Annotated in this window: 52 protein-coding genes and 3 tRNA genes (2 of these 55 cut by a window edge); 29 read left to right on the forward strand and 26 right to left on the reverse strand. The window is 38.4% G+C overall.

Annotated elements, in window-relative coordinates; genetic code table 11:
* Together CH361_RS12790 and CH361_RS12795 are read left to right on the forward strand one after the other, a co-directional pair.
* A protein-coding gene (locus tag CH361_RS12790) for a pyridoxal phosphate-dependent aminotransferase (RefSeq protein WP_100791190.1) crosses the window boundary here: on the forward strand, window positions 1–466 show its 3' end. It extends 623 nt beyond the left edge of the window; 466 of the gene's 1,089 nt are visible here — the last part of the coding sequence; its start codon lies off the left edge, out of view; the stop codon is at window positions 464–466.
* A complete protein-coding gene (locus CH361_RS12795) occupies window positions 448–1,206 on the forward strand; it encodes a ribonuclease H-like domain-containing protein (RefSeq protein WP_100791191.1) in 759 nt (252 codons plus the stop codon). Before CH361_RS12790 ends, CH361_RS12795 begins: the two co-directional genes overlap by 19 nt.
* On the opposite strand, the gene CH361_RS12800 is transcribed toward CH361_RS12795, so the two are convergent.
* The 4 genes from CH361_RS12800 to hemW form a co-directional block, all read right to left on the reverse strand.
* Window positions 1,203–1,634 carry a CBS domain-containing protein gene (locus tag CH361_RS12800; RefSeq protein WP_100791192.1) on the reverse strand — a complete coding sequence of 144 codons (432 nt, stop codon included), beginning with the start codon at window positions 1,632–1,634 and terminating at the stop codon, window positions 1,203–1,205. The genes CH361_RS12795 and CH361_RS12800 overlap by 4 nt on opposite strands.
* 73 nt (window positions 1,635–1,707) lie before the next feature.
* Window positions 1,708–1,780 (reverse strand) — tRNA-Ala (locus CH361_RS12805).
* A gap of 9 nt (window positions 1,781–1,789) precedes the next feature.
* Window positions 1,790–1,863 (reverse strand) — tRNA-Ile (locus tag CH361_RS12810).
* An 80-nt stretch (window positions 1,864–1,943) separates the two neighbouring features.
* A complete protein-coding gene (gene hemW / locus CH361_RS12815; RefSeq protein ID WP_100791193.1) occupies window positions 1,944–3,116 on the reverse strand; it encodes a radical SAM family heme chaperone HemW in 1,173 nt (390 codons plus the stop codon).
* A gap of 3 nt (window positions 3,117–3,119) precedes the next feature.
* Between hemW and CH361_RS12820 the strand changes: the two genes are divergently transcribed.
* The 5 genes from CH361_RS12820 (at window position 3,120) to CH361_RS12840 (ending at window position 6,199) form a co-directional block, all read left to right on the forward strand.
* Window positions 3,120–3,602 carry a hypothetical protein gene (locus CH361_RS12820; RefSeq protein ID WP_100791194.1) on the forward strand — a complete coding sequence of 161 codons (483 nt, stop codon included), beginning with the start codon at window positions 3,120–3,122 and terminating at the stop codon, window positions 3,600–3,602.
* Window positions 3,603–3,663: 61 nt separating this feature from the next.
* Window positions 3,664–3,737, forward strand: a tRNA-Ile gene (locus CH361_RS12825).
* A gap of 26 nt (window positions 3,738–3,763) precedes the next feature.
* Complete coding sequence (locus CH361_RS12830) at window positions 3,764–4,339, forward strand: bifunctional nuclease family protein (protein WP_100791195.1); 576 nt, start codon at window positions 3,764–3,766, stop codon at window positions 4,337–4,339.
* A 130-nt stretch (window positions 4,340–4,469) separates the two neighbouring features.
* Window positions 4,470–4,835, forward strand: coding sequence for a phasin-related domain-containing protein (locus tag CH361_RS12835; RefSeq protein ID WP_100791196.1), 366 nt, complete (start codon window positions 4,470–4,472; stop codon window positions 4,833–4,835).
* An 83-nt stretch (window positions 4,836–4,918) separates the two neighbouring features.
* Window positions 4,919–6,199, forward strand: a complete 1,281-nt coding sequence (locus CH361_RS12840; RefSeq protein ID WP_100791197.1) for an MFS transporter — start codon at window positions 4,919–4,921, stop codon at window positions 6,197–6,199.
* Here CH361_RS12840 and CH361_RS12845 read toward each other — a convergent pair.
* Complete coding sequence (locus CH361_RS12845) at window positions 6,196–6,819, reverse strand: hypothetical protein (RefSeq protein WP_100791198.1); 624 nt, start codon at window positions 6,817–6,819, stop codon at window positions 6,196–6,198. The genes CH361_RS12840 and CH361_RS12845 overlap by 4 nt on opposite strands.
* Window positions 6,820–6,940: 121 nt before the next feature.
* A complete protein-coding gene (locus CH361_RS12850) occupies window positions 6,941–8,098 on the reverse strand; it encodes an Lsa36 family surface (lipo)protein (RefSeq protein ID WP_100791278.1) in 1,158 nt (385 codons plus the stop codon).
* A gap of 108 nt (window positions 8,099–8,206) precedes the next feature.
* Here CH361_RS12850 and CH361_RS12855 point away from each other — a divergent pair, with 108 nt between their 5' ends.
* Both CH361_RS12855 and thiC read left to right on the forward strand, forming a co-directional pair.
* The gene (locus CH361_RS12855) at window positions 8,207–8,578 is read left to right on the forward strand and encodes a PilZ domain-containing protein (RefSeq protein WP_100791279.1); all 372 of its coding nucleotides are present in this window, start codon (window positions 8,207–8,209) and stop codon (window positions 8,576–8,578) included.
* Window positions 8,579–8,973: 395 nt separating this feature from the next.
* On the forward strand, window positions 8,974–10,485 hold the full coding sequence (gene thiC, locus CH361_RS12860) for a phosphomethylpyrimidine synthase ThiC (RefSeq protein WP_100791199.1): 1,512 nt from the start codon (window positions 8,974–8,976) through the stop codon (window positions 10,483–10,485).
* Window positions 10,486–10,627: 142 nt separating this feature from the next.
* Here thiC and CH361_RS12865 read toward each other — a convergent pair whose 3' ends face one another.
* The 4 genes from CH361_RS12865 to CH361_RS12880 form a co-directional block, all read right to left on the reverse strand.
* Window positions 10,628–11,758 carry an acyl-CoA dehydrogenase family protein gene (locus CH361_RS12865; protein ID WP_100791200.1) on the reverse strand — a complete coding sequence of 377 codons (1,131 nt, stop codon included), beginning with the start codon at window positions 11,756–11,758 and terminating at the stop codon, window positions 10,628–10,630.
* 52 nt (window positions 11,759–11,810) lie between these two features.
* On the reverse strand, window positions 11,811–13,964 hold the full coding sequence (locus tag CH361_RS12870) for a cAMP/cGMP-dependent 3',5'-cyclic-AMP/GMP phosphodiesterase (protein WP_100791201.1): 2,154 nt from the start codon (window positions 13,962–13,964) through the stop codon (window positions 11,811–11,813).
* An 18-nt stretch (window positions 13,965–13,982) separates the two neighbouring features.
* Complete coding sequence (gene trxA / locus CH361_RS12875) at window positions 13,983–14,294, reverse strand: thioredoxin (protein ID WP_004786415.1); 312 nt, start codon at window positions 14,292–14,294, stop codon at window positions 13,983–13,985.
* A gap of 74 nt (window positions 14,295–14,368) precedes the next feature.
* Window positions 14,369–15,178 carry a hypothetical protein gene (locus CH361_RS12880; RefSeq protein ID WP_100791202.1) on the reverse strand — a complete coding sequence of 270 codons (810 nt, stop codon included), beginning with the start codon at window positions 15,176–15,178 and terminating at the stop codon, window positions 14,369–14,371.
* Between the two features lie 85 nt (window positions 15,179–15,263).
* Here CH361_RS12880 and CH361_RS12885 point away from each other — a divergent pair, with 85 nt between their 5' ends.
* Window positions 15,264–15,476, forward strand: a complete 213-nt coding sequence (locus CH361_RS12885; protein ID WP_100791203.1) for a hypothetical protein — start codon at window positions 15,264–15,266, stop codon at window positions 15,474–15,476.
* 78 nt (window positions 15,477–15,554) lie between these two features.
* Here CH361_RS12885 and CH361_RS12890 read toward each other — a convergent pair whose 3' ends face one another.
* The 3 genes from CH361_RS12890 to CH361_RS12900 all read right to left on the reverse strand — a co-directional run bounded on the left by CH361_RS12890 (window position 15,555) and on the right by CH361_RS12900 (window position 17,358).
* Window positions 15,555–16,406: a hypothetical protein gene (locus CH361_RS12890; protein WP_100791204.1), complete on the reverse strand. Its 852-nt coding sequence runs from the start codon at window positions 16,404–16,406 to the stop codon at window positions 15,555–15,557.
* A gap of 65 nt (window positions 16,407–16,471) precedes the next feature.
* Window positions 16,472–16,828 carry an aspartate 1-decarboxylase gene (gene panD / locus CH361_RS12895; RefSeq protein ID WP_100791205.1) on the reverse strand — a complete coding sequence of 119 codons (357 nt, stop codon included), beginning with the start codon at window positions 16,826–16,828 and terminating at the stop codon, window positions 16,472–16,474.
* On the reverse strand, window positions 16,825–17,358 hold the full coding sequence (locus CH361_RS12900) for a type II toxin-antitoxin system antitoxin SocA domain-containing protein (protein WP_100791206.1): 534 nt from the start codon (window positions 17,356–17,358) through the stop codon (window positions 16,825–16,827). The genes panD and CH361_RS12900 overlap by 4 nt, the downstream gene beginning before the upstream one ends.
* On the opposite strand from CH361_RS12900, the gene lipB reads away from it, so the two are divergent.
* From lipB to murJ, 4 genes are read left to right on the forward strand one after another with little or no spacing between them, the layout of a single operon-like run.
* A complete protein-coding gene (gene lipB, locus CH361_RS12905; protein WP_100791207.1) occupies window positions 17,341–18,000 on the forward strand; it encodes a lipoyl(octanoyl) transferase LipB in 660 nt (219 codons plus the stop codon). The two genes, CH361_RS12900 and lipB, sit on opposite strands and share 18 nt — an antisense overlap.
* Window positions 18,001–18,048: 48 nt before the next feature.
* Complete coding sequence (locus CH361_RS12910) at window positions 18,049–19,035, forward strand: LIC_12071 family protein (protein ID WP_100791208.1); 987 nt, start codon at window positions 18,049–18,051, stop codon at window positions 19,033–19,035.
* 3 nt (window positions 19,036–19,038) lie between these two features.
* On the forward strand, window positions 19,039–19,896 hold the full coding sequence (locus tag CH361_RS12915; RefSeq protein WP_100791209.1) for an STAS domain-containing protein: 858 nt from the start codon (window positions 19,039–19,041) through the stop codon (window positions 19,894–19,896).
* Window positions 19,897–19,907: 11 nt separating this feature from the next.
* The gene (gene murJ / locus CH361_RS12920) at window positions 19,908–21,533 is read left to right on the forward strand and encodes a murein biosynthesis integral membrane protein MurJ (protein ID WP_100791210.1); all 1,626 of its coding nucleotides are present in this window, start codon (window positions 19,908–19,910) and stop codon (window positions 21,531–21,533) included.
* A gap of 64 nt (window positions 21,534–21,597) precedes the next feature.
* Here the strand turns inward: murJ and CH361_RS12925 are convergent, their stop codons facing one another.
* The 4 genes from CH361_RS12925 to CH361_RS12940 all read right to left on the reverse strand — a co-directional run bounded on the left by CH361_RS12925 (window position 21,598) and on the right by CH361_RS12940 (window position 27,615).
* The gene (locus CH361_RS12925; RefSeq protein ID WP_100791211.1) at window positions 21,598–21,954 is read right to left on the reverse strand and encodes a YnfA family protein; all 357 of its coding nucleotides are present in this window, start codon (window positions 21,952–21,954) and stop codon (window positions 21,598–21,600) included.
* A 36-nt stretch (window positions 21,955–21,990) separates the two neighbouring features.
* The gene (gene ileS, locus CH361_RS12930; RefSeq protein WP_100791212.1) at window positions 21,991–24,741 is read right to left on the reverse strand and encodes an isoleucine--tRNA ligase; all 2,751 of its coding nucleotides are present in this window, start codon (window positions 24,739–24,741) and stop codon (window positions 21,991–21,993) included.
* A gap of 59 nt (window positions 24,742–24,800) precedes the next feature.
* Window positions 24,801–25,355, reverse strand: a complete 555-nt coding sequence (locus CH361_RS12935; protein ID WP_244279856.1) for a leucine-rich repeat domain-containing protein — start codon at window positions 25,353–25,355, stop codon at window positions 24,801–24,803.
* Window positions 25,356–25,443: 88 nt separating this feature from the next.
* Window positions 25,444–27,615: a hypothetical protein gene (locus tag CH361_RS12940; RefSeq protein WP_100791214.1), complete on the reverse strand. Its 2,172-nt coding sequence runs from the start codon at window positions 27,613–27,615 to the stop codon at window positions 25,444–25,446.
* A gap of 107 nt (window positions 27,616–27,722) precedes the next feature.
* Here CH361_RS12940 and CH361_RS12945 point away from each other — a divergent pair, with 107 nt between their 5' ends.
* Together CH361_RS12945 and CH361_RS12950 are read left to right on the forward strand one after the other, a co-directional pair.
* The gene (locus CH361_RS12945) at window positions 27,723–29,252 is read left to right on the forward strand and encodes a methyl-accepting chemotaxis protein (RefSeq protein ID WP_100791280.1); all 1,530 of its coding nucleotides are present in this window, start codon (window positions 27,723–27,725) and stop codon (window positions 29,250–29,252) included.
* On the forward strand, window positions 29,239–29,802 hold the full coding sequence (locus CH361_RS12950; protein WP_100791215.1) for a hypothetical protein: 564 nt from the start codon (window positions 29,239–29,241) through the stop codon (window positions 29,800–29,802). The genes CH361_RS12945 and CH361_RS12950 overlap by 14 nt, the downstream gene beginning before the upstream one ends.
* Before the next feature lie 7 nt (window positions 29,803–29,809).
* On the opposite strand, the gene speD is transcribed toward CH361_RS12950, so the two are convergent.
* Complete coding sequence (speD, locus tag CH361_RS12955) at window positions 29,810–30,571, reverse strand: adenosylmethionine decarboxylase (RefSeq protein ID WP_100791216.1); 762 nt, start codon at window positions 30,569–30,571, stop codon at window positions 29,810–29,812.
* 81 nt (window positions 30,572–30,652) lie between these two features.
* On the opposite strand from speD, the gene CH361_RS12960 reads away from it, so the two are divergent.
* Window positions 30,653–32,272 carry an alpha-glucosidase gene (locus CH361_RS12960; RefSeq protein ID WP_100791217.1) on the forward strand — a complete coding sequence of 540 codons (1,620 nt, stop codon included), beginning with the start codon at window positions 30,653–30,655 and terminating at the stop codon, window positions 32,270–32,272.
* A 1-nt stretch (window position 32,273) separates the two neighbouring features.
* On the opposite strand, the gene CH361_RS12965 is transcribed toward CH361_RS12960, so the two are convergent.
* From CH361_RS12965 to CH361_RS13000, 7 genes are all read right to left on the reverse strand, one after another.
* Complete coding sequence (locus tag CH361_RS12965) at window positions 32,274–32,567, reverse strand: STAS domain-containing protein (protein ID WP_100791218.1); 294 nt, start codon at window positions 32,565–32,567, stop codon at window positions 32,274–32,276.
* 120 nt (window positions 32,568–32,687) lie between these two features.
* Window positions 32,688–33,446: a polyprenol monophosphomannose synthase gene (locus tag CH361_RS12970; RefSeq protein WP_100791219.1), complete on the reverse strand. Its 759-nt coding sequence runs from the start codon at window positions 33,444–33,446 to the stop codon at window positions 32,688–32,690.
* 26 nt (window positions 33,447–33,472) lie between these two features.
* Window positions 33,473–33,787 (reverse strand): hypothetical protein, encoded by a 315-nt coding sequence (locus CH361_RS12975; RefSeq protein ID WP_100791220.1) that lies wholly within the window; start codon window positions 33,785–33,787, stop codon window positions 33,473–33,475.
* Entirely contained in the window at window positions 33,784–35,394 is a 1,611-nt protein-coding gene (locus CH361_RS12980) for an ArnT family glycosyltransferase (RefSeq protein WP_100791221.1), read from the reverse strand. The genes CH361_RS12975 and CH361_RS12980 overlap by 4 nt, the downstream gene beginning before the upstream one ends.
* A 467-nt stretch (window positions 35,395–35,861) precedes the next feature.
* Complete coding sequence (locus CH361_RS12990; protein ID WP_100791223.1) at window positions 35,862–36,437, reverse strand: hypothetical protein; 576 nt, start codon at window positions 36,435–36,437, stop codon at window positions 35,862–35,864.
* Window positions 36,438–36,439: 2 nt separating this feature from the next.
* Window positions 36,440–37,813 carry a Kelch repeat-containing protein gene (locus CH361_RS12995; protein ID WP_100791224.1) on the reverse strand — a complete coding sequence of 458 codons (1,374 nt, stop codon included), beginning with the start codon at window positions 37,811–37,813 and terminating at the stop codon, window positions 36,440–36,442.
* A complete protein-coding gene (locus CH361_RS13000; protein WP_100791225.1) occupies window positions 37,813–38,721 on the reverse strand; it encodes an LA_3334 family protein in 909 nt (302 codons plus the stop codon). Before CH361_RS13000 ends, CH361_RS12995 begins: the two co-directional genes overlap by 1 nt.
* Window positions 38,722–38,904: 183 nt before the next feature.
* On the opposite strand from CH361_RS13000, the gene CH361_RS13005 reads away from it, so the two are divergent.
* The 9 genes from CH361_RS13005 to CH361_RS13050 all read left to right on the forward strand — a co-directional run bounded on the left by CH361_RS13005 (window position 38,905) and on the right by CH361_RS13050 (window position 54,509).
* Complete coding sequence (locus CH361_RS13005) at window positions 38,905–45,936, forward strand: RHS repeat-associated core domain-containing protein (protein WP_165782268.1); 7,032 nt, start codon at window positions 38,905–38,907, stop codon at window positions 45,934–45,936.
* A complete protein-coding gene (locus CH361_RS13010; RefSeq protein ID WP_100791227.1) occupies window positions 45,926–46,747 on the forward strand; it encodes a hypothetical protein in 822 nt (273 codons plus the stop codon). Before CH361_RS13005 ends, CH361_RS13010 begins: the two co-directional genes overlap by 11 nt.
* On the forward strand, window positions 46,748–47,668 hold the full coding sequence (locus tag CH361_RS13015) for a hypothetical protein (protein WP_100791228.1): 921 nt from the start codon (window positions 46,748–46,750) through the stop codon (window positions 47,666–47,668). It begins immediately after the preceding gene.
* Window positions 47,669–48,010: 342 nt separating this feature from the next.
* Entirely contained in the window at window positions 48,011–48,979 is a 969-nt protein-coding gene (locus CH361_RS19895; protein WP_425268683.1) for an RHS repeat domain-containing protein, read from the forward strand.
* On the forward strand, window positions 48,976–50,166 hold the full coding sequence (locus CH361_RS13025) for a Kelch repeat-containing protein (protein ID WP_100791229.1): 1,191 nt from the start codon (window positions 48,976–48,978) through the stop codon (window positions 50,164–50,166). The genes CH361_RS19895 and CH361_RS13025 overlap by 4 nt, the downstream gene beginning before the upstream one ends.
* A gap of 279 nt (window positions 50,167–50,445) precedes the next feature.
* The gene (locus tag CH361_RS19900; RefSeq protein ID WP_476737591.1) at window positions 50,446–51,366 is read left to right on the forward strand and encodes an RHS repeat domain-containing protein; all 921 of its coding nucleotides are present in this window, start codon (window positions 50,446–50,448) and stop codon (window positions 51,364–51,366) included.
* A gap of 10 nt (window positions 51,367–51,376) precedes the next feature.
* Window positions 51,377–51,673, forward strand: a complete 297-nt coding sequence (locus tag CH361_RS13040) for a hypothetical protein (protein WP_100791231.1) — start codon at window positions 51,377–51,379, stop codon at window positions 51,671–51,673.
* A complete protein-coding gene (locus CH361_RS13045; RefSeq protein ID WP_125232068.1) occupies window positions 51,670–52,083 on the forward strand; it encodes a hypothetical protein in 414 nt (137 codons plus the stop codon). The genes CH361_RS13040 and CH361_RS13045 overlap by 4 nt, the downstream gene beginning before the upstream one ends.
* A 404-nt stretch (window positions 52,084–52,487) precedes the next feature.
* Window positions 52,488–54,509: an RHS repeat-associated core domain-containing protein gene (locus CH361_RS13050; protein ID WP_244279860.1), complete on the forward strand. Its 2,022-nt coding sequence runs from the start codon at window positions 52,488–52,490 to the stop codon at window positions 54,507–54,509.
* Window positions 54,510–54,773: 264 nt separating this feature from the next.
* On the opposite strand, the gene CH361_RS13060 is transcribed toward CH361_RS13050, so the two are convergent.
* Entirely contained in the window at window positions 54,774–55,361 is a 588-nt protein-coding gene (locus CH361_RS13060; RefSeq protein WP_100791234.1) for a hypothetical protein, read from the reverse strand.
* Window positions 55,362–55,977: 616 nt separating this feature from the next.
* On the opposite strand from CH361_RS13060, the gene CH361_RS13065 reads away from it, so the two are divergent.
* The 3 genes from CH361_RS13065 to CH361_RS13070 all read left to right on the forward strand — a co-directional run.
* The gene (locus CH361_RS13065; protein WP_100791235.1) at window positions 55,978–56,451 is read left to right on the forward strand and encodes a hypothetical protein; all 474 of its coding nucleotides are present in this window, start codon (window positions 55,978–55,980) and stop codon (window positions 56,449–56,451) included.
* 200 nt (window positions 56,452–56,651) lie between these two features.
* A complete protein-coding gene (locus CH361_RS19855) occupies window positions 56,652–56,990 on the forward strand; it encodes a hypothetical protein (RefSeq protein ID WP_244279862.1) in 339 nt (112 codons plus the stop codon).
* Window positions 56,990–57,671, forward strand: the 5' portion of a protein-coding gene (locus CH361_RS13070; RefSeq protein WP_244279864.1) for an RHS repeat domain-containing protein. It continues 623 nt past the right edge of the window; the window shows 682 of its 1,305 coding nt (coding positions 1–682); the start codon lies at window positions 56,990–56,992; the stop codon falls past the right edge of the window. The genes CH361_RS19855 and CH361_RS13070 overlap by 1 nt, the downstream gene beginning before the upstream one ends.

Raw genomic sequence — 57,671 nt, forward strand, 5'->3', positions numbered from 1 at the left:
TTCCTTTACCAAATGTTTTGGAGTCACAGGGCTTCGAGTCGGTTGGCTTGTGGCAGAAGAATCTTTTATCAAACGCGCTCGTTCTTTTAAAGATTATTTAACTCATACTGTTTCTCCCATCTCGGAACGGATTGCCTTAGGACTTCTGAGTGCAAAAGAAAACTTCCTTCCTTCCATCCAAACAAGAGTGCGAAATAATATAAAAGAATTTGATTCTGTATGGAAGGATCTTCCGCATACCAGATCATTCACTCTGCCTGATGGTGGCCTTGTCGGTTGGTTGCAACTAGAGCCTGGGATTTCCTCTGAACGTTATGCGGACAGACTGTTTGAAAAAACGGGTGTCTTTGTTTTGCCAGGGATCAATTTTGAAGAAGAGGGTTTTTTGCGAATCGGATTTGGAGAGAAAGAAGATCGAATGATCGAAGGGCTTTCTAGGTGGAGAGAATGTTCGGATCTCATCTGACATCTAGCCTTCAACTTTTTCCTGGTATCGGCGAAAGGAAAGAGAAACAATTATTTGGTGCTGGTGTGTATGATTGGAATTCGCTTATTCAATACCAAAAACAAAAAATGGATCCCTTACTTCCTTCAGTTTCTATTTTAGAAGAACGAAAAGAAGAGTTAGAAATCCAATTATCTGAATCTAACTTTATTTTTTTTACAAATGAACTTCCCAGTCTGGAATACTGGAGGTTATGGCAAAATTTTCCAGAAAGGTTTTGTTTTTTAGATATTGAAACCACTGGGATCTCCGAATCTTCCGTAACAACTGTTGTGAGTATTTATCAAGACAAAGTAATGTTAACGTTTGAAAGAGGAAAGGATTTAGAATTTCTTTTTGATTCCATCTCACCTGAGGACATCCTTGTTACTTACAATGGAAGAAGATTTGATATTCCTTTTTTAGAGAAAGAATTTCATTACCGAGTGAAGAACCCGCAGTTAGATTTGATGAATCTTTTGCATTCCATTGGAATCAAAGGAGGATTAAAAAAATCCGAAGTACAACTTGGTCTTGTTCGACCAGAAGAAATCGCTGGGATGGATGGAAGGCAAGCTCCACTATTATGGTTTGAATACCAGAGAACGGATAACAAAGAAGCCTTGGAAAAACTAATCGCTTATAATAGAGAAGATACTAAAAACTTAGAAATTGTTTTAGAAAAAACGATCGATAGGCTTACAGAAAATCGTTTGTTCTAGTGAGGTCCATACATATACTCTCTGAGGATACTCATCTCGGCTTGGGTTCTGTTTAATTTTGTTTTGACCGCATCACCAATCGAGATCAGACCAATGATTTTGTCTCCGTCGAGAACCGGCATATGGCGGAATCTTTTGGTGATCATGTTGTTTAAGATATCATCCACATCTTCGTCGGGACCTGCCACTGTGAGTTGAGTGGTCATAACATCTTTCAATTTGATTTTGTCTACGTTTGTATGGTCTTTGGCAACCACTCGCATCAAATCTCTTTCAGTAAAGATTCCCACAAGTTTCCCTTGGAAGGTAACAATTAGAGATCCCACTTTGGCACCAACCATCATCTGGGTGGCTTCCAATACATTTCTATCTTCTTCGATGGAAAGAACGGAGGATGCTTTGTCTTTGAGGATATCTTTTACGGACATGTCTCTTGGTTTATAGGAATTCTAAAGAGATAGCAAGAAATTTTTACAGGAGTGTGACAAGAGAACGGGATTTTGGAGCGTATCGGGATCGAACCGATGACCTTCTGAATGCAAATCAGATGCTCTCCCAGCTGAGCTAACGCCCCGTTTCTTTATGGGCCTGACAAGACTTGAACTTGTGACCCCTCGCTTATCAAGCGAGTGCTCTAACCAACTGAGCTACAGGCCCGGGATACGAACAGTATTTTTCGAGAGGGGTCTATGGGCAATCTTTTTTTAAGATAATTTTAAGAAAGTAATCTGGAAAATTTAGAGAGAAATTTCCAAGATTAGATCATCTAACAAGAGTAATGCCTCTTGGTTCCATTGGAATACTCCCGCATCAATTGAACACAACCCTCTTTTTTCCCAACCTTCAATGGTTTTTAAATACTTTGGTTTTGTTTTTGCATCCAAATAAGTTTCTATAAAATCCAAATACCGAAAAGGAGAGAACAATCGAAATAATGTAAGACTGAGTTCGGTTCCCGGGTCGACAGGCTCATACTTTGTGTTGGTTTGTTTTTTTTGATAGAGATTTGAATTTCGTGGATTGCCATATCGATTTCCGGCAATCATTCCATGTGCTCCTGGCCCAATGCCTAAGTAAGGTTCATAAGTCCAATACTTCAAGTTGTGTAAGGATTCAAACCCAGGTTTTGCATAATTGGAAACTTCATACCACAAGTAAGCATGTTCCTTTAGTAAGTTTGGTAATTGTGTGAGGATATTTGATTGTGTATCTTCTTCAGGTTCTTTCTTTTTATGGTCCGAAACGTCTCGAGAATACTGGGTTCCTTTTTCTAAAGTTAAGGAATACAAACTCAAATGAGGTAATCCCGCTTCTAAAAAAAGGTTTAAATCTCTATAAAAAGATTCTTTGGAAACCCCTGGAATTCCATACATTAAATCGATTCCCACTCGTTTGATTGGAGAATGGGTGAGTACCTTCAGCAGAGATCCGTAACGATCGCCATCGTAATGGCGACCTAAAAATTCGAGTCCTTTCGGTTCTAAGGTTTGGACTCCCACATTCACTCGGTTGATTCCAATGGAATGGTATGCGGCAAGTAGATCGGAACTTAAATCTTCTGGATTCACCTCGATGGAAATCTCCGGATTGTCTGAAAAAGAAAACTCGGAACGTAAAAAATCTAAAAGTTCTTTCCAGTGTTTGGGCGAAGCTTTGGAGGGAGTGCCTCCACCAAAAAACACGGTATCGATGGTTCGATTTTTAATTTCAGGAAAATGATTTGTCCTATCTAAAATTTCCTTTTGGTAAGATTGGAAAAGCGACTTTTCGTCGTTAGCTGGTCCAGGACCAATCCCTTCGGAATAAAAATCACAATAATCACATTTTTTAAAACAATAGGGGAAGTGGACATAGACTCCTAAGTAAGAATTTCTGACTTGCCAGATAGATTGTTTGTCTAATAATTCCATGGTATGAAAGGATTTCTATGGACTCTTTTTGTTTTCGGAATCTCTACCTCATCTATCCTTTCACAGACACTTGTAGAACCAAACCAAAACTTTGTTTGGGAAGGATTTTCTTTTGTATTTCCAGAACCTGTGGTGGTTAAAACGGAATCTTTGATGAGTCAAAAACTCACGGTTTATCCTGCAAAACGAGATGGTTTTTTTATGGTGGTTCGAACCCTTCCATGGTTGGAACCCTTCGATCCAAAATCGACTTGGAAGGATTCTGTCTTTACGCGGGGGATTGAACCAAAAGAGTTCCAGAAAACTCTGGGAAATCTAAACTTCCAAATTTTTCAGGCAGACCAAATCCGCAACCAAAACGCACTTCGTAACCAAGTGTGGATTGGGCTCGAGTCCAATCCTGGATTATGGATCTGGATCCAATGGAAGAGTGATCGTAAAGACCTTACCGAATTCTTTGAATCCAACCGCTTTCTTTCGCTTTAGGCTCCAATCTTTTGTTTTGTGCTTGTCTCTACTTATTTCCTCGAAAGATTGGAAGTCAGTGGGGCCTATAGCTCAGTTGGTTAGAGCAGCAGACTCATAATCTGCGGGTCGAAGGTTCGAGCCCTTCTGGGCCCACAAAACAGGAAAGGAATCGATATTGTATGGAGTTTTATGAAGTAAAAATCTCTGATATCAGCCTGACCAATGTAGGCTTTGCCGTTTTTCTTCGTCCAAAGGATTCGGATGACAAACGTGTAGTTCCTATTTTTATCGGGCCATTGGAAACTCATTCCATCACCACCGTGATCGATGGAACCAAACCTCCTAGACCTATGACACATGACCTCATGTTGTATATGTTAACCTCTCTAGGTGCCACTGTTCTTAAAATTACCATAGAAGAAATCATCGACAGTACGTTTTACGCCAAAATCCAACTCCAAAAAGACGGTGAGATCATCACTCTTGATGCAAGACCTTCTGATTCGATTGCCCTGGCTCTAAGAGCCAATGCCCCTATATTTATCGCTAAATCAGTGTTAGATGAAACGGGGATCATTATGAAAGAAGAAGATATGCAAGGGGATAGTATCTCTTCTGAGAAAAAAATCCAAGCCCTTCCTAAATCCAACCTTCAGATTTTGGAAGAAACTTTGGAAAACGCTCTGAAAACCGAAGACTACGAAACAGCCGCCAAAATCAGAGACCAAATCAAAAAGCTTATCGAAAATAGTTAAGACTAGTTTCGCTCTTAACTATGTCTCATAGAAATCTGGTACATTAGAATTTTTTAATTGTAATCCCATCTTTTCTTTCTTAAACTTGGAATCCAAAAATAGGTGCGTTTGCCCTTTATAGGAAAGTTGTATGGAAAAATTGGTTATGGATGTTGTGAATGCTGGAATTGCTCTTTTTCGTTCTGGCGAGGAAAAGTTAAAAACTGCAGTTGTTGATTTAGAAAAAGTTTATAATGACCTAAAATCAAAAGGGGAATTGGACAAATCAGCCGAGTCTCAAAAGATTCGTGACCTTTTAAGTAAAACCATTGCAGATGCTCAAGGGGCGATTGGAAAAACTAATGCTAGTTATGATGAAGTTCTCGCAAAACTTCAAACAAATTACCAGTCCATTTACCAACAAATTGATACGGCAATTCCTCCTCAAGTAAAGGAAAAACTAAAACAAACGTTAGATGAGTTGAAGGCTTTGATCGAAAAAGCAAAAACGAAATAATCTTTCGTTTTCTTAGTGAAATTTAAGAAATTGCCACAGAGATTTCTGTGGCTTTTTTTATTTGTACCTAGAAATTTGTCTAGATGAGTACGTCTCCCAAACGAATCAAATTCATACTTTTCCTAATTGTTTTTACGGACATGATGGGTTTTTCCCTTTTATTTCCTCTATTTCCCAAAACCTTAGAATTCTTCTTATTAAAGGGTGATGATGCTCTGTTTCGAATGTTCTATTCTTCTGCGAACCTTTTGTCCTTTGGTGGGGACACAAAATATACCTTTGTATTGTTTGGTGGGATACTAGGGAGTATTTATAGTTTTTTACAATTTATTGCAGCTCCAGTTTGGGGAAGGTTTTCCGATCATTCGGGAAGGCGAGCCATTTTACTTTTTACCACTCTTGGCAACACTATTGGGTATCTTCTTTGGTTGTTCTCTTCACAGTTCTGGATGTTTGTTTTAAGCCGAGTGATCACTGGGATGATGGGTGGAAATTTATCAGTAGCTTCTGCCGCTATGGCAGACCAAACAGACGAAAAATCGAGAGCCGCAGGGATGGGGTTTCTTGGAGCTGGAATTGGTCTTGGGTTTGTGATGGGTCCACTCCTCGGAGGAATCAGTTCTCAGTGGACCTTTCTGGATTCCTTTTATAAGGAAGGATCTGTGGTTGTGTTTCCTGCTTCTGCATTTTTTGCGATTTTGGTTTCTCTACTCACAGTGATTTTAGTTTTTGTATTTTTACCCCATAACAAACCAGAAGTGGTTCCTGAAAAAGAAATCCATCCATTCCTTTCTTTAAAGAAAATTGAATCTAGGAATTTGGTTCGTATTTCTTTACTCAACTTACTATTTGTACTTAGTTTTTCTGGATTCGAATTTGTTGTGAACTTTTTTCTTTCTGATAGTTTTCAATTTTCTCCCAAAGAGATTGGTTTTACATTTTTATACATTGGAATCATCATCATACTCGTGCAAGGTGGTGTGGTTCGAAGGCTTTCTGGTAAAATTTCAGAAAAAAGAATTTCTCTTTATGGAGCAGTCCTTGTGGTGATTGGGATGGGGCTTCTGGTTAGTTTTGGAACTAGTTTTACGGGACTTTTTATTTCTTTATTCTTTTTGGCTTTTGGGAGTGCACTTGTCAACCCAGGGCTTTCTTCCTTTGCTTCCCTGGAGAGTGGGAAAGGGGATTTGGGGAGGTCTCTTGGACTCTTCCGAAGTTTTGGTTCTCTCGGAAGAGCCATTTCACCAGTCGTATTTTCTTTGTTATACTTTCAAAAAGGGCCTAGTTTGGCGTTTTTTGTTTCCCTAATCCTTCTCATTGGATTTGGAATTTTACTTTATACTCAAAAAGAAAAAACAACTTAAAGAAAAGATTCTAATTTCGCACGAAGCATGGGAAACACAAGTTTCTCATCTAATTTTTCTCCCGTTAAGGAAGTGCGAAGTAAAAAACTATCTCGAATTTTACCGTCAAAACTATTGGCTGTAAAACTGATGATATCAATTCCTAAGTGGAATAGAGATTCAGTGATCTGAAAAAGAATTCCCGGAGTGTCTTTCATTCGCAAATCCATAACGGTAAAATCTGAAGAAATTGGATTATAAAGTTTGAGAGTGGCTTCTGTATCTCCCACTTTACGAACCAGTACTTCTTCTTTTGCATTTTCACGTAAGTACATCGCCACCGTTTTTCCTTCATAAAAAAGGGAATAGAGGTCAGTCCGGATTTGAGACAAAAGTTCTTCTGTCATTTCGCCCCCGTCCCAGCTGCGAATCACAAATAGATCTTGAACATGTCCATCACTTGCAGTTTCCGCGACGGCTTCTAAAATATCCCAACCGTGGTTGTAAAGGACAGAAGTCACTCGGTAAAGGATTCCTAAATCGTCCTGAGAAAGAGAAATTTTCAGTAGGGTCGTATCTTTTCTTGGGACACAAGAAACATGTAGGATGGGTTTTTTGATTTCTTGCATAGTTTGCGCCATAGAATTCTCCCTTAAAATCGGCATTCTGCTTAGAACTTAAGCAAACGATGGCAGGAAATCCCTGGATCGGTTCTAATAAAGCCGCATTCAATGGATTTGCAAAAAAGATGCCAAGTGTTCGTTAGAAGGAAAATTTTGCTCCAACCATCACCGATTGTACATTTTGAGCTACCACTGCCTCTACGGTGAGTTTGGTGATGAGGGCGTTGATTTCGATCCCTGCAATCAGAAAGTTTGTTGTGTTAGGTGCTTGTGCCTTTCCACTGAGGTCCATGGCTAAGGTTCCCGTTTTGGTTTGCCCAAGGGAAGAAGCAGGGATGAGAGCCGCAATTTCTGGAGACAAGGAGGCGGAAATGGCCGAGGAATCTAAGGCTAGTGTTAAGGGGCCGGATCGAGATAAATTGAGAGTAGAACTTCCAAAGTTCATCGCAGTCCCGGCACCTGCAAAAATAGTAAAGAAGTAGAACATTCGAAAGCCGGTTCGAATGTCTAAGGGAACACTTGTTACCGTACTAGAATAGTTAAATGTGGTGGAACCACCCCAGGTTCCAATCGCAGGACCTAAAGTGAGTGTTTGTGTTTTTTTATCGTTATAAGTGACGTCGATCTCTTGTCTTTGGTAATGGAGGCCAAGCCCCATCGAGATTCCAGAAAATTCAAAAAGCCCAATTCCATCGGAATAGTTTTCAATGATATGAAATCGTAATGTAAACCCACCGTTGGTAATGTCTCCACCTAACTCGACATTTTTGTTTTGAGATTCTACTGCTTTTTGGACATCACCTTGGGCAAAGTTAAATTTAAATCCGTGAAGGTATAAATTAAATCGATGGAGAAAGGTTTTTAACTCAGGTTCTGTATCAGAAGGGCCACCACCCATCAGCCATCCTAAATTTACCGCCACGATAAAGTTAGGTGCTAGGGAAGCTCCAACGTTTGGGAGTTTTTGGAAACTTAAATTTTGGTAAGCTACATTGATATCTTCTTTTTGTTGGCCAGCCACTGTCATACCGGCACCCACTTGGAAACGGTTTACAATTCCAGGTCCCATAAGTGAGGAGTTGATATTGGAAATCACTGCGGCTTCCGACATAGAGGTAAGGACTTTGTCTGTGTATTGGAGTTGGAGTGCAGAGTCTACGCTATTGATTTGGGATTGGATGCTTGCAGGAAGAATGGTACAGGCATCTCCTGTACATGTTACCTTTGCCTGGAGCGAACTGCTGAAAAGGAGACCCGAGCAAACTAAAACAAAAACTACGCCAATTCGGAATTTCATTTCGACCCCATTATACCAAATATCGGAGATTGGTCTATGTTTTCTTAACAAATGGAGACGATTCTATTTCCTGGTTTACAATCTGGAATTTCCTTAGAATATGAGAGTATGGCCCCAATCCAAGAAAAAAGGAAATATGTCCGCGTAAAACCACTAGAAACCGATCCAGTCGAAATCCATTTGATGGGAACGGCGCTTCTTGATGTTTTAAAAGCGAGTGACATAAGTGTTGGCGGTGTTGGGATCATCGCCCCCAATCATTTTGATGAATGGGATATGAACGAAACTGTCGAAATCTTGGTAGCTCTTCCTGGTGATTTGGAAGATTTTCTTGCTCGCGGTGTGATCAAACAGATTGGAAAAAAATCCAAAGAAACGGGAGTTTATGGGGTTCAGTTCACAGAGATTGGTCCCAAGGGCAAACAAGACCTACAGGTCTATGTCAATCGTATGGTAAGACAAGGCCGAGAATTAAAGTAAAGTCATTCACTTATTGGATCAGTATATCTTAATTTTCTAATCTATTTGGTGGGTTAGAAACATTTAGCTGTGCCAAAATCTTTAAAAAAACTTGTAATCATTCTAAGTTTCTTTCCTTTTTCCCTCGAATATGGATTGTCAAAAAATGATAAACTAGGTAAATGTTGGGTAACCGTTAGGGGTGCCAGGTTTTGATCTCAAAGAGGAGGGGAACCGGCTGAGAAATACCCTTTTTGAACCTGATCCTGGTAATGCTTGCGAAGGGAAACGTGAAAAATGAAAGAAATTCGTTTCAGGTGTTTTTCGCCTGAATGTTTTAGTTAGAATTTTTTTCTCCTTTTTTGTTTTCTTTGTTAGTTCTCTTTGGGTTGGTTCCGGCCAAGGAAAAACCGACCATGGAAACCAAATCACCAAATCCCATCACCATTCCAGAAACAACCATTACACTTTCTAACAATACCAAGTTTCAGTCTTACCGAACAGAAGGAATGTTTTGTATTCATGAAAATGAATACGATTATAAAAAAGGAATTCCTAAACTCCGAGAATCTTGGATCCAATCACGGGAATCTCGAGGTGATAAAAATTTTTCCCAGTTGTATTATGCAAAAAGAGATATCATCACTGAAGAGATGATGTATGTGGCAAAACGGGAAGGAATGACTCCTGAGTTTGTTTTGAATGAAGTAAAAATTGGTCGTGCCATCATTCCATCAAACAAACGTCATACGGAACTGGAACCAATGATCATTGGGAAAAAGTTTTTAGTGAAAATTAATGCCAATATTGGTAACTCAGCTATCTTGTCTTCCATTGATGATGAAGTAGAAAAACTGAGATGGTCACTGCACTGGGGAGCTGATACGGTAATGGATTTGTCTACGGGAAAAAACATCCATGAAACAAGAGAGTGGATCATCAGAAATTCTCCGGTTCCGATTGGAACTGTTCCTCTTTACCAAACCTTAGAAAAGGTGAAGGGGAAAGTAGAAGATTTAAACATCAATGTATTTTTAGAAACCTTGGAAGAACAGGCCGAACAAGGGGTAGATTATTTTACAATTCATGCCGGTGTGCTTCGTGATTATATCCATCTAACAGACAAAAGGATTACTGGGATTGTATCTCGGGGAGGATCCATCCTTGCGAAGTGGTGTAACCATCATAAAAAAGAAAACTTTCTTTATGAACATTTTGATGCGATCACAAAAGTTATGCAAAAATACGGTGTTTCCTATTCTCTCGGAGATGGACTCCGTCCTGGTTGTATCAACGATGCCAATGACGAAGCCCAGTTTGCCGAACTAAAAACCTTGGGAGAACTTACAAAACGTGCCTGGGCCGATGATGTCCAAGTCATGGTAGAGGGACCAGGTCATGTTCCCATGCATCTCATCCAGGAAAATGTGCGCCTCCAAGAAGAAATTTGTATGGAAGCCCCCTTTTATACACTCGGACCACTCGTAACAGACATTGCTCCTGGGTATGACCATATCACTTCGGCCATTGGGGCAGCGATGATTGCTTGGTATGGAACAGCTATGCTCTGTTATGTGACACCGAAAGAACATTTGGGCCTTCCGAACAAACAAGATGTAAAGGATGGAGTGATTGCCTATAAAATTGCCGCCCATGCAGCCGATCTTGCCAAAGGCCATCCCGGTGCTAAAGAAAGAGATGATTTACTGAGCAAAGCTCGGTTTGAATTTCGTTGGGAAGATCAGTTTGCGCTTTCTCTCGATCCGGAACTCGCACGTTCGTATCATGATGAATCACTCCCACAAGACGGAATGAAAAAAGCGCATTTTTGTTCTATGTGTGGCCCTCATTTTTGTTCCATGCGACTGACAACAGATTTGCGAAAGGAAACAGCGGAAGTAGGAGCAGTGGAGGGGTCAGAAGTATAACCAGAATTGTCTGTTTTTATAATAGGCTAACTCCTGTTATGTTTTTTGATTCCAATAAAAAACCCGGCAATGCGCCGGGTTTTTGTTTAACCTCTATTGTTTTCCAAGTGTTAGAATGGAAAAATGGAATGAGATTAGGAAATTAAAGACCTAAACTACGACCAATGATTTCCTTCATGATCTCTGTGGTTCCTGCATAGATGGTTTGGATCCTTGCATCGAGGTAAGCTCTTGCAATGGGATATTCCATCATATAACCATATCCACCAAAGAATTGTAAACATTCATCGGTATGACGTTTTTGCATCTCAGTTGTATACCATTTACACATAGAGGCTTCTGCAGTTGTGTTTTCACCTTTCATATGTTCCATGACCACTTTATCGCAGAATACTTGAGCCATTTCGAGTTCTGTTGCCATTTCCGCCATTTTGAATTTTGTATTTTGGAAGGAACCGATCTTTTGACCGAAAGCTTTTCTTTCTTTGATGTATTGGAGAGTTAAGGTTTGTACAAGTCTTGTTGCTTCTACTGCAGCCACAGAAAGAACCAATCTTTCTTGGGCTAGCTTTTGCATGAGGTAACGAAAACCTTGTCCTTGTTTTCCGATAAGATTTGTTTTGGGAACAATCACATCATTGAAATACAATTCGGAAGTATCTTGGGCTTTCAGTCCGATTTTATCTAAGTTACGTCCTCTTTCAAAACCTTTCATTCCTTCTTCAATCATCACAAGGGAAATCGTTCCGTTATCGTGTTTCACAGCCGTGATGATGAGGTCAGCAAGTTGTCCGTTGGAGATAAATGTTTTTTGCCCGTTCACCACAAAGTGATCACCTTTGTCGATGGCACCTGTCCGAAGGGATTTTAAATCAGAACCAGCACCTGGTTCTGTCATCGCAACGGCAAGGATGGATTCACCCGAAGCACATTTCGGAAGCCAACGTTTCTTTTGTTCATCACTTGCATAGGTAGAGATGTATGGGGCGATGACATCGTTATGGAGGGAGATAAAAAATCCGCTATTTCCAACCCTTGAAGATTCTTCAATGATGATGATGTTATAAAGAAAGTCGGCTCCAGATCCGCCGTATTCTGTCGGAACATCAGGACAAAGGAGACCGTTCTCTCCAGCCTTTCTCCAAACTTCTTTGGGGACGATATGATTTTTTTCCCATTCTTCGTGGTGTGGTTTTACTTCTGTTTCAAAAAATTTCCGAGCCATCTCGCGGAATTGATGGTGTTCTTCTGTAAAGGGGAGGATACGCTCCATATTGATTTGTGACTCCTTGATATGGAAATGTTACAGAAATGGCGAAATGAGGTCAATTATAAACAGTGTTCAGCTTCATGTAGACACCGGGATTTTTCTTAATGTACTGAATCGCGTCCTCTTCGGAAAGGACATAGAGTTCGGTTCCCGGCCAGGCAATGAAACTAAAATTGGAAGGTAGGTTCTTGGTGAGGGAATAAATTTCTCCCACAAAGTCACCGGCACCGAGTTCCCGAATGGTTTTGTGATTTTGCATGACAACAACCGTACCGGAGCGGACAATAAAGGCGTTATGAAAGGTATGGCCTTCTTCGATCAGGGCCGCTTCCTTCTTGACGGTTTCTAGTTTCAAAATGAGTTCGAGTTGGGTGACTTGGTAACTGGTGAGTCCTCGGAAAGTCTGAGATTCAGTGAGGGTTTTCCAGGTATTGGTCTCTCGGATGCTATTCAGTTTGGTTAGGTTTTCGTGGAGTTTGGATCCACGGATGAACTGGAAGAATCTGGTTTTTTCAATGGTGAGGGCTAGAACATCAGTCTCAGCAAACACATCGGCTTGGCGGGCCGTATCTAAAATCAGTGAAGCTTCCCCAAAATACTCATAAGTTCCATATCGTTTGACTGCTGTTGGATCTCCCGACAGTCCTTCAAAACGTACGTTCCCAGAAGCAATGATAAAGAATCTATCTCCGTGAGTTCCTTTTTTGATGATTTGTTCCCCACGACGAAATCTTTCTTCTTTTACGATTTGTAAAAACTCTTTGGCCTTCTCAATAGGGAATCCAGAAAAAATATCAATTTGTGAGAGGATCTCTAAAAGTTGGAAAGCCTCTTGGTGTTTGGGAGGAGTGATCTCCGGATACAAGGTATTTTCAATTCCAAACTTAGCAAGAGTTAGGTGGTTTCCCTCTGGCATATCCTTGGCTGCGATATGATAAACGGTAATTCTTTTTTGCACTTCTTCCGGTAGAGAAGCAAGGTAACTGATTTTTGTATGAAGGGGTGGGACTCCCGCTTCATGATAGATGATTTTCCGATCCCAAGGAAAGTCTTTTAAAAACTGGTATCTTGTTTCTGGAAACACACCTTTTTTGTACATCAGTTCAAAGGCTTCTGGATCATTTAAGTGGTCAGAAGTATAATAGAAAGATTGGTCTTGAAAGAAAAATTCAAATCCCACAGAAGGAATAGAATGGAGGGCATAGTGAAAATAAAATTCACCCCCGTTGATGATGGTAGGCCTTCCGATAACCACAGGAATGAAGTCAAATAAGTCTGTAATTTCGCGACGTGGAATCTTTGTTAAACTACAGTATTTTTTAAGGAAAGATTCCATTACGGTAGCTGTGGCATAAATTGTGATTTTGGATTCTTCCAAAATTTTTTGGAAGGTCCCTGCGTCATGGTCTGCGTGGCAATGTGTGAGAATGATGGAGTTGATAAACTTAGGATTTACATTGGATTCTCGTAACCACTCGGTGGAGTTTACCGGTGGATCTACCATAATCCCTTGGCCATTCAGCCAAATGATAAAACCAGAAGTATTGTCTGTGGGGTCAAAACCGTGAGAGGGTCCAAGACAAGTGATTCCGATGAGGGGAGGTTGGAAAGGTTCTTCGAGTCTCTTTCCAATATCATACTTCACATGGAAGTCGACTTCTCCCGGAGTTTTGATTTTTTTATCACCGTCCACAATCAGAAACTCATTGGAGGGAAGTTGTTCAATGGTGATTTTTCCAAATTGTGCTTTATGATTTTCATCAAATAGAACAAATTCCACAACTTCTTCCATGGTTTTGTAACTTCGAAAATGAGCCATTTCGGCTTTGATATCGGGAAATCCAAAACTTTCCGTCCCATCAATAAACTCAGAAGCCAGGTTGAGTTCCTGTGGACCCATAAGTGATTCCCCGAGAACAATAGTTAGCTGTTCTTTTTGTTCGGGAGAACAAATGATAAATGTTTTTTTGCCACCGCGAAAGAAGAAGTTGAAGTAAATAGGGAATTCTAACTCCGCAATGGAGATCCCTTTTTCGACATGAAAGAATTTATTGGGAAGGACAAACACCAGAGGGGTTTTCTTTTCGAGCCCCATGGTGTCTTTAATTGTTTCCGGAGGGGACCCAATTTGGATGTACCCTTCGGATGTATCGACTAAATATCCCCCTCTAGGGAGAGCGGTAAAACCATTCGGTTCTGAACTGACCATTAGGGGATAATTTATTTCCTACTTGTGATTTTCTATAAATTTTTTGATTTGCGGTTTTGGTAAAGCACCAATTGCTTTATCCACTAAAACTCCGTCTTTATAGAGAAGGAGAGTAGGGATGGATTGGATTCCCAATTCCTGCGCTGTCTTCTGATTAAAATCAACATTAAGCTTAGTAATTTTGATATCAGCCATTTCTTGCGATAGTTCATCTAGAACTGGAGCCACCATTCGACAAGGTCCACACCATTCCGCCCAACAATCCACGAGTACAACGCCCTTAGCAGTTTCTGCTTTGAAATTGGCGTCAGTGACTTCCGTAAGTGCCATATTTCGAATTCTCCTTTTTTGAAAAGTATCCCCTTTCTATAAACTAGACTGGGGATTCTAGGGAAAAACGTCGATTATTGTTTCTTTTTTTTCTTTTTATCGTCGGACTCTAGATCTGTGATCTTCTGTTGGAAGGACTCGATGAGAGTTTTTGTTTTTTCCAAATCTTCGGTTTCGCCAGTAATTTGGAAAATTTTGCGGTTCATCTCCAACATTTCTACAGAATGTTTCAAATCTGTGGAATCTTGTGTAGACATTTCAAATTTTGTCCTATAATCCTGTGCGGCTTGGTTAGCAAGTTCTATGACAAGATTGAAGTGTTCTTTGCGAATGTAGTAATAAGGATTTTCAAGGTCTTGTTCCCTTTCGTAGGCGATAAAATCAAAAAGATTTTTCGTACAAGCCGCAACTCTGAAATTGATGTCCGGCCAGGACCATTTCCATTTGGAGTTGGGTCCAAAGGCAGCCAAGGTTTTCTTCATAGCTTGCTGGAGGCCTTTGATTAGGTTTAACCTTTGTGTGGGCGTGAGTCTTTCTATTTTTACAAGTAGTTCTTTGTTTTCGGAAAGAGAACCATCCACATTGTTTCCTACTGTTTTTTCAATATAGGAGATGCAGTTATAAATTTCCTTTCTTGCTGTTTCTAAATAGTTGTTGTTGTTGATTTCTAAGATAGCAGTGGAAAGTTCATTGATCACAATACAGGTGTTAATTGTTTTGATGGAATTGATGGCAAGGGAAATATTGAAATAAGGTTCCATGTCCTTACTTTTTTTGGCTTGGACTTTGTAGATATTGGCTTCTTTTTTCAGCTCTTCTAGGTAGTTTTTGAAATCCACCAGTTTGTCGTTGAAGTCGGCCTTTTTTTCCTTTGTGATCGCCATGGCTGGTATCATTTTCGGCAGATTGGATTGGTTTTGTCCATAAAAAACATCGACCAGGTTGAGATCTTACCGAAACTGGAATAGAATGGACAATTCTCCAAGGAAACAAAGAGATCTACTCGATCTCCTCGACACCTACAAATACATGAACCAGGCCGTTTTCTGGGATTTTTTAGATTTGGATGGTCGTTGGGATTTTGCGAACGGTTGGTTGCATTTGAACCATCCGGAGGACGAGTGGAGGGTGAGGGCTTCGGAACAATTTCCCCCCATCCGCCCGGAAGGCACTGACCACTAAAATCGGATTCGATTTTCTTAGGTCAGCCTTAGCGCTTCGAGTCCAAGACAAAAAGTTTCGTCTTGGACTTTCATCTGCTTAATAAGTAATCTTTAAATCAGCAATATCGATAAACTTTCTAAAAAGAAGGCTGTTGGTTGGTTTCTTTGTATCAAATACAAGAACAGCTACTTTGTTGAAAGAAAGAAAGTTCGGTCGGTATTGGGTATAGTGATGACTTGTAATGGTCGTACGATACTTGTTATTGTAAATAGTATATGTGTGTTTTGGAAGAGTTTCGTGCACTTGGCGTTTTTTCTCATCTTCGGTTTGCGCTACATAGTTATACATTACTTGTTTTTCTTTTGTAGGACCTGTTTCACCGAAGAGAGTAAAAGGTAGTGCTTTTGCATTGTTTTTACAAAGGTAATCTACTACTTCTGTAAATGTAGGTTCTGGCATTTCTGCTTCAAATCCTGCATAGTGGCGTTTTTCTACTTCTGCTTTTTTCTTTGCATAAGTTTCTTCACCCCAGATTTCTTTTGCTGTGACTGGAGTTGGCATTACATTCGAAAAGTATAAAGTTCTATCTTCTTTTTCTGGATCGGACTTTCTCCAAGCAGGATAAGGAATGAGTTTTCTTTCCTCTGCGTTGGTCCTATCGTTTTCGTGTCCAGCAAGAACGTAGATTGCGTATTCTTGGTTGTCTGGAACTCGAGATTCTAATTCTACTTGGACATCCAAAAATTCACCTTTCCCTGTATCAGCATGTCGTCTAACAAAGTTTACAGTTTTAAGGCGGATCCTTGAATCATACATAGAAAGTGGATACAAGTCACGGCTGTCTTTGGAAGCAGCAGTACCCGGTGTCCCTTGTGTATTCCCTGTTTCTTGGGCAAAAAGAGCACAAGTGAGTAGGGTGAATGAAATGGCGAATATTGTTTTGTTCATGTTCCGACTACCAATTTGGTTTATACAGTTAGTATCGAAGAAATGGCCCGGAAAAATTAGGGAAATTAGGCTTTTTTCGGGCGATTGTTCTCGTCCACAAAGACTACCTTGGGTTTGTAATCTACGGAAAGCTCTTTTTCTTCGACTTGACCATAAGTGATGATGATGACCTTGTCCCCTTTCATTCCCAGTCTAGCGGCCGCCCCATTCAGACAGATGGTTCCCGAACCGCGTTCTCCCACGATCAGGTAGGTTTCAAATCGGGCTCCATTATTAACGTTCACTACGGAAACTTGTTCATAAGGTCTCATTCCAGCCAAATCCATCAGGTCTTGGTCAACGGTAAGACTACCTTCGTAGTGGAGTTCCGCCTCAGTGACGACGGCTCTATGGATTTTGCCTTTGCAAACAGTGATGATCATTCTGACCTCTCAAATAAAACCCTAAACATTTTGCCCGATAGATTCAAAAGGCTTTTTTGTACGAGAACATGGATTTTCGTATTGATTCGTTCTACAGAAAAAGGAATGGCATCGAAGAGCGGGGTGACCACGTAGTTTTCATAAAGATTGGGATAATGGCGATTTTCGTCCACAACCCGACCACGGAAGGCTTCGACTACCTTCATCATCACCCGTTTGTCTTCCCGGGAGAGAACCAGTCCCTCCATCGGTTTTAGGAAACGCAAAGTGAATCCTTGGATTCCGTTTCCTTCAATTTTGGGAATGACATCGATATGACCTTTTTCTTTCAAAAATAAAAGTGCTTCGTTCAGTTTGACGGGGTAAGGGGAGTCTTCTAAGTGGATATAGTCTCCTCTTGTGATCATCTCCGCATGTTTTTGGAAATGAACACCATCCGAATAGTAGAGGAGTTTCGCCAAATCGAGGCGGGCTCTACCATTGGGTGATTTTTCGAGGATCCAAAGGATCGCATGACAAAGTTTCTCCATCGAAAAGGACTTCCTTCCTATCTGTTTCCTTCGATTGTTTCGTACACAAGATACGTGAAATTCCAGGAAAATTCCAGGAAAAATCGAAGGGAATCTCTGCTCTTTTTAGAACACAGTCCATGTTTAACAGGGGGCATAGGTGCGAAAGCGGAAAATCTTTTGGTTTCCCTCGGTGTTCTCTCTGCTATGGGGGTGGAGCTCATCACTTTGCCAAGAGGGGGAGATTTTACTGCCCATGAACCCGGTCAAATTGTGGGATACTTACAAATTGATTTGAAAAAACGAAATTTGAGTTTGGGAGATTTTTTAAGGATTCTCAATCGAAGTTTGGTGGATTCTATTTGGGAAACCTGGGGATTGAAACTAGAAGAAAATCCCAAGGCACCTGGACTCTATACAGTAGAAGAACCAAAATTGAAACTTGTTTCGGAAGGAATCTTTGCGAAGTCTTATTTTACAAGTTTTGGATTTGCATTGAATGCAATGAACAACCTATCAACATTTTCTCTCATCAATCCTTGTGGTGCCAAATCAGAAGATATGACTTCCCTCCAAAGATTGGGAAAACCTGTAGATTTCCCGAAAGAAAGAAGAGAATTTGTGGAAAGTTTTGCTAAAACATTTATAGACCTACTTCCTTAATTTCCTCTGTAAATTCAGAGAATCCGCCGAAAAGTATAAGGGGGATCTATGAAATATTCACGTTTTTTTCTATCCTTTATACTTTTCTTTTTCCTCTGTGAAATCTTGGCTCTCAGTGCCGTGGTTTGGACTTTTTATGAATCTTTGCAGAATGCTCTCACCCAAGAACAGTTTGTTTCTGACCATAGAGCTCGTGATTTGACTTTAGCACTCGCAAAAAGTTCAGAACAGAGACTACAGAACGAAGGTTATGTGGAACTTGAGAAAATGTTTGGTCGTTATGTCGAACAATCTAAAAATGATCCTGAAGAGTTTTATATCCAAAAGATTAGTTTATATTCTAGTGATGCCACTCTTCTTGTATCCACTGATACCATTTATACACCGGATGAATTAAAAAAAAGAAAACCGGACGAAACACTTCTTCATTCCACCTTTTTTAAAAAAGGAATTCGGATGAAAAAATGGCAATGGTCAGAACCAGAAAATGGAGAAAATCCTATCCTCAATTCTAAAAGAGATCCGAAGGTTCGATCTGGATTTGAATGGGTACTTTCTTATTTGCCACTGGCAAAGTCTAATACTGTCAGACTCACTGCACCACTTTATAAACCGGGAACACTCGATGTGACAGGACTTGTGATTTTGGTTTATGAAAGAGGAAATCTCGGATTACTCTTTGAAAACCAATGGAAACTTGTAGAATGGATGGTTTTCAATTACATTCTATTTGCTTTTGTTGTGAGTTTGATTTTGACTGGAGCTTTTGTTGCCTATACAATGTTAGTGGCAAAAGATTCTTCTGTAACTCCGAAAGAGTCTTCAGGTTTGCCTTTATTTGAGAAAAAAACTGTAGAACCAAAAGAAAGCAATTTAGAACCAGTTCTTGATTTGACGGAAGAAAAAACAGCGGTCGTAGATACGAAGAGTGAAACTGGAAATGAAGTGGAGATCCTTTCTGGGGAGGCACTTGTTTCGGCAGTTCCTTCTGATTCTCACCAAACACCGATTCGTGATGCGATTTTTTTAGGATAAATTATGGAAGCCCAAGATAAAGTATTTTCAATCCAGTTGAAAGGTGGTTTGGACGGAACCAGTGCCGAAGATTTTTATCGTTACTTTGAATCACAATTAAACAAAGGATATAGAAAGTTCTTATTTCAGTTTGGAGCTTTGGACTTTATCACTTCCAATGGAATTAGCATTCTAGTGAAAATTCATAAACAGATCAGAAAGGTTGGGGCGGTTTATGCGATTTATGGAGTGAAACAAGAAGTGGAAGATGTTCTAAGTCTTGTTGGACTCTTTGAAAAACTTCCCATCTTTCGTGGTCATTCCCAAGCGGAATCCTTTCTTTTACAAATGGACACAAGAAGAGAAGTCGCACCGGAAACAAAACCAGTGGAAAAAGAATCGAAACCTACTCAGACTTCTTCTGAGGAAAACAGGATTCGATTTTATTTTACCGGTAAATCCAAAGAAAAAGATTCTTCCAAAGATCCTATTTCGCAGTTGGAATCGATTCCTGATTCCAAAGAGAGTCCTGAAATTCCCAAAACAAGTTCTTCACCAATGGAATCTGTTTTAGAAGAAAAACTAAATAGCCTTCGTTTGGAGATCAAAGAGACCTTAAACAATGAACTCGAAAGAAGGTTTGCTGTTTATAAAACCTCTCCTGAATCAGAAGAAAAACGTATTGGTGTTGCCGTTCCGAATTACATCCAATCCAAAACCAAACAATTGGAGGCCTTGGAGCGAATCATCCAATGTGAGGTTTGTGGGACAAGGCTTAGGCTTCATAAATTTGGAAAACATGAATGTCCAGGTTGTTCCACCCAGTTCCAAATGAGCCCAGGTGGTTCTATCCGTTTTCTTGAAAAATTGAATCCACTTTAAAGTCTGGTTTTATGACAAAACAAGCCAAGGGGAGTGAGTCTAGCGCCAGACGATCACTTGCCCTTTCTTTTTATACTTTTTTATCTCGAATTTTAGGTCTCGTTCGTGACCACTTTATGGCTGTTAGTTTTGGGACAGGAATGGTCGCCTCTGCCTTTAGTGTGGCTTACCGCCTTCCTAATATGTTTCGGAACCTGCTTGCGGAAGGGACATTAAGCCAATCCTTTATGCCTATTTTTTCTGAATATGAAAAGATGGGTGTGGAAGAAGCTAGAATGATGTCGGGAACCGTTCTTAGTTTTTTATTTTTATGTTTGTCTATCTTTGTGGCCCTTTTTTGGTTTTTTGCAGCAGGGTTTTTACCAGCACTTGTGGGAGGATCTCCTGAATACGGGGCACTTGTCGTAGAACTTTCGTTAGTTTTATTTTTTCTGATTATGACGGCGAGTTTGTCATCGATTTTTATGTCGATTTCCAATTCCCACCATCATTACTTTGTTCCTTCCTTATCTCCCATCATCCTTAACTTCAGTTATTTGATCGTTTTTATCTTTGTATTTCCTTTTTACCATGAAATTCGAGATAAGGTTTTTGTTTTGGCTTATGGAATTGTGACAGGAGGAGTCCTGCAACTTCTGGTCCAAGGTTGGTATGTTTACAAAAGGGGATACGGCCCTATCTTTCGTTTAAACTTTCGCCATCCCGCCATTAAAAAAATCTTTAAACTGATGTTGCCCGCGGCCCTTGGAGGAAGTTTTTATCAAATAGGACTTCTTGTGGATATTTTCCTAGCCAATTACATTCAAAATCAAAACCCAGGACTTGGTGCTGTGGTCAGTTTGGATTATTCACAAAGACTAGTCCAACTTCCGACAGGGATCATTGGGGTGGCCCTTGCGACAACCATCCTTCCTTCTCTACTCAAAGACCTTCGAGAAGGAAGGGAAGAAAATGTTCCGAAAGAAATCGCCGATGTTTTATCTTTTGCATTTTTTTTAACACTTCCGGCAAGCATTGGTTTGGCGGTTTTAGGTGAGACGGTTTTAGATTCGATTTATTTTGGAGGAAGGTGGGATCATTTGGCAACCATTACGGCCTTTTATCCTTTGGTATTTTATTCTTTTGCCATTCCTTTTTACAGCATCAATAAGGTATTGGTTTCTTCTTATTATGCTTTTTCCGATACAAAAACTCCACTTCGGATCCAACTAGTTTCTTTTGTTTTGAGTGTGGTGGTGAGTATTGGGCTTATGTATTTTTTAAAACATTCTGCCATTGCATTAGCATCGGCATTTAGTGCTTCTGTGACTTCTTCTCTTCTATTGTTCTATTTAAAATCACATAAAGTAAAAATTCCGTTTGCGACTGTTTGGTTGCGGATTCTAAAAATGATTCCGGCACTACTCGGACTTCTGTTATGGTTGGCTCTTTCGGAATGGGTAACAAAACCATATTTGGTTTCCTATCTTTCTGAAAGTTTGGGACTTGGTTATGCCAACGTCAGTCGGATTTGTTTGGTGGTTTCCATCCTTCCTGCGACAACCATTTACTTTGTCATTGCGGGCCTTACTGGTTTAGCGGAAGCCGAAATTATCTTAGGTAGGTTTCTTCGTAAGTTTAGAAAGAAAACTAATTGATATAGGTAAAGTTTAACGGACGTTTTGTTTCTTGAGTAAAAGGTTTAAGCGGAAGGTGGATCAATTATCGTGGGGCAAAAAAAATAATGGATACACCGACGAGTGCGATTGCCGCCCCGATTAGATCAAACTTGTTCGGAATGAAGCCATCAAATTTCCAAGCCCATAACAGGGACATAACGATAAAAACTCCGCCATAGCTTGCATAGGTTCTTGCGAAATTAGCTGGTTGCCAGGTGGCAACCAGTCCATACAAACCTAAAATCACAAATCCTAAAATTCCCCATCCAATGGATTTGTTTCCGTGAACCCATAACCATACAAGATAACCACCACCAATTTCACAGAGTCCAGCTAATATAAAAACCAAACTAGGTTTTATAAATTGAGCGATAAAATCTGAATTAAAAAATTGAATCATAATGGTTTTCAATCTATTTCAAAAACTAAATAGAAACTATTTAGCAGAAAGTTTGGAGACAACTCCCTCACAACGAACACAAAGTTTTCCTTCTGTTTCGGAAACATGGCGCCAACATCTAGGGCATTCATGATGTCGTGGTTTTCTAATTTGGATGGAATCCTTTTCCCCTTTCCATTCTGAGAATACTTCACTGATTTCGTTTTTATCGAAGGAAACTTCTGATACCACAAAGAAAAGGCTTAAATCTTCTTTAGAAAACTTTGTATCTTTTAAAGAATCACCGGTTATGAGAACTTCCGCTTCGAGAGATTTCCCAAGTTTGCCGAGTTTTCTTGCTTCTTCCAAAGCTTTTTGTACCACTTCTTTGGTTTGAAAGATCGGTGTAAATTCAGATTCCAAATTTGGATCTATCCAAGAAGAGAGATCAGAAAAATCAGAATAAAATACGGAATCTTTTAAACCAAATTCATTCCAAACTTCTTCGGTTGTAAAAGAGAGAATGGGTGCCAGGAGTTTCGATAAGGTCTCTAAAATCACTGCTAAGATATACTCAGAAGACTTTCTTGTTTTTGAATCTTTGGCATCACAGTACATCCGATCCCGAATGATTTCAAAATAATCTTGAGATAAGTCTACTGTACAAAATACCAAAACACGATGGTAAACTTGATGGAACTGGTAATTCTCATAAAGTTTTTTCACATCTTCATTGAGTTTTGCTAACTTATGTAGATAGTATTTATCGATAGATTCTAAATCTTCTTTTTTTAGCTTCCACTGAAGTGTTTCTGCTTTTGTATTTCCTAAAAGGTAACGAAAGGTATTTCTGATTTTACGGTAAGCCTCTGCTACCGTTTTGATTGAATCTTTACCAATTTTGACATCATCTCGGAAGTCTTGTGTGGATACCCAAAGTCTGAGAATATCGGCACCAAATTGGTTGATGATATCGGTTGTGGGATTGATCACGTTTCCAAGGGATTTGGACATGGCGTGACCTTTCTCATCTAACACATAACCATGAGTAAGGACTGATTTATAAGGTGGCCTCTTTCGAATTGCCATAGAAGGCCAAAGCGAAGACTGGAACCAACCTCTATGTTGGTCAGAACCTTCTAAATATAAGTCTGCTGGTTCAGTATCCAACGATTCACCAAACACCGCAAAGCTGGAAACTCCAGAATCAAACCAAACGTCTAAAATATCTTTATCTTGTTTTAAATCTTCCGAACCACATTGGGAACATTTTGTTCCTTCTGGCAAAAGGTCTTTGGCTTCTTTTTCATACCAAACTTCGATCCCTTCTTTTTTGACAATTTGGATGAAGTGTTTTATGGTTTTGTCATCTAAATGAGTGAACCCACAAGATTTACATGTAAAGGAAGGAATCGGAACTCCCCAGTTTCTTTGTCTCGACAAACACCAGTCAGGTCTTGATTCCACCATAGAACGGATCCGAGTGATCCCCCAATCAGGAATCCATTGAACTTTGTCTATGGCTTTCAAAGAATCTTCTCTGAGTCCCGCATGGTCGATTGCAAAAAACCATTGGGGTGTGGCTCTGAAGATGAGAGGTTTTTTACTCCTCCAACTATGGGGATAGGAGTGAGTGAATTCGGAGTAGTGGACCAGGGCATTTTTTTCCCTAAGGAGATCCACGATTTTAGGATTGGCATCCCAAATTTTGATCCCTTTCATCATTTCAAATTCGTCCGTATAACGGCCGTAATCATCTACTGGAGAAAGAGGAGGAAGGCCAGCCGCGGTTCCCACACGGTAGTCGTCTGTTCCATGACCTGGAGCCGTGTGAACACAGCCCGTTCCTGCATCGAGAGTGACATGGTTACCGAAAAGAGGAATGGATTCACGATCGATAAACGGGTGTAAGAAGGTCATTTGTTTTAAATCCGCATTAGATAGGGATTTAATTTTTGTGAGTGTGATCCCTGTTTTCTGTTCTACGGCTTCTTTTAATCCATCAGCAAGGATGAGTCTGCCATGGGTATCAGATTGGAAAAGAGAGTATTCTAATTCCTCGTTAAAACAAATCGCAAGGTTTGCGGGAAGTGTCCAAGGAGTGGTTGTCCAAATGAGGCAATAGGTTTCTTTTTCTCCCTTAACGGCAAACTTTACATAGATAGAAGGGGATACATGGTTTTGGTATTCGATCTCTGCTTCCGCATGGGCAGTTGCTAGATCGATACACCAATACACTGGTTTTTTTCCTTTGTAAATATATCCTTTTTCAAAAAGAGATCCAAAAACTTCTACGATCCTTGCTTCAAATTCGGGAGCCATGGTGAGATACTTTCGATCTTCTTCCCAAAAACATAAAAAGCGACTTAGGTCATCACCCTGTTTGCCAACAAATTCTGCCGCATACTCACGGCATTTTTTTCTAAGTTCACTAGGGCTTGTGTTCCTTGCTTCTTTCCCAAGGTTCTTTAACACTTGTACTTCGATGGGAAGTCCATGACAATCCCATCCAGGAATCATATCGGTTTGAAAACCAGAAAGGGTTTTGGATTTAACAATGATGTCTTTTAAAATTTTATTGAGAGAGTGGCCCACATGGAAATTTCCATTGGCATACGGAGGGCCATCATGTAATACAAATGAAGGTTTGGATTTACGAATCTCCTTCATCTTTTGGAAGACTTTTTTATCCTTCCAAATCTTAATTTGACCCGGCTCACGATTTGCCAGGTCGGCTTTCATGGGAAAAGAGGTCTCTGGGAGAAGAACCGTTTTAGAATAGGGATTTTCCGTTTCTGGTTTGGCCATATTAAGACCAATGTTTGGGGTCTAGGCCAAAGAGAAAACGGAAAAAAAATCCTTAGTTCTTAGAGTTTGACTCGAACCTTGGGTAGTTCATCCCGTAGCCTTGCAACATCCGATTTTTCAAGTAGGGTCTTTTGCAAAACGAGGTGTTTTAAGTGATTGAGTTTGGCGAGATTTTTCGGGAGGGTTTTGTATTCCCGCATCAGAGTTAGGTCAAGGATTTCCAAATTCGGAAGGCTCGCGATTACTTCAACATCAGCCTCTGTTAGTTGCACCTTGGTTTCGTCCAGGGCAAGAGTTTTTAAGTTTTGCAATTGAGAAAGGACAGGTGGAATTTCTTTGAGTTCGGTTCTTCCCAGAAGTAGAACTTCCAAGTTTTCTAAATTACCAATCTCATCTGGTAAAGATTGTATGGGGTTACCAAAAAGATTTAAGATCTTTAATTGTTTGAGGTTCCCTATTTCTTTGGGCAGTTCTTTTAGAGAGTCGTATTGGAGAGTGAGTTCTTCAACTTTAGTTAAGTTTCCAATGGAAGTTGGTAAAACTCCAAATTCTTTATTAGAAAGACCCAGAACCCGGTCTTCTTTATGGTTTTCAAACCATTCCTCGGCATTCACTACTTCCTTATTGCATTGAAAACATAAGGAGAAAAGAAAAAGAAACGTAACAGTTCGGAATACAAAAACCTTCATAAAACCAACTTTATCATTTCAAATATTTATTATAGCCAAATTCTAATTCTCGAATGATAAACTGGATATAATCCATTTGGTCTCGATCCGATTTATAGATACTTGCTTCTTTTCTGTAATACTCGGCAAGTTGGGTTCGAAATAAAATAGTGCGAAAGTCTGCTTTGGAGAGAATGAGTTCTTTCGGTCTATTTTTTAATTGGATGGCTTCTGGAATTTTCATCACTACGGAGATTTGTAAGATGGCATGTTCAATCTCTGCCACAATTTTATTGGATTCTTTTTTTTGATCTGCCGCTGATAAATGGACTTTGATATCCTCTACACAATCTTCAATATGATTCCGTAGGCGTTTTGAATCGTAAACCTTCTCTGCGATGCTATTGAATTTTTTGGGGTAAATGAAACTCTCCGCAGCCTTTGCAATCCCTAGAGATCTGTTTTCTTTTGGAGCGGTGGTTATCCCTTTTTCTGGGACTTGTTTCTTTTTTTCATCTTTACGATAGAGATAACCCAAGGTGAGTCCGACAAAAAAACTTAAGAAAAAACCATTGGCTATGTATTCCAAGGTTCCGAGTAGTAAAGAAACCACTGTGGTTAAAGAAGCTAAGGCAAGAAAACTAAAAACTCCAATGGGAACATGAAACTTTTCTTGGAGGGCTGAAAAAGAAATTCTGGGTTCTTGGCTTTGTACTGAGTTGGAATCAGTTTCTTCTTCTTTAAGAATTTCTGGAATTTCTTCTTTGTCTATGTTTTCGTCAGATCTATTTTTTAAAATCACACGAATTTGGTCTAGGATGGGAAGTTCGTTTCGATAATTGGAATCGGTTTTGGCGAGACTGAGTGTATTTGCCTCTACCTTGGAAAGTTTTTTCTGATCCAAAGCAAATAGAATATGAAAGGATGGTTCTTTCATTTCCAAACATCCATAGGTTTCGGAAAGAGAGTTTATCATTTGGGAAATGGCTTTTGCAATTTCTGATTCTTGTTTCAAACCTAGTGTTTTTACTTCTGCATTCAAATCCAGTTTTGTAAGCGTGAGGGTGTTTGCTGTATTGTCTTCGATTTTGGTTCCAAGAAGTTTGATGAGTGAGGCCACCGCCTCTTCGGCATTTTCATTTTTTTGATCCTTTAGGCGTTTTTGAAGTTTATCTAAAATGATTAAACTTTCTCTGATCCCATTCCCTACACGTTTTCCTTCTTCTGTGGTTATTTTTTCAAAAGGGAATTCTTGTAATAGGGAAGTGATTTCTGGAACAAAGTCGATGCCTGTTTTTAGAAGGTCATCCGTTTTCGTAGGTAATTTGGATTCTAGATCGTTTAGTTTTTCTAAAAAACTGGAGTATTTATTTTCTATAGAATAACGTTTGAGATAGGGAAAAGAAAAGTTTTTTAACCCATTTAGTTGTACTGCTAGGTGACGAGCATATTCTGGATTATGTGACCCTTGTGGTAAAATGAGATGGTATCCAGGAATGATCTCTACTAGTTTAGCTGTTTCCTTTCCTCTTGTGATTACATCCAAAACAAAATCTTTCATTGGAATGTATCCAAAGGATTCCATCGTTTTTCGAATCATGGCTTCAAGTTCGCTTTCATAACTGAGCTTAGTTGGAAAAAAATAAGTATTTCCTTTTTGGTCAGAACGAACAAGACCGGCTCCTGGGTTTTCTTCATCTAACACAAATTCCCTTCCCGCTCTTGATTTAAAAAGTTGATCGATGAGGTCAACGCTGTATTTGAAAAAAGCTCTGCGAAACGGTATAATATCCGTTCGTTCTTTGTTTTGCGGAGCAATCATACTCACTCGCATGGTGAGTTTTTGGTCCACTAGCAAAAAAAAAGGATAAAAGTAAACAACGGCTTCTTTATTGTGTTCGGTAAGACCTGCCAGTTCTTTGAAGGCCTCCATAATCATCCCTTGTGATTTATGAGAATCGGTGAGTTGTACTTGTCTTGAGAGTAATTCAGGTATCGAGTCTACGGTTAAAAATAAAGAGGGGGTGATTTCTGCACTGCCATGCATTTCGATCCGTCTATGGCGCACTCGGAGTTCCTCTAAAATTGCCTGCGAAGTTAGGGAATAGCTTGCAATGTTTTTAGGTAGCGGGATGAAAAATGAAGGTTCCGCTGCTTCACCAGTGAGTGGTGTATCCGAATTTGTGGGTTCTGAGAATGGTTCCAAAATATACCTTCTGCAAACAACTATCAAAATCTATTTTCGACAAATCAAGAGAGAAAGTTTGGTTTTAGGGCTTCCTTTTTTTCGTCTACTAATATATGGACAATAAATTGGCTGCGGTTCTACTCGAACGCCAAAAGAAAGTAGATACATTTTTTCTCTGGGCAATCCTGGCACACACTCCTCTTGTTTTTTTTCTCTCTTTAGGTTATGGTGCGACAACTGTGGTCACCTTGTCGGCAATCGTTCTTTCCCTAGTTTCCTTTGTGTTTTATCGGTTGGGACGAGGATCCTTCTTTTTAAGAGCCTGGAACGGTGCTACCCTAATGATGTTTAGCGCTATTTTGATCCAGGCTCAATTTGGTCGGATTGAAATGCACTTTCATGTATTCAGTGCGCTTGCTATTTTATTTGTTTATGAGGATTGGAGAGTTCTTCTTGTCGCAGCCCTTACAATCGCCATACACCACTTAGTTGGTAATTACATCCAAGAGTTCGGATATGTTTTTTTTAATACCAAGGTTATGGTTTATAGTTATGGAACTGGTCTTGATATTGTTCTTACCCATGCCTTATTTGTTGTGTTTGAAACAGGGATTCTGATTTATTTTTCTTATCGTTCCGTTTTAGAACTGAAAAAACAAATCGAAACACAATCAAATTTAGAAACCGTAATGGCAGGAGTGACTGCCGCGATAGAGAAAGTTTCTTCGGGAACCAAAACCTTTGTAGAAAATTCTAGTTTGATCTCCGAGAAAGTGCATGCGTTTGAAACCTCATTCAAAACACAATCTTCTTCTATTGAAGCGATCTCTGCTGCCACCGAAGAAACTGCAGCTTCCAGCCAATTGATTTTAGAAGGTTCTGATCGGCAGATTAGCGAAGTGAAAGCCGTTGAAGTACTAAATCACAACTTATTTGTACTGAGCCAAGGATTTGTAACTTCTTTGGATAAGATGCGCGCTAAAATCCAAGAGTCTGCTGATAGTGTGAAAAAAACGGAAAGTGAGTTTACTGGTCTTTACCAATCGATGGAAGTTGCCGTGGATGATTCGGAGAAGATGGAAGAGATACTCGACCTCATCTCCGACATTGCCGAAAAAGTAAATTTACTTTCCTTAAATGCATCCATCGAGGCAGCGAGGGCCGGTGATGCTGGTAGAGGATTTGCTGTAGTGGCTTCTGAGATATCGAAACTCGCGGATTCAACTGCAGAAGCTACGAAGAATATATCTTCCATCTCAGGAAAAATAAAATCAGCCATCCAAATCAGTTTTACACAATCCAATCAAATCAACCAAACCGTTCAAAGTTTTGTGAAATCCATCCTTGCATCGGAAATAGGAATGGGGGAATTGACAGGTCAGATTACCGATACTCTTTCTGCCTTTGAAAGGCAAGAAAATGCGCTTGCTACTTTGGAACAGATTGCCCAAGAGATGCAGGTTTCTAGTAAGGAACAATCCACAAGTATGGATGATATTTCCAATTCGATCATTGACTTAAATGTCAAAACACAAACCAATTTAGGTACGAGTTCCCAAATGATTTCTCTCATTGAAAAAGGAAACGTGATTTTCCATGGCCTCAAGGGATCGGTTGAAACCTTGGCTGCTATGATTGGTCATGATAAAAAGTAAAAAATTCTTTCAAAGGTTTGGATTATTAATCTTTGCCAGTTTTTTACTGATCTCTCTTAGTTTAGCCATTGTTTACTTTGGCGGGAAAAGTCGGTCTGTAGATTGTACATTTTGTACAGAAAGGTTTAAAACAGAACCAAAAGATGTTTGGATTTGGATTTATCCGGGGCTTGTTGGGTGTGGAAAAAAATGCCCCTTGGCCCTCGAGGCCCTTCGTCGGTTTGGGGAAAGATTTCCTGAAGTAAAATCGTCCTTTTATTTTTTAGTCACAGACCCTAGTGAATCGGAAGAAACCATCGAATCTTATTTAGCGTATTACCAAAAGAGCCTAGAAATCAAAGCATTAAGACCTGAATCGGAAGAAGAGATTCTTTTTTATCGAAAGTTAGGAGCTTATATGCCAATCCATCCTTCTTTAAAAAGAAGAGATGAACATGGAACTCAGTTTTTTTTAATTCCACCCAATCGAAATAAAATGCATCTTTTACCAAAATTGGGTGAGAAAGAATGGTTAGAAATTCAGAGAGAACTTGGTGTTGGTATCCACTAACTTTGAGTTAGTGGATCATGTGGTAAACTTCTTTCATTTCTTCACGAAGGAGTTTCATTTTGTTAGGAACATCTGGATGTGAAATGTCTTCAGGGTTTAAAAGGTAATTTTCTGGTCCTAATTCTTTAATCATCATCTTGGTTTGCCAAGTATTGTCTTGAGGCATATTGATGTCAGAAAGAAATGTATAATTTCTTTTTAGTTCTGGTTTTACAAAGTCCAAAATAGAATTAAAGTGGTGGTCGTTATAAATCTTTCTTCCATCCGCAAGGCGTGTGTATCCACGTACTACATAATCAATATAAACTACGTCACACTCAAAGGCTTCAAATAGAAAGTTGATTGAGTCAAGGGGAATGATCTCCCCGCAAGTAGAAATGTCAATGTCCACACGAAAGGAACAAATTCCATCGGGATCAGCCGCATCAGGATAGGTATGTACTGTGATATGTGATTTGTCTAGGTGCATACTCACCTGCGTGGACGGGATAGGATTTCCTCCCCCTTTGACATCACTCATGAGAACCATAGCAGAAGCACCTACAGGATCGTAGTCTTGTGCCGAGACAGAAAGAATATTGGCATCAATTCTTTTGACAATCTCTTTGGAGATCTCTGTAATTTTGCTAGCGTTGTATTTGTCGTGGATATAACTTACGTATCTACCTTTTTGTTCGTCATCCAAAGTGATGCAAAAATCGTAGAGGTTAAAACTCAAAACTTTTGTCAGATTGTTGAAACCGGAAAGTTTGATTTTTTCTTTATCCATTGCTACCTGCTTGTATAAAGAACAGAAATTTGAGTTTTCGGTTAGAGGCAACTGAAATAACGAGAAAGTTTTAGAAAAGTCATGGAAAACAAAATGGAATGGTGGAAACAAACTTCAATTTATCAAATTTACCCTTGGTCCTTTCAGGATTCCAACGGGGACGGGATCGGTGATTTACCTGGGATTCTTGGGCGATTGGATGAGATCCAAGAATTAGGTGTCGAAACCATTTGGTTCTCTCCTTTTTACAGAAGTCCTGGTGAGGATTTCGGATATGATATTTCTGACTACACAGCCATTGATCCCCGCTTTGGAACCATGGCTGATTGTGACAAACTCATCAAAGAAATCCATAAACGTAAGATGAAGATTGTTCTGGATATGGTGATGAACCATACCTCAGACAAACACCCATGGTTTTTGGAATCCAAATCATCCAAAGAGAATCCCAAACGAGATTTTTATATCTGGCGAAAGGGTTCCAAAAAGAAACCAAACAATTGGATTTCTATGGTGGGAACTTCTGGTTGGAATTATGATGAGACAACGGATGAATCTTACTATAGCAATTTTTTATCTTTCCAACCAGACTTGAATTATCGTAACCCCAAGGTCAAAAAAACAATGTTTGGGGTTCTTGACTTTTGGCTTAGTAAGGGAGTGGATGGATTTCGACTGGATATCTTTAATTCCATTTATAAAGATGAAAGTTTTCGCGACAATCCTTCTAGTTTAAGATTTTTTCCAACACCAGATAACCATGATGAGGCGTTCTTTCAAAAGAAACTATACAATCTAAATTTACCTGAATCGTTTCAGTTTGCCAAAGAAGTTCGTAAACATATATCCAAATACAAACAAAAACCTTTTCTGATTGGGGAAGTAAGTGGTTCTGATTCCGTTCTGAAATCTTTTTTGGGAGAAAAAGCAGATGGCCTGAGCCTTGTCTTTCAGTTTGAACTAATTCATTTTAAATACCAAGCTAAGTTTTTTAAAGATCTTTTGGAAAAAAATGAAAAGGAATTTCCAACACCTCTGACACCCACTTATGTTTTGGGAAACCATGACCAAAGGAGGTTCATTGATAGGTTAGGTGGAGATGTGAAAAAAGCAAAAATTCTTTCCGCTTTTCAGTTTTTAGCAAGAGGAATTCCTGTTGTCTATTACGGAGATGAAATTGGAAGGAAAGAAGGTCGGATATCTAATTTTTTTGGAAAAGATCCAATTGCAAAAATGAACCGGTTTGTGCCTTTGTTTTTATCTAATTTACTTGAGATCTATATCAATAGAGACAATTGTCGTCTGCCCATGTTATGGGATGAAACAGATGGGGCCGGATTTTCAAAAGGGAAACCATGGTTACCAGTTGGGAAATTTAAACCATCTGAATCGGTAAAGGTTCAGAAAACAGTGGAAGATTCTTTATGGAATCATTATAGACAATTATTTCATTTAAGAAAGAGTTCTCGTATTTTAAAAGAAGGAAGTATCAAAACAAAAACGACAAACCATGTGGATCTACTTTGTTTTGAAAGGATTCTTGGTAAAAAAGTTGTGACGGTATTTTTAAACTTTGGAGAAAATCAAATCGAGGAACTCCTCCCGAAGGGAAGTCAGTTATTGTATCAATTTGGAGGAGTAGAGGTCAAAGGGGAAAGGATTTATTTGAAGGAACACTCTGGGTTTGTGTTTGAAACCTAAATTAAGGAAGTAAATGTCCGTTTAAGTTTAGAATTTTTAAGATTTTAAAAACTTGTGGATTGACATTGATCAGAAACAAACTAACACCTTGTTTCCGATAGACCATTTTTTTGTAGAGAAGGAGTCCTAGAACCGAAGAGGACACTTCTTCTACATTGGAAAAATCCAAGTAAAGGGAAGTGACTCCCTTTTGGAAAATACTCGTCATATCTTCTTCTAAACTTGCCGCAGAGTATAAGTCCAAATGGTTGGACTCAATGCGATAACAATTTTCCTCTACAGTTTTTGTGACCATGTTTTCCCTCACAAAATAATGGACGGTAAAAGAAAAAAATACCTGAGAGTTTGAAAAAGAAAAACGAATCGAAATATTTTTTATATCTCAATTTTTTTCGAATCCAACCTAAAGTTTTACTTATGGATGGATATGTGAATTTCTTCTTTTCGATCTGAATTGGAAAGAGTGACTAGACCTCCACTGGTTCCATTTGATAGAAATCAAATCCCAAATAAAATAAAAGATCACACCAGAATCTAATTTCGATTGTCCCCAAGTGCGTAGTCCAAAGGTATAACCCACTTCTGCAATTTTTTCAGTCCGAACAGAACCTAAAATTTCAAAAAGAATTTTATAACCACGAGGGTGAAGTTTTCCTTTGGTTTCTAAATAAATTGATTTTCTGATTCCAAAAAATCCACTCATAGGATCGGAAATGGGAACAGGGAATAACCATTCAGAAATCTTAGTTGCAAACTGACTTGCCAACTTTCTAAAAATAGGGAAGTTTCCGTATCCACCATCAGAACTTCTTCTTGTGGCAACAACGATATCGTTTTCATTTAAGAGGCGGATGACATCCGGAATTTTTGTATAGTCATGTTGGAAATCGGCATCGACCACTACTAAATTTTCGCCTTCTGCTTTTCCATACCCGTAAGTGACAGCAGAACTAAGACCTCTTTCTGTTGTACGAACAAAGGGTTTGATCCTTTTGTCGTATTCAGCAAGAACTTTAGCAACTTCAAAGGTTCCATCTGGAGAGTTATCGTCCACAATCACGATTTCAAAATCCATGGATTCCTTTTCTAGAATTTTAGAAATGGTTTCTGCACAGTTTTTGATATTACCGGCTTCGTTATACGTTGGGAGAATGATACTTGTTTTATTTTGCATGACTGGTCATTTAACTTCTTTTGTTTTTAAAAAAGCCCCTTTGTTTGATTTTTGATACATAACTCGCCACTAGTGCAGGATTCAGCAATGGCCTTGGAACATCCCGCAAACATTTGATATTGTTTGGTGCAAAGAATCTCACAAGCAAACTGATACATCTTCGGATCTTGTGCTTTCTTTTGGTCTTCTGATAGACAAAGACTTGCTTTCTCGCAAAGCAATTTACATTCGCTCGATTGTTCGACCTTTGCTTTCTGTCCGAATTTAGGAGCATTGTCTTTGGAGATGTCCCAAAGAGAAACAATGGCGAGTAGGAGAAGAAGGATTCCGTATTTTTTCATAGATTCCCTCTTTTATTCCAAACGTTTACTTCTGATTGAAAGGAACGTTTATCCATCTTTAAGATGGCACGAATGGCTCGGCCAGAATCTAGAGATAGATGGCTTTTCCATTGAAACCAAGAACTAACCTTTTCCCAATCTTCTGTGATTATTGTTGATTCACTAAAATTAATTAAGACTTTGGAACTTGGGCAGGTTTCTTTGTAAGTCAGAGGCAATGCAAAACTTACTTTAGTATTTTTTAGTTTGTTTTGTACGTCCATGGCAGTCCATGGATTTTCTGCGATCACACAAATTTCTTTTCCCTCTGCGACTATGTTCTGTTTTGTGATATCAGGATCAGACATTGGTTTTAAAAGAAAAGCCATAGTGATCGGAACTAAAAACAGTTGGGGAACTAAGGTTCCATAAAATTTTACTTTTTTGTTTATATTTGTAGGAATGATACTCAGTGTAACAATGATTCCTAAAAGCGAAATTGCAAATAAGAGAGGTAATCTTAACACTACTGCTATTGCTATAAATAGAAAATAGATGATAGGGATAGAGTATTGATTGAATCGAGAAAGGATGAGTGTTTCCCAGTTTGTTTTTCTCATTGCAGGAAGTAAAAATAACAATGCAACAAATGGAGTTACATAATAGGGATCTTTTCTATTGGGCATTAGATGGAAAATGGTAACGAAAAGTAGAAAAACCAAGGCAACCATCACCAAAGATTGATTTTTTACTTTCGAAGATTTTTTTAAACTAAGCCAAAGAATATGTAAAATGGGAATGGTGAATGGGATTGTATATAAAAGCCATCCACCCCAAATTCTCAAACCGGATTGGTTAGCAGCATAAAATTTCCCCATATTTTCTGTAATGAAGAAAAACCGTAATAACTCTTTTCCTGAATTTGCAAATACATATAAATAAGAAATCCAAAGGATAGGTATGATGAAAGAAAACCCAAATGCTAAGAGGGTTGATCTTTCTTCTTTTAAGGGTAGGAAGGAAATTTTGAACTTACCTTTTCTCACACGAACCATTCTGATGTATAGGAAACTTAACAAAAATAGAACGATGTAGATATGAAGGATCGGGCCTTTTAGTAGATACCCAAATCCAACAAAAAAACTTCCTAACGAAACATAAGTTAAGTTCCTTTTTTTCTTAGAGAGGTAAAAGAAAAATATATAAAGCAAGGTAAAAAACACCATTGCCCCTTCCATCATCAGAAGTCCGAAAAATTTGAGTGAGAGAAATGAAAATGCAAAAATGAGAGTCGCTAGTTTTGTTTCTCTTTCTGATTTACTGAGGTCAAAGTAAAGTTTGTAGAAAAGAGTCAAAGTCCCAATCCCAAACAAAAAAGAAACCAGACGTTCTGATAAATAACTGACACCAAAAATTCGGTCAAAGAAGATTCCTAACCAAAATAGAAGCGGTGGTTTGTAAGGATTGGGTAGGCCAGACAAAACGGGAAGGGTGTAACTTCCGGCTTCCAAACTTTCCCTAACGGAGCGGATGTGCATGATCTCGTCCCCTTGTGGGAAGGCTAGGTCGGGAACACCAAGGGAGATGGCGTAAACTGCAGACAGAATGACGACAACAGCAAAGAACATTTCTACCCCTTATGTCCATAACAAAGATACTGACTAGTCAGTCAATGTTTTTGCCTAAAAATTGTTCGATGGATTTTTTCTAAAGAAGAGAAAAATTTGTAACAGAACAGTGTTTGAATTCGTCCTGCAAAAAAAGGGATTTGGTTTTGGGAATCGGTCTCAAATTCCGAAGTGTTTTGTGGGATGAGTGTTCGGCGAAATTGACTAAGTGTTCTTTTTTGGGTTTGTTTTAACGAACGAGGCACTGTTTATTTATGATCTTCTTTTTTGTTAGGGAAGATCTATATACATCTCTATTTAAATACGATTTTATCTGATGTTATTGGTTTACCTCTTTATATTAAAACAAAGTCGATAAAGGGAATGCATTGTGATCTATAAGTTGATATTTACAACAGGAAGTAATTAAGGTTAAACTATATTAATTTTATTTTTGCGCAGACTTCTGTGTTTAAAATCAAAAAAAGTTATTTTTTAATTAATAAAATTAAGTTTATGATGACTTGTATTAATAAAAGTGTAAATATAGAACCACCAATTCCGTAAATAATCTTGGTTTGATCTTCTAATTCTCCAATACGAAAGCTATTGATAATGAAATAAGCTTCAGCATTGGATGGTAAATAAACAAAATCCTTTTCTTTATCGGGTGTCTGTTTCACTGTTTTCAAAGTTGCCACTTGTTTTGGTAATTCTTCGTCATGCAGTAGTTTTCCAGAAAGTTCTGTATATCTTTCTTTTATTATGGGATTTGTTCTCCAGCGCGCATAGGCATCACTATAATAAGGGAATGCCGACTTATACTGTTTTTTTGAATAAAGATCTTCACCTTTAGCAATCCATAATTCAGTTTCTAACAGTTCTAGTTTGGTTTGGTCTATTTTCGAATTTTGGAATTTACCAAGAAGATCACCTGCTTCTGAAAATTTCTTTTCTTTTAGGCTATGTCTGTAGAGAAAAATATCTTCTTCGGAGATTGAAATAGATTCTGCTGATAGATACGAACTAACGAGAAAGATACAAAATATAAAAATCTTTTTCATGTTTACCTGCTCAAAATAACTGCTTTATGGCCGAAGCGACTTCTTGGCATATTGAGGGTTTCTGGAACCCAAGGGTTTCCGCCAGGGTTCGCTAAATCTAAAGAGTAAACTTGGTCGATTGGTAAATTGAATTCCGAAGCACCACCCAAAAGGTATAGTTTTCTTTTTTCATATGAGATTTCCATGGCTGGATAATAGAGTGCTATTGGTGTATTCGAACCTGTAACGAAGGCGTTAGATGCATTCCCTAAATAAGAATATTCAAAACGATTTGAATTAGTTACCGCGGTCACAGGTTGTGAAATATTTGTTCCTGTGGAACCTCCTGCAACAAACAAAGTAGGAGTATCTGTTGGATACGGATCAGTGGAAATCGGTCTATAACAAGCATATCCAGAACCATGTCGAGCTAATGAAATAGATGCTTCAATTTTACCTGAGGTTGAATTGAGTGATGGAGCATAAGCATCCGTTGTTGCATAAGCTAGCCCATCAGAATAGAATCTTCCGCCAGTAAAAACTAAACTTCCATTGTACGTGCATCCAGCCATATCGATACGAGGGAAAATATTTGTACTAGATAACAAACTAACCCAAGTTCCAGTCGTTCCGATACTGGGGTAAAACTTGTAAATCGTATTAAAGATGGTTCCTGTGGTCATGTCACTGGTAGTTGTGCCACCTAGTATGACTATCTCTTCATCAAAGGAACCGATGACACCACCTTGTAATGTTGATGGCATATCAGATAGATTTTTATTCCAAGTATTAGTGATTGGATCGTAAGCCTCAACCAATCGACTCATTGTGTAAACTGCTCCGTTTTTAACCATTCCGCCAATTACATAGATTTTGTTTTTGAAAGATACGATTTGAGCATTTAGTCTTGGGGTTGGAACGGTGGTAACAGCAGGGTGCCATATATTTTCCACTGGATCGAAATAGTCGATTTCACTGACTGCATTTTTATCGGAACCAATACCCCCAATGATCCAAATACTCCGACGGAAAATGACTGCATTGTCTGAAAGAGTTTTAAATGTAGAGGGAATACCTATTCCGATTTCTTTTGTACCACAGGAAGGAACATATCTATATTCTGAATCGGTAATTAAGTTGGATAGGGCAACCGCATGAACTTCGTTATCCAAAAAGGATGTATCTACATTATTGTAATTAGGACCAGTTGTCACAAGAAACCCTGGAACTTTACCTGAACATTTCCAGCTAACAATTGCCGAATTGGTAGAAATGCCTGAAACCACTTGCCATTCAATTTTGGCAGTATTTGCTTTTCCTCCGTCGGAGAGGGAGTTTGAGCAATTATAAATAAAACTAGTGATAATGATTGATAATAAAAAGAGGTGATTCTTCATTAGAAATTAATTCCTCCTGATATTTCGAGTCCGGAACCACAATGGATTTTTTCTATTTCGAAAAAACATAAGTTCTTCCAGCCAATCCTATAGAATGAAGGACCGTATTTGAGTCCTTGCCAACCTAGTTCAAGATATGCGGAAGGATTGGAGCCTATTTTCGCGTTGTTTTGATCAAAGCGATAGGAAAGAGAAGACATTCCTATTCCTACAATTCCATAAAAATCTAATAAAGGATTTGAGTTAAAAGTCTTGGATTGGTGGAGGTAGACGTATCCCGATTGCGATGTGACTTCTTTGATTGGACCCGTAGATTGTAAATACTCGAATTTAAATCCTAATTGATACGTATTTTTAAACCGTAAAAATGCAGGTTCAGTGAAGATCGAAAGTCCATAAAGAGGTGGAGTTTGGTTGCCAAGCGGAGGAAATAATGGCAGGTAGGTGAAACTCCCACCAATCCTTGTTTGGTTGTCTAGTTTGTCATTTGCTAAATAGACAATTGGAAACTCTGGACGTTCGTCGACTATTGGGATATCGTTCTTAATTTCATTCTTGTTTATAGTCAAAAAACCGAGTTCCGACTTAATGATCACCTCATCTTTGTTTTTGTCTGCAATGGTTCCTTTGATCACGCTTCCATTTTTTAGGGATAAAATTGCAATTTTGTAAGAATGATTTGTTTGCCCCTTGTTAGATAAATCATAATATTCTAAATCTTTTTTTGGAATTTTGTATTCAGAACCTTTAAAACGAACAACAAGCATACGTTCGTCTTCGTATACGAATTCGGTATGAAAAACTTCTCCATTGGGAAATCGTAGTTCGGCAGCATCCAGGAAGTAGGTGGAAATGCATAAATTAAGGATAATGAATATTGTTAGATAAGGAAATTTAATGTGTTTCATTCAAATTCGAAAGTACTGTTGACAACATAAATGTATCAGTGTTATATGGCAAGTCTATAATCTGTATTTGTTATGTGGGATTCTTTTATGGTTATGCGGTATTTTATATTTAAATTAATTCTAATAATCTTATTTTCTTTTCTGTTTTTGTCGTTTTTAGGGGGACAAAAATTACCTCAGCAAATGCCTGAAGTATCTGTTGACTCGGGAGGGAATGCCACATTTTCAATTCCATTGGAGGTTCCTGATGGCACGGGGGGATTGACTCCTGGTTTGAGTTTGTCTTATAATTCTGGAGGGGGAAATGGATTATTAGGGAAAGGTTGGTCTTTGAGCGGTCTCAGTTTCTTAAAACGCGATCCTTCCTTTGGTTTGAAATATGACTCATCAGATCATTTTGAATCTTCTGACCATGGTCAACTTATTAGTAGTGCGGGTCAAAACTCTGTATTGTATTCTAAGGAAGAAAGCTTTTTTGGTTTTTATCCCCAGGGGGATTTTGGTCTGGGTCCTACGGAGTTTATCGCTTTTGATAAAACTGGCAAAAGGTATACCTATGGTGGAACTGAAGCCAGTGCATTGACTAGCAGTGGTTCTGTTAGAGTATGGGGACTATCAGAAGTCAGAGAACCGCATGGTGAAACTATTAATTATGATTGGGAAGTCATAAGAGGAGAATTGTATCTTAAAAAGATTTCTTATGCCGGAGGTAAAAGGGAAGTCATTTTCGAATATGAATCTCGGAATGATTTTATTAGAAATTATTATGAAAAGCAATTAGTAATACGGGATCTTCGTTTAAATAAAATTCGTTTTTATTCAGAGGGTTCTCATGTTCATAGTTATGAATTAACTTATTTAGAACAAAGTATTACAAAGTCTTCGTTACTTACCAAAATTCAATTTGAAAAAGATAACTTCTTTTCTTTATCTACACATCAACCTTTAGAATTTTCATATTCACAATCTCATGAAGGGGTTTTGCCAAGATTAGCATCTGGTGCTGTCACTCTTTCGGGAGGTTATGGTGAAGAAAAGGATTTCGGTGATCGAATGATTGAATTTCTTAAGCAGGTGTTGTATGCTGCATATTCATCTAAACTTGAGAATGGAAATCAAGGTGGATTTAACGCACCATGGAGAGGAAAGGGGATAAATCATGCAACCTCATCTGCCGTAATTGGAGGTGGCTTGACTGCCGGAACAGACTCTACGGCAACGATGAATCTTGTCCCTCGCTACAATGACCAAACGGAATTTATTGCGAGATACCCTTTGGGAAATGACAACCGCGATGCTTGTCACTGGGGAGCACTTGCTTGTTGGGCTTGGGCAGCTGGAGTGAAGTTAGTCGAGGTAAAGTTAGCCTGTACTAAGTTTCTATTTTTCAACATTGACGGCTGTAATAATGGTATGAACACTCCTGAAAAAATTTCTTTTGCTACAGATTTTGACGGCGATGGAATTTCAGAATATTCTAGATTTTCTGGCTTTATGGACAATGATAACATTAGTATTCGGACAGATGATCTGAAAAACAATAGATCATTTGTTTCTCCGACTTTTCCCATTAAGTATAATACATATTACGCTTTGGGTGATATTGATGGAGATACAAAGTCAGATTTCGTTTTTGAAAAAGCAGGTATGTTGCATGTTTCCTTTTCTAATGGAAGTGGGTTAGATTCCCCAGTAGTTTTTTCAAATGTTCTCCTCAATCCCTACGCTCAAAATTATACTTTATCGGAAAATTATATACCTAGAGATTATTTGGTTGATATCAATCGTGATGGGAGAACTGATTTCTTACATTTTGCCGATGATAGAATTTCTGTTTATTTATCGCAAGGACGGAGTTTTCAAGCGGAAAAAATTGTTTGGATTGGTGGAAATCGGAATCCTAAGCAAGAAACAGTTCAAACTGATCCTTTTAGAATTCATAGAATGAATCAGTTTTCAGATGTTGATGGTGATGGAATCCCTGAACATGTCTTTATTGCCAATATTAATCAGCCATCTGAGCAATCGCAATTAGCAGAACTAACCGCTAGACATTTACTTGAAATGAATGCGGCAAAGGCAGAACGCCAGGCAATAATAGACGAAATTTTATTGGTCATTGGTGGGAAAAGTGTAACGGAAGAAGTAAAAACAAATTTGTCCTTAAAAGTCTTTCTTGATGACAGACCTTTATATTGGACTTTAGTGGAAGCCCCTGGAACGGCAACGACAGAAGAAAAAGAACTATTAGAAAAATCTATTGATAAACAATTTTCTGAAGACGTGTTGAATGAAATGTTCGCTAGGCATAATTCGGAATATAATGCAGAAATTAGTAAAATCAGAAATGTGAACTTAAGTGGAGCAAGTTATCAAATCATTGTTTCAAAAATTAATTTAGCTAATGGAACAATGACACAATCTTTGATGGACTTACCTCAATCTATTGTTGGTTATATGGGAAAAAATTGGCTAGTTGACGTGAATGGCGATGGACTACCTGATTTGGTTTCATTCGTTAATCGGAATAGTCACTTTAATCCATTTGATTATGGTGTTGAGGATGCAAATACTTTCTATAATGAAGTGAAGGTAGTTCTGAATGTTGGAGGGAAATTTGATACATCCAATATAATTTCGAATTATATTGGTACTGTCGTAAGACCCGATCGATTTGCCAAAGGAGAAGATGATAATAAAAAGTACACGGCGAGTTACGATTTTGCAGATGTCAATGAAGATGGTAAAATAGATTTTATTGTAAAGGAATTTCGAACGAATAATTTCCATATATACTTTGGTGATGGGAATGGCCAATTTTCAAACCGTACCCAATTTGCGGTAGACGCAGAAGATATCTCTAGTGCTCAATTTGAGGATAGAAATGAGGATGGAATTCTTGATTTTTATTACCAATATGGAAAAAACTCCGTTACAAGACAGATACTATCTAATACTCCTCAAGCTCTCGGCGGATTAATCACTAAGATGATTAATCATATTCCTGGAAGTGAGACAACAATCGAATATAGTTGGAAAAAAAATATTCCTGGAGCTGTTGTGAAAGGTGGGGGGAATTATAATACCTCTCTACCAAATCTCTATCCCACAATGCTTGTAACGAAAGTATCGTCCGTTTTGGGTTTGGGATTTCCCATTGAGAAAACTGAATATTCATATTATAATTCAAGGTATAAACCTGGAGATATCGAAACTAGTTTCAATTACGGTTTTGAATCAATTTCGGAACGGTCCTTTGTTGCCGGAGTTCCTAGATTTAAAGTAGTCACTAATTACTTACAAAATCCGAATTTTCCTGGATACATTGGTAGTATAGAAACCTTTACTGGAAGTGATCAGTTAATCTCCATGGAATCCTTAGGCTACAGTATTTACCAACCCCATGTTGGAACGAAGCTCAGATTACAAACTTCAAGATCGAAAAATATGTATGAGAATGGTCAGTTGAAAGACCAAGTTGTCAGTAATACGGTCTATGATTCCTCTCATGCTTATGAACCTAGTATCATTGAAGAAGATTTTAATGGTCGAATGACTCGATCGGAAATATCATACGGTTCGAATTTGGCAATGCAAGTTCTTACTCAACCCATTGAATCAAAAAAGACAGTCAATGGCACTTTGGTAGAACATAAAAAATGGACATATACTGGAGTTGATCTGGCTTCCGAAAGTAAACTTGTAGGTGCTGGGGCTTGGTATTCGATATTTTATTCTTATGATTCTCTTGGAAATGTAGCGAGCACTACAGATTCTTTAGGTAGAACATTGTCTTATGAACACGGTGATGTCACTCGCAGTAAACCCACTCTGACTCGGAATGCACTTGGCCAAACGAACAAAACTACATACGATCAGAAGTTTGATGTGGAATTGAGTATGGAAGATCCGAATGGGAATCTTACAACTTATGAATATGATGAATATGGAAGAAAGACTTTCACTTACTTAGATGGAAACAAAGTTGAATCGATTGAATACGGATTTGATGGAACCCTGTTTACAACCAAACAAACTACGCATACCGACGAAGGGGATGTTTGGACAAAAGAATATAAGAATTTAGCGGGAAATGTCCTTAAAAAGGAATCACTCGTTGTGGAAGGAATCGTCTCTACCACAGAGAGTGTCTATGATTCCTTAGGGCGAGAAACCCAAAAGTCTAATTCCTATTTTACAGGTGAGTCACCTGCTTGGTCCTATACTTTCTATTATAACCAATCGGAAGATTCACAAGAACGCCTCAAGGAAACCATTGCTGCTACGGGAGAGATCAGCCGTTTGGTATATGGTCTCCGTTCTACTGCTGTTACCACCACCAACCAATCAGAGGTCATTCGGACAGAAACGCAAAACCAAGACAATTGGGGAAGGCTTACCACAAAAACCAGCCAGGGTGAGAGTATGTCCTATCAATACGACAATGCAGACCGTATGACACGAATTATTGATCCTGGAAATGGGATTACAGAAATCAGTTATGATATTGGTGGGAAAAAAGTTAGATATAGTGATTCCAATTCAGGAACTATTATATACACTTATAATGTGGCAGGGGATTTACTGACTCAAACCGATGCTCGGGGGATCGTCATTCGAAAAGAAGTGGATGGACTCGGAAGAATTACAAAAGTATATCCTGGAAATGAAACGCCTGTTGTGTATGAGTATGATGCAGGAAATTCCGTCTCTAGCACCAATGTGATCGGAAAGTTGACGAAAGTGACAGATGAATCGGGAGTGACTGAACTTGCTTACGACAGAAAAGGAAATGTGGTTGGTGAGAAACGAACGATTGATGACCTTCAGGTTCTTTTCCAAAGAACCTACGATCCTTTTGGTCGAGTGAAAACCATTACCTACCCAGAAGGTACACTTGTCCGCAACCACTACACAGGGACGGGGCAACTTGCTTTTTTAACCATGGATTCTCATGATGGGAATAGCTTAAACCATACGGTGGTGAGTTATGAAGGGCCCAAGGTAGAGGATAACAAATACTATATTGAACGTAAAACAGGAAACGGAATCAAAACAAAAATAGGTTATGACCCGCTTCGTATGCGACCACAATCACTTGTGACTTACCTCAAAGACAGTTCTGTGGAACAAAGTATGAAATATGAATATGATAAACGAGGGAATATTTCTGCAATCACTGACCTTATCAACGAATCTCGAAACCAAAGTTTTGAATATGACCATCTGAACCGAGTGACAAAGGCAATTGGTAAGTATGGAGAGGAGAACTACAATTACCATAGGAATGGAAATCTTTTAAATAAGGGAGCCTTTACGTATTCTTATGATAATGGAAACCATATCCATGCGGTGACGAGAGTGAATAGTCCGAACACAGGAATTGTTGGTTATACCTACGATTCTATGGGGAATATGACCACACGTAATGGTGACACACTCGTTTATAATGCACAAAACAAACTGAAACGCATCGAAACAGATGGTGGAGATCAGTTTGATTATACTTATGATCATTCGGGAATGAGGATTAAAAAAGCCCTTCAGAATTCGAACACAACCACCTATAGTTTTGGTAACTTTTACGAAATCCACCGTAGCCCAGGACAACAAGAGAAACATACGCTTTATGTGATCGGAGTGGAAGGGGATATGGTAGCACAATACAGTCGTCCCGATGCAATTTTGCTAAACCAGATGGCATCAAACAGTTGGATGGTGAATCCATTCTGCAAAGATGTAAATATTGATTGTAATACGTATTGGAAGAATCGAACGAACTTTGCGTTGTTGAGTTTCCTTGAAGATACGAATCTCTATATCGATGGTAAAATTAGAGAAGGCCATAGAGCGTTACCTTGGGTTGTCTTGCTAGGATTGTTATTCTGGGTAGTGTTTAAGACCAAAGAATCTTCGTCAGAAACTGATTCCGATGGAGGACCTTCCAACGACATATTTGGAATTTCTATTTTACCGAATTTTACAAACTATTTCCAAAAACAAATTCCAAGGTATGGGACAGCCCTCCTTGTAGTGGTATTTTCTTTTACCACCACAGCTGGATGTTTTCCCTTGTTACTTGGTGGAGCGGAGGGAGAATCGGGAACTCCGATCTGGCTAATCGGTCTTGGAAATGGAATTCCTAGTGACACACCATCTGTTGCTGATGAACCGGGACAAGGTGGTAGTGGAGGCGGTGGATCTTCTTCCGGTAATGCACGAGTGTCTGGAATGTATTTTTTCCATCCTGATCATTTGGGAAGTATCACGATGATCACTGATGGAAATGGGAATGTTCTTGCCGGGGGAGAACGGGGTGGAAAGAGTCATATCACCTACAAACCTTATGGAGAGATTCTAAGAACTGATTCTTATGGGCCCGATATTACAAAATTCAAATATACTGGACAAGAAGAGGATAAGGAAAGCGGGTTGTACTATTACAAGGCTAGGTACTATGATGCATCATTGGGAAGATTTGCTAGTAACGACGGTATGGTATTTCCAGATAAGGAACAGGGGATGAATCGGATGATGTATGTGGAAGGAAATCCGATTTCATGGCGGGATCAAACTGGGAATAGCACAAATTATATGCATATGTTGAATCAAATGGTTCTCCACGCTGTATTTGGAGCTGCGAAAATAGCTTCTCAACAAATACGAAGTTTGGGCCGTGGACTAGATTATGCCGGTAGAAAGGCTGGTAGAGGAATTGATGGTGGGGCTCGTTGGTTGGCTAGTGGAGGAAATTATTCTAGGAATAAGGGGAATGATTTAGATAATCTTCTAAGTACGGGAAGTTTTTTTGAAAGCATTCAAAAAAGCGATCTAGCTTCTTGGGTGAGTAAGCAATATAATGATATGAGAAGAAAACCATCCGAAGCAGGTCAAAGGAGAAACTTAAGAAAAGCAAATGATGCACATGATCGACGTGCAATTGCTTGTGCGGCCTATTTTGGGTTTAATACACCGGGTTACAAAGATTGTTATATCCAAAGTGAGGGACAAAGGCTAAGGGAACGAAACAATATAAGGCGAAATAATTATTGGAGTGAGACGGATAAGGCTCAAGCGGAAAATACTGCAATTGAAATCGCAACAATCCAACTTCAATGTGCTGTGGGTGCAAATGCCCTAATAATTTCTACATCGCTTTGCCCATCGAAAGAAGAACTTAAAAAGCAAGCAGAACAAGGTACAAATGCTCAATAATAAATTCCATTTCTTTATTTTTTTGATTTTATTCACTATCCAGGTTCCTGAAATTTTTGCCTCTGATAACTTAGACAGTATTCGACAAAAAGGGCGTTTCGGCGTTACTGTTTCGGGTATTTCAATTTCAGGATGGAAGCCGCCTTTAGTTGGGGGAGAATTTGGGGTCTCTGATTCCGATAGAAGTGGACATTATCGAACTTTCGATAACAATGTTGTTTCATTCTTTTATAATTTTTTAGATTCTCACCAGATTGTGTTTAGAGCATATTTATATTCAGGCCAAAAATATTCAGATACTTCAATTTCTCCATTTCCATTTGTTAATTATTATACATATGAAGTTGATTTTAAATCAATTCCATTTGATATTGGGTATCGATACTTTCCTTTTCAAAGAAACTTTTATGGGGGAGTTAGTGCTGGTTTAACAGCATCAAAAAGTATCACTTATGATCGCACATTTGGAACGGGAGTCATAGGTGGTTCTCGGGATATCAATAGGTTAACGCCAAATTCCTTTGAATATCAACTAGCTTCAAACCCTTATATGGGACTTGATATTGGCTATGTTTGGCAAGTTAGCGAATATTTTTTTATGAATTTTGGGGTTAATCTGAAGTATATCCAGCAATCGAAAGTAAGAAGCTCTAATTCTCTCGGGTTTGGAGCGCTAGTATATGAAAACTGGAATAGAAGTTTCGAAGAACTTTTAATCCAAGATAGACTAGCAAGTTCTTGGACAAATCATCTAACGCAACCGAATAATGGTACTACCTCATTATATTTTGAATTTGGTCTTAGTTTATAAATGAATAAGTTGAAATATCTCGGATTATTTTTATTTGCTCTTTCATTGGGCATCTCGGCAAATCCTCGGTCAGCTGAAAAAGAAAATTTAAAAAACATGTTTATGGATTATTATCAATATTCCCCAGAGATATTGAAATTTAGTTTTTTAGACTACTTAGATAGATATCCTGATGATCATTATGTTAGATATAGGTATGCTAATTTACTTGCCTTAGATGGTAAATATTATCAAGCTTATCAAGAACTTGAGAGGCTTAACCAAAAGATTCAATCGGATTCAATAAAAATTAGCGAAAATGATAGAATTTCAATTACTAGTTATCGGCTTTTCTTTTTGGCATTGTTCGAATTAGAGGATTCCTTTGTTAGGAATTCAATTATTAGTAAATATTCTCTGACTAATAAAAGTATTTTTTCTGCCGAAACATTAGTTAAGTCGATGGAGGCTAGTTGTTTTCCAGTTGATGAATGGAAGAATATTGATGAAAATATAATTTCAAGAGGATGGTATTCTGATTATGCTAAGCCGACAGCTTTTGTCTTCTTGTTAAATTTTCATTCTGCTTATTTTAATAAATGTAATAATCAAGTAAATTCAATCAAGAAATCGATAGAAGGAAGTAGGCTTGTTAAAGGGTATAACTTTTATTTGAACTTTTTATACGATATGGTTTTGGTCGATGAATCATTGCTTAGCGAGTTTAATTTAAATAAAGCTAAAATGCAATATAATGAATTGCGAAGTCGAGCCTATCAAGAAAAATTACCGACTTGGGTAGGGGATCAGTTGAATTATCGCCTAAATTTGGTATGTAAGAAGTTGCATTGTGACAAACGGGAGTTGGACGGGTATAATTCCGAATTACTTGGCATTGATGGGTCTGTAATGCGTAATCGAATAAATACTTTTCTGGAATAACTAAGAAAAATTTATAGATAATTTATTTCCAATGAAAGGTTAAGTCCGCGAATCATTATGTTGATTTATATTTACAGATAAAGTATCTACCTTGCAAAATCATCTAACTTAATTTAGATGATTGATTTTCATTCTTTTTTAATTCTCGGATACCACTCACCCCTCCCCGCGAGAAGGATACGGCGGGCTTGGTCCGAAGGACGGAAGCGAAGGCGGACCCCGGAGTAGCCTGATCCCGACAAACAAGAGGAAAGTGATCGCCAAACGGTAGATCATTTATGAGATTAATGTTATGTTCGGGACTCGCCCAGAAGCGACATTGGCAACGCACGAGTGTCAGGAATGTATTTCTTCCATCCTGATCATTTGGGTAGCATCATCATGATTACCGATGGAAATGGGAATGTTCTTGCTGGTGGGGAGCGAGGTGGTAAATCACATATCACGTATAAACCATATGGGGAAATCCTTCGAACAGATTCTTATGGGCCAGACATTACTAAATTCAAATATACGGGACAAGAGGAAGACCAGGAAAGTGGGCTTTACTATTATAAAGCTAGGTATTATGATGCTGGGTTGGGTCGATTTGCGAGTAACGATGGTATGGTGTTTCCTGATAAGGGACAAGGGATGAATCGTATGATGTATGTGGAAGGAAATCCGATAGCGTTTGTTGATCCAAGTGGAAATAATGCGATTGTTCACATGTTCAACCAGTTTTTTAGGCATGCATTTTTTGGAGCTGCAAAAATTGCTACCCAACAATTAAGAAGTCTTGGCCGTGGTCTAGATTATTCAGGTAGGAATGCTGGACGTGGAATTGATGGTGGGGCTCGTTGGTTGGCTAGTGGAGGAAATTATTCTAGGAATAAGGGAAATGATTTAGATAATTTGGTTGGAACCAAGAATTTTTTTGCATCAATTCAGAAGAGCGATGTATCAAATTGGCTAACAAAGCAGTATAAGGATATGAAAAATAAACCAGGGGTCAGAACCGAAGAAAAACAAATATCGCGCGACAAACGTGCTTTAGAATGGGAGTATATAGGTTATATGGGATATTGTCATATGGCATTTGGACAGTCTGGACTTTGGGCAGATCGACCTGGATTGAATACTTGCCTGACTATGGTACATTCTAATTACTCGGTCAAGTTGGATAATATATATCAGTCCTATGCTGTTCTTTCGGGAGTTATGGGTATCATTCAAAATACTTCGGGTCGCGAGCCAAATTGTGGAAATTATGAAACGGGCATTTCAACACCCGATTGCCCTGCCAACGATCCGACAAGGAATATAAAGTGAAAAAGTTTTCTCTTAATAAGCATAAGATTATCGCTAATACATTATTGATCTGTATTACTCTCACTGTGAGCTGCAATCTTGTTAGATCCGATGATACAAAAAATAAAAATTTGATTATTTCTTTGCTAGTATCAGCTTACTTTTTGCCTAATGGTAAATCTGAGATTGTTGCACTTTCTGACAAACCAGGCAGTATATTTCTTATTGGAGGTTCAAGCAAAAGAAATAACGCTATAACCAATATTTTTCATTATAATGACGGAACTTTGAAAAATATAATGAATCTGAAGCATCAACGAAGAAGTCATACGGCAACATTAAATCAAAATAAAGAAATAGTTGTTATCGGTGGTTATGATGGTTCGAATGCTTTGGAAAGTACTGAGATAATTAATATAGAAAATAATCGGATAGTTTTTGGCTCGAATTTGAATCAAAGACGAATGTGGCATACTAGTACTTTGCTAAATGATGGTCGAATTCTTGTGACTGGTGGATATAATGCTGATTCGGGATGGCTCACAAGTGCAGAAGTTTACAATCCTTTGACCAAACAATACTCATTCGTTGGTTCTCTCAACATAGCCAGACGATTACATACGGCGAATTTGTTAGATAATGGTGACGTTGTGATTATTGGAGGAGAAAACAAAACAAATGGATCGTTAAATTCTATCGAAATTTTCAATCCAACTTCAAATACCTTTACTTTGCTTGGTACTCAGATGGCAAGCAGACGAAGTGTCCACACTGCAACTAACATTGGGTCTAATAAGATTATGATTGTGGGTGGTTATATAATCGATCCTATTGACCAAATTAAAAATACTCCAACTGTCGAGATATTCAACGGAAACAATAATAGTGTTTCAGCGTCCCTTTCCTTGCCTAATGGAATACATGCGCAAGTTGCGATACCAAATGGGTTAAATAATATTTATATTTGTGGTGGTGCTGATTTGGATAGTAATCCAACAAAATTCCAAGATACATGTTACGATTTGAATCATGTAAATGGAACAATTGTCAGATCCTTCTCTCTGCAAAAAGAGAGGGCTTACCCAACAGGAAATCAATTACCTGAGGGTAAAATGCTGATTTGTGGTGGGAATAATACAGATTGGATTGACTCTTGTGAAATCATTTTTGAAAATATTTCAAGTTCTTTGGATACTAAGTTGTACTGATAAGCTACCTTCAAATGTTAGTATTTACCTTACACAGTCCTCTAACTTAATTTAGATGATTGGTTTTCATCCTTTTTTAATTCTCGGATACCACTTACCCCTCCCGCGAGAAGGATACGGAGGGCTTGGTCCGAAGGACGGGAGCGAACGCGGACCCCGGAGTAGCCTGATCCCGACGAACAAGAAGAAATTGATCGCCAAACGGTAGATAATTTATAGGATTCGTATTGTGTTCGGGACTCGCCCTGAAGCGACATTGGCAATGCACGAGTGTCTGGAATGTTCTTCTTCCATCCTGACCATTTGGGTAGCATTACCATGATTACTGATGGGAATGGGAATGTTCTTGCCGGGGGAGAGCGAGGCGGTAAATCACATATCACGTATAAACCTTACGGAGAGATATTAAGAACAGACTCTTTTGGCCCTGATATTACAAAATTCAAATATACGGGACAAGAGGAAGACCAGGAAAGTGGATTGTATTATTATAAAGCTAGGTATTATGATGCATCATTAGGAAGGTTTGCGAGTAACGATAGTATGGTGTTTCCTGATAAAGAGCAGGGGATGAACCGGATGATGTATGTGGAAGGGAATCCGATAGCGTTTGTTGATCCAAGTGGAAATAATGCGATTGTTCACATGTTCAACCAGTTTTTTAGGCATGCATTTTTTGGAGCTGCAAAAATTGCTACCCAACAATTAAGAAGTCTTGGCCGTGGTCTAGATTATTCAGGTAGGAATGCTGGACGTGGAATTGATGGTGGGTTTAAATTCATAATAAGTGGAGGAAAATTTAAAAGACAAAATGGGAATGATTTAGACAATCTGTTTCAGTCAGGCAATTTTTTCAAATCTTTGGCTCGTATGAGTGGCTATAATAAACTTTTTGTGAGTAGTCAATTCGATTACGCAAGAAAAATTGAACGTGACGAAAAGAAAGAATATGAAAAAGACTCCAAAATAGCCTTTTTATGTCCGTATACAGGTTATAAAGATTGTAGAACGGTTGCGGGCTTTTATATATCTAAACATGGAAAAGAATCATTTGAAGCGGTTGGATATGATCAATTAATAAAATCAATTCTGACTCAGCAGCAAGAGTGCGAACAGTATTTTGGCACAGGGGTAGCAGTCGGAAACCCATTCATGCAAAATCCTCCCGAAATACCACAGGATTGTATAAATAGATACTAGGAAATTATCGATGACTAAATTCATTATATTATTAATTTTAATATCGATGCTTATCAGTGAGTCTTATCCTGAGAGCAAAAAACAAAAAGGTCAAATAAACTTTTCAGAGGAAAAGCCGATTCATCCATTCTATGAAAAGTATGGAGAAGATGGTAATTTGAATTGTAGTGAAAAGCAAAATTGTATGTCAAATTGTGCTGGGAATATTTTTGTATTTAATAATAAAGATAAGAACCAAGTGATTCCCAGACAGGGATGCATAAATGAATGTAATCGAATCTTATGTAGGCAAGAAGTGAAGAAGTGAAGAAAAAATATAAAATACTAATATCTCTATTTTTTATATCCGTGTTTTTAAATTGCAATATTAACCAAGGAATTAATAGTCCCGATGGCGATTTTTATAGTGAAGCAGAAGCAGAAACAAAGTTAGGAATTGCTGTGTCTTTAAAATTATCTATGCATTTTAATGATTCCCACACCTTTCTTCCTTATGAGTTTCAGGAGGATTCGAATTGTAGAAACCAATCATTCTATTTAAAAAAGGAAGTGAACAATTGTGCTAATTTAATATTAATAACTGATTTCAAGAGTAGTGATATTTCTGATTATTTTGGAAAAGTAGGAGCTTTGGTTAGAGAAGTTTGTAAACTAGAAAAACAAATTTTTCTTTATAACTCATTTTCTGGAGAAATAAATTTTTGTAACCCTTATTGAACAATAGCTTTTGGGTCAAATGGATTTCATAAGAAATGACTGCGAGTAATAAATCTAAAGTATTTTATTAAAAGTGCATTCGCCTTATAGAATTCTTTAACTTAGTTTAGATTATTGATCTTTTTTCTTTACTTTTGGAAATTCCATCGATGAAAACTTGATTGGTAGTTCCTCCACTCCTGTTTTTATATTGGTGAGATATTTCGTTGTTATAAAACATGAGATCAACCAGAAAATCTTTTTTCATTTCATCAATTGTTTTATAAAGTTAGTTCTACCCGCGAGAAGGATACGGCGGGCTTGGTCCGAAGGACGGAAGCGAACGCGGACCCCGGAGTAGCCTGATCCCGACGAACAAGAAAAAAGTGATCGCCAAACAGTGGTGATGTTTTATTATAAGCGTTATGTTCGGGACTCGCCCAGATACTTTCAACGAATCTCGAAACCAAAGTTTTGAATATGACCATCTGAACCGAGTGACAAAGGCAATTGGTAAGTATGGAGAGGAGAACTACAATTACCATAGGAATGGAAATCTTTTAAATAAGGGAGCCTTTACGTATTCTTATGATAATGGAAACCATATCCATGCGGTGACGAGAGTGAATAGTCCGAACACAGGAATTGTTGGTTATACCTACGATTCTATGGGGAATATGACCACACGTAATGGTGACACACTCGTTTATAATGCACAAAACAAACTGAAACGCATCGAAACAGATGGTGGAGATCAGTTTGATTATACTTATGATCATTCGGGAATGAGGATTAAAAAAGCCCTTCAGAATTCGAACACAACCACCTATAGTTTTGGTAACTTTTACGAAATCCACCGTAGCCCAGGACAACAAGAGAAACATACTCTTTATGTGATCGGAGTGGAAGGGGATATGGTGGCACAATACAGTCGCCCCGATGCGATTTTGCTAAACCAGATGGCATCAAACAGTTGGATGGTGAATCCATTCTGTAAGGGTGTCAATATTGATTGTGATACGTATTGGAAGAACCGAACGAACTTTGCATTGATAAGTTTCTTAGAGGATACGAATCTTTATGTGGATGGTAAAATTAGAGAAGGCCATCGAGCGATCCCTTGGGTTGTCCTACTTGGATTATTATTTTGGGTAGTGTATCAGACAAAAGAAACTTCTTTAGAAACTGATTCCGAGGAAAGAGCTTCCAACGACATATTTGGAATTTCTATTTTACCGAATTTGACGAACTATTTCCAAAAACAGATTCCAAGATATGGGACAGCCCTGTTTGTCGTGGTATTTTCTTTTACAACAACAGCTGGATGTTTTCCCATCTTTGGAGGAGCGGAAGGAGAGACGGGAACCCCGATTTGGCTGATAGGGCTTGGAAATGGAATTCCATCAGATACTCAATCTGTCGGCAATGAACCAGGACAGGGCGGTAGTGGTGGAGGGGGATCTTCTTCCGGTAACGCACGAGTGTCTGGAATGTTCTTCTTCCATCCTGACCATTTGGGAAGTATTACCATGATAACCGATGGGAATGGGAATGTGCTTGCTGGTGGAGAGCGAGGAGGTAAAAGTCATATCACATATAAACCTTATGGGGAGATACTCAGAACGGATTCTTATGGTCCTGATATTACAAAATTCAAATATACGGGACAAGAAGAGGACCAGGAAAGTGGATTGTATTATTACAAAGCACGGTATTATGATGCTAGTTTGGGAAGGTTTGCAAGTAACGATGGTATGGTGTTTCCAGATAAAGAGCAAGGGATGAACCGGATGATGTATGTGGAAGGAAATCCGATTGCATGGCGGGATCAAACTGGGAATAGGATATCTACACCTCTAGCATGGGGTTTGATGGGAGCTGTGGCAGCTAAAAATTTTGGTATATCTGTCGAAGAAGGTTTCTTGTTAGGTTATGGGTTTGGAAGAGGTCAACAGAGGAATTTAAATAGTTCAAGATTCAGAAATACCTTACAGAATACATTAGGCAAAAATGGGCTTTTGGGTTGGACAGCCAATAACTTTTATAGTTTAAGGAAAATTGGTAGCCACTTATACAAATTAAACCATGACTATATTGAAACAGGTATGGGAGAAAGAAGAAAAAATTTGACTTTATTCTTAGAAGTGGCATGCAGATCAAAAAATGCAGATCAAACTACTTGTCGAAATCTAAGGATTTGGAATACCATTAGCTTTAAAAATGAAGAAGAAAGGTTTACCCGTACCAGGGATCCCTTTTTAGGAATGTGGAATTTTAAAGTTGATCCAATTAATGAAAGTCGAGTAACAGAGGAAGATGTAGGGTATAAAAATACCGCCCTCATCTGGAATTTTTATGAAGCCATTGTTTCTTGCTCTAACAAGGAACCTGATTGTTATGGAAATGGTATGATTAGAGGTTGGTATATTGCGAGTATGAAATGGTAAGTAAATTTATAATAGTTTTATTTCTTTCTGGTCTTTTATTAGTAGGCTGTGCTAAAGGAGATGAAGGATGTTTCAGTATATATGGTGTATCTGCATTATCCGATTGTGATAATCCATCTAATGACCCCGAAAAACAGAATCTGTGTTTACTATGGTTGTCTTTTTATCAACAATGCAAAAAGTGAAATTTTGGTTTAAATCTTAAGAATTTTTTTTGAGTATTGCGTCTACGGATTTTACCAATTGAAGTGTTGTTGTTAAACACTAATCAACAGGTTCTTCATCTTCTAGAATATCTAAGCTCGAGAATCCAATCATTAGATCAAATAATTCATTCAAATTAAAACCAAGTCTAATTCCGTAATATAATCCAATAGATGCCTCTAATTTTAATGGTGCATTACATTTTGCTATTTTTTTATTTGAGCTGGGTATTGATGGAACAGGTACGATGGTTAAAATATTTAAAATTTGATAATCTTTGTTTTTAGTTCGTTCTTTGGGGCGGTATTGACTATGTCCGCTAGAATTGACGAAAATGTTCGAAATTCCAACCTTGTTTGCAGGAGATTCTTTTCGAATAATTGGAATTATATCTAAAGTTGCACTATTTGATATTTCGTAGATCCCAAAATGTCCATCTCTCATGCCAATCCCTCTTGAATTACTGTTAATAGTCAAGCCACCTCCGAGGCACCAAAAGAAAACATCCGTTCCTATATTACCTTTTTCGATACCGATAGTAAAAACGTCAGCAGTATCGTAAGCTCGATTAAGAGAATATCTTTGAATACTTTCGCAGTGAATTAGGAAAAAAAATATTACAAAATTAATTAAAAAGATATGTTTCATTTCATTACATCTGACAATAAATCTTTCCGAAAAATTAACAATACTTTTATTATATTCCAGAATACTCTTAATCTGGAGGTGAAAAAAGATTCCGATTGTTTAGAAAACTATCGACTCGATTCAAATTAATTTAAAACTTGCGATTCCTAATTATATAGAAGGTGGTAGGTAATTAGGAATATGCGAAATCTGATGAAACTTTTTTATGCTCTGGTTTAAAAAGAGACTAATGGTCTGAAGAATCAATCTGAACTTTATATTCTGGAACGCAAACTATTACATTGACTGGTTTTTTAAAGGATACGAATCTTTACATCGATAGGATACATTTGTAGATAAAGTTGTGGGAATCCTTAAAAGTTTTCGATATGAGCGTGGCTCTGACAATAAGTAGATAAAGAATATTTGATTATTATGAATATAAGATTGATAAATTTGATTCTTATTTTGGGTTATACAACATTTTCATTTGGATTGATTGCTGAAAAAAAGAAAAAAGCAGAACAGAATTCTCGTCCTACTACAGCTTGGATTTTCGACTGTAAAGAAAAGAGAGAGTGTGTAAAAAAATGTGTGGATATGAGAGTATTGCAAGGGCATTGGGGAGGTGACGAATATGAAAATACAATCCGAACAGAATGTGTTAGATCTTGTCAAGAAAGGATTATTTGCACTAAAGACGATTTGTAGCTCAAAAAGTACAATTTTATACGCATTTTGGTTTATGCTTGAATCCTGTAGCAATAGCACTGGTATCTATGAGGATCGTTTGATTAAATTAGGAGACGCAGAAAAAGATCTAGCTATTTTATTTATTGCTAAACAAATAGAATATTTTCCAACGTCAACAATTGTAACGGATATTAATTTATCGAGTTATTCAAGATGTAATAGAGATGTCTATTACGATAAGAGTGATTTTCGGCGATGTATTTCCAATTTGGCTTTATATCCATTTACTTCTAGGAATACTGTTGATCTGGGACTTGAGTTTCATTTTTACATTAAAAACTATTGCAAATTAAAAAAGATTATAATGTTTGAAAATTCAATTTGGGGCGGAGAAATTAACTTTTGTGAAATTAATTGATTAACGAATCTCCATTTGTTTTTGATTAGATTGCAACTCTATATAATTAAACTTCAATATTTTTGTATCATTCTCCGCGAGAAGGATACGGCGGGCTTGGTCCGAAGGACGGAAGCGAATGCGCACCCCGGAGTAGCCTGATCCCGACAAACAAGAAGAAAGTGATCGCCAAACGGGAATGCAATGGTAAGTTCTGTATCATGTTCGGGACTCGCCAAAACACCTTTTACGAAATCCACCGTAGCCCAGGACAACAAGAGAAACATACTCTTTATGTGATCGGAGTGGAAGGGGATATGGTAGCACAATACAGTCGTCCGGATGCGATCCTTTTAAATCAGATGGCATCAAACGGTTGGATGGTGAATCCATTCTGTAAAGGTGTCAATATTGATTGTGATACGTATTGGAAGAACCGAACGAACTTTGCATTGATAAGTTTCTTAGAGGATACGAATCTTTATGTGGATATGGTAAAATTAGAGAAGGCCATCGAGCGATCCCTTGGGTTGTCCTACTTGGATTATTATTCTGGGTAGTGTATCAGACAAAAGAATCTAATTCAGGAGTTGATTTGGATGATAGAGCTTGCAACGACATATTTGGGATTTCAATTTTACCGAATTTGACGAACTATTTCCAAAAACAGATTCCAAGATATGGAACAGCACTTCTTGTAGTGGTATTTTCTTTTACGACAACAGCAGGGTGCTTTCCATTGTTACTTGGTGGGGCGGAAGGAGAGACGGGAACCCCGATTTGGATGCTGGGACTTGGAAATGGAATACCATCAGATACTCAATCTGTCGGCAATGAACCAGGACAAGGCGGTAGTGGAGGCGGGGGAGCTTCTACTGGCAATGCACGAGTGTCTGGAATGTATTTTTTCCATCCTGATCATTTGGGAAGTATTACTATGATTACCGATGGAAATGGAAATGTTCTTGCTGGTGGGGAGCGAGGTGGTAAATCACATATCACGTATAAACCTTACGGAGAGATATTAAGAACAGACTCTTATGGATCGGACATTACAAAATTCAAATATACGGGACAAGAAGAGGATCAAGAAAGTGGGCTTTACTATTATCAAGCTAGGTATTATGATGCTAGTTTGGGAAGATTTGCTAGTAACGACGGTATGGTGTTTCCTGATAAAGAGCAAGGGATGAACCGGATGATGTATGTGGAAGGGAATCCGATTGCATGGCGGGATCAAA

The organism is Leptospira brenneri (genome assembly GCF_002812125.1).
Taxonomy (GTDB): Bacteria; Spirochaetota; Leptospiria; order Leptospirales; family Leptospiraceae; genus Leptospira_A; species Leptospira_A brenneri.

Bases quoted from the DNA above. Each gene is read 5' to 3' on its own strand.
- CH361_RS13050 (WP_244279860.1), top strand. From the start codon at position 52,488: ATGTTCGGGACTCGCCCAGATACTTTCAACGAATCTCGAAACCAAAGT.
- CH361_RS12795 (WP_100791191.1), top strand. From the start codon at position 448: ATGTTCGGATCTCATCTGACATCTAGCCTTCAACTTTTTCCTGGTATC.
- CH361_RS12865 (WP_100791200.1), bottom strand. From the start codon at position 11,758: ATGGAGCGTATCCTCCCCTTTACAGAAGAACACCATCAATTCCGCGAG.
- CH361_RS12890 (WP_100791204.1), bottom strand. From the start codon at position 16,406: ATGAACAAAACAATATTCGCCATTTCATTCACCCTACTCACTTGTGCT.
- CH361_RS13065 (WP_100791235.1), top strand. From the start codon at position 55,978: ATGAAAATACAATCCGAACAGAATGTGTTAGATCTTGTCAAGAAAGGA.
- CH361_RS12830 (WP_100791195.1), top strand. From the start codon at position 3,764: ATGGAGTTTTATGAAGTAAAAATCTCTGATATCAGCCTGACCAATGTA.
- CH361_RS19900 (WP_476737591.1), top strand. From the start codon at position 50,446: ATGTTCTTCTTCCATCCTGACCATTTGGGTAGCATTACCATGATTACT.
- CH361_RS12840 (WP_100791197.1), top strand. From the start codon at position 4,919: ATGAGTACGTCTCCCAAACGAATCAAATTCATACTTTTCCTAATTGTT.
- CH361_RS13060 (WP_100791234.1), bottom strand. From the start codon at position 55,361: ATGAAACATATCTTTTTAATTAATTTTGTAATATTTTTTTTCCTAATT.
- CH361_RS12800 (WP_100791192.1), bottom strand. From the start codon at position 1,634: ATGTCCGTAAAAGATATCCTCAAAGACAAAGCATCCTCCGTTCTTTCC.
- CH361_RS12880 (WP_100791202.1), bottom strand. From the start codon at position 15,178: ATGGCGATCACAAAGGAAAAAAAGGCCGACTTCAACGACAAACTGGTG.
- speD (WP_100791216.1), bottom strand. From the start codon at position 30,571: ATGGATAAAGAAAAAATCAAACTTTCCGGTTTCAACAATCTGACAAAA.
- CH361_RS12870 (WP_100791201.1), bottom strand. From the start codon at position 13,964: ATGGTCAGTTCAGAACCGAATGGTTTTACCGCTCTCCCTAGAGGGGGA.
- CH361_RS12855 (WP_100791279.1), top strand. From the start codon at position 8,207: ATGGCCCCAATCCAAGAAAAAAGGAAATATGTCCGCGTAAAACCACTA.
- CH361_RS13010 (WP_100791227.1), top strand. From the start codon at position 45,926: ATGCTCAATAATAAATTCCATTTCTTTATTTTTTTGATTTTATTCACT.
- lipB (WP_100791207.1), top strand. From the start codon at position 17,341: ATGACAAAGTTTCTCCATCGAAAAGGACTTCCTTCCTATCTGTTTCCT.
- ileS (WP_100791212.1), bottom strand. From the start codon at position 24,741: ATGGCCAAACCAGAAACGGAAAATCCCTATTCTAAAACGGTTCTTCTC.
- CH361_RS13040 (WP_100791231.1), top strand. From the start codon at position 51,377: ATGACTAAATTCATTATATTATTAATTTTAATATCGATGCTTATCAGT.
- CH361_RS12965 (WP_100791218.1), bottom strand. From the start codon at position 32,567: ATGGTCACAAAAACTGTAGAGGAAAATTGTTATCGCATTGAGTCCAAC.
- murJ (WP_100791210.1), top strand. From the start codon at position 19,908: ATGACAAAACAAGCCAAGGGGAGTGAGTCTAGCGCCAGACGATCACTT.
- CH361_RS12995 (WP_100791224.1), bottom strand. From the start codon at position 37,813: ATGAAGAATCACCTCTTTTTATTATCAATCATTATCACTAGTTTTATT.
- CH361_RS12835 (WP_100791196.1), top strand. From the start codon at position 4,470: ATGGAAAAATTGGTTATGGATGTTGTGAATGCTGGAATTGCTCTTTTT.
- CH361_RS13005 (WP_165782268.1), top strand. From the start codon at position 38,905: ATGCCTGAAGTATCTGTTGACTCGGGAGGGAATGCCACATTTTCAATT.
- CH361_RS12970 (WP_100791219.1), bottom strand. From the start codon at position 33,446: ATGCAAAATAAAACAAGTATCATTCTCCCAACGTATAACGAAGCCGGT.
- CH361_RS12850 (WP_100791278.1), bottom strand. From the start codon at position 8,098: ATGAAATTCCGAATTGGCGTAGTTTTTGTTTTAGTTTGCTCGGGTCTC.
- hemW (WP_100791193.1), bottom strand. From the start codon at position 3,116: ATGGAATTATTAGACAAACAATCTATCTGGCAAGTCAGAAATTCTTAC.
- CH361_RS12910 (WP_100791208.1), top strand. From the start codon at position 18,049: ATGAAATATTCACGTTTTTTTCTATCCTTTATACTTTTCTTTTTCCTC.
- CH361_RS12915 (WP_100791209.1), top strand. From the start codon at position 19,039: ATGGAAGCCCAAGATAAAGTATTTTCAATCCAGTTGAAAGGTGGTTTG.
- CH361_RS12820 (WP_100791194.1), top strand. From the start codon at position 3,120: ATGAAAGGATTTCTATGGACTCTTTTTGTTTTCGGAATCTCTACCTCA.
- CH361_RS19895 (WP_425268683.1), top strand. From the start codon at position 48,011: ATGTATTTCTTCCATCCTGATCATTTGGGTAGCATCATCATGATTACC.
- CH361_RS12950 (WP_100791215.1), top strand. From the start codon at position 29,239: ATGATAAAAAGTAAAAAATTCTTTCAAAGGTTTGGATTATTAATCTTT.
- panD (WP_100791205.1), bottom strand. From the start codon at position 16,828: ATGATCATCACTGTTTGCAAAGGCAAAATCCATAGAGCCGTCGTCACT.
- CH361_RS12900 (WP_100791206.1), bottom strand. From the start codon at position 17,358: ATGGAGAAACTTTGTCATGCGATCCTTTGGATCCTCGAAAAATCACCC.
- CH361_RS12885 (WP_100791203.1), top strand. From the start codon at position 15,264: ATGGACAATTCTCCAAGGAAACAAAGAGATCTACTCGATCTCCTCGAC.
- CH361_RS19855 (WP_244279862.1), top strand. From the start codon at position 56,652: ATGTTCGGGACTCGCCAAAACACCTTTTACGAAATCCACCGTAGCCCA.
- CH361_RS12925 (WP_100791211.1), bottom strand. From the start codon at position 21,954: ATGATTCAATTTTTTAATTCAGATTTTATCGCTCAATTTATAAAACCT.
- CH361_RS12975 (WP_100791220.1), bottom strand. From the start codon at position 33,787: ATGAAAAAATACGGAATCCTTCTTCTCCTACTCGCCATTGTTTCTCTT.
- CH361_RS12845 (WP_100791198.1), bottom strand. From the start codon at position 6,819: ATGGCGCAAACTATGCAAGAAATCAAAAAACCCATCCTACATGTTTCT.
- CH361_RS12960 (WP_100791217.1), top strand. From the start codon at position 30,653: ATGGAAAACAAAATGGAATGGTGGAAACAAACTTCAATTTATCAAATT.
- trxA (WP_004786415.1), bottom strand. From the start codon at position 14,294: ATGGCACTTACGGAAGTCACTGACGCCAATTTCAAAGCAGAAACTGCT.
- CH361_RS12990 (WP_100791223.1), bottom strand. From the start codon at position 36,437: ATGAAAAAGATTTTTATATTTTGTATCTTTCTCGTTAGTTCGTATCTA.
- CH361_RS13000 (WP_100791225.1), bottom strand. From the start codon at position 38,721: ATGAAACACATTAAATTTCCTTATCTAACAATATTCATTATCCTTAAT.
- CH361_RS12980 (WP_100791221.1), bottom strand. From the start codon at position 35,394: ATGTTCTTTGCTGTTGTCGTCATTCTGTCTGCAGTTTACGCCATCTCC.
- CH361_RS13015 (WP_100791228.1), top strand. From the start codon at position 46,748: ATGAATAAGTTGAAATATCTCGGATTATTTTTATTTGCTCTTTCATTG.
- thiC (WP_100791199.1), top strand. From the start codon at position 8,974: ATGGAAACCAAATCACCAAATCCCATCACCATTCCAGAAACAACCATT.